Origin of the sequence: Acinetobacter sp. WCHAc060033, assembly GCF_004209125.1 — a bacterium.
GTDB classification, from domain to species: domain Bacteria; phylum Pseudomonadota; class Gammaproteobacteria; order Pseudomonadales; family Moraxellaceae; genus Acinetobacter; species Acinetobacter wuhouensis.
In genome coordinates this window covers 1-54,630 of sequence record NZ_SGSW01000029.1, presented here as the reverse complement: position 1 = coordinate 54,630, position 54,630 = coordinate 1, and the positions used below count along the sequence as shown (strand labels likewise).

Annotated in this window: 46 protein-coding genes; 21 read left to right on the top strand and 25 right to left on the bottom strand. The window is 37.1% G+C overall.

What is annotated here, in order from left to right; all coding sequences use genetic code 11:
* Nucleotides 1–93: 93 nt before the first annotated feature.
* Nucleotides 94–1,470, bottom strand: coding sequence for a hypothetical protein (locus EXE10_RS13615; protein ID WP_005005738.1), 1,377 nt, complete (start codon nucleotides 1,468–1,470; stop codon nucleotides 94–96).
* Nucleotides 1,471–1,473: 3 nt separating this feature from the next.
* The gene (locus tag EXE10_RS13610) at nucleotides 1,474–6,699 is read right to left on the bottom strand and encodes an AAA domain-containing protein (RefSeq protein WP_005005740.1); all 5,226 of its coding nucleotides are present in this window, start codon (nucleotides 6,697–6,699) and stop codon (nucleotides 1,474–1,476) included.
* An 849-nt stretch (nucleotides 6,700–7,548) separates the two neighbouring features.
* Here EXE10_RS13610 and EXE10_RS21920 point away from each other — a divergent pair.
* A complete protein-coding gene (locus EXE10_RS21920; protein ID WP_228256836.1) occupies nucleotides 7,549–7,737 on the top strand; it encodes a hypothetical protein in 189 nt (62 codons plus the stop codon).
* Nucleotides 7,738–7,846: 109 nt separating this feature from the next.
* Here the strand turns inward: EXE10_RS21920 and EXE10_RS13600 are convergent, their stop codons facing one another.
* From EXE10_RS13600 to kdpA, 5 genes are all read right to left on the bottom strand, one after another.
* On the bottom strand, nucleotides 7,847–8,563 hold the full coding sequence (locus EXE10_RS13600; protein WP_130113729.1) for a response regulator: 717 nt from the start codon (nucleotides 8,561–8,563) through the stop codon (nucleotides 7,847–7,849).
* Nucleotides 8,564–8,622: 59 nt separating this feature from the next.
* Nucleotides 8,623–11,271 carry a sensor histidine kinase gene (locus EXE10_RS13595; protein WP_130113728.1) on the bottom strand — a complete coding sequence of 883 codons (2,649 nt, stop codon included), beginning with the start codon at nucleotides 11,269–11,271 and terminating at the stop codon, nucleotides 8,623–8,625.
* A 172-nt stretch (nucleotides 11,272–11,443) separates the two neighbouring features.
* Nucleotides 11,444–12,046 (bottom strand): potassium-transporting ATPase subunit KdpC, encoded by a 603-nt coding sequence (kdpC, locus tag EXE10_RS13590; RefSeq protein WP_130113727.1) that lies wholly within the window; start codon nucleotides 12,044–12,046, stop codon nucleotides 11,444–11,446.
* A gap of 18 nt (nucleotides 12,047–12,064) precedes the next feature.
* Nucleotides 12,065–14,098: a potassium-transporting ATPase subunit KdpB gene (gene kdpB / locus EXE10_RS13585; RefSeq protein WP_130113726.1), complete on the bottom strand. Its 2,034-nt coding sequence runs from the start codon at nucleotides 14,096–14,098 to the stop codon at nucleotides 12,065–12,067.
* 11 nt (nucleotides 14,099–14,109) lie between these two features.
* A complete protein-coding gene (kdpA, locus tag EXE10_RS13580) occupies nucleotides 14,110–15,834 on the bottom strand; it encodes a potassium-transporting ATPase subunit KdpA (protein WP_130113725.1) in 1,725 nt (574 codons plus the stop codon).
* 377 nt (nucleotides 15,835–16,211) lie between these two features.
* On the opposite strand from kdpA, the gene EXE10_RS13575 reads away from it, so the two are divergent.
* Complete coding sequence (locus EXE10_RS13575; protein WP_130113724.1) at nucleotides 16,212–16,910, top strand: DUF1826 domain-containing protein; 699 nt, start codon at nucleotides 16,212–16,214, stop codon at nucleotides 16,908–16,910.
* Between the two features lie 99 nt (nucleotides 16,911–17,009).
* Here EXE10_RS13575 and EXE10_RS13570 read toward each other — a convergent pair whose 3' ends face one another.
* The 5 genes from EXE10_RS13570 to EXE10_RS13550 all read right to left on the bottom strand — a co-directional run bounded on the left by EXE10_RS13570 (nucleotide 17,010) and on the right by EXE10_RS13550 (nucleotide 22,595).
* A complete protein-coding gene (locus tag EXE10_RS13570) occupies nucleotides 17,010–17,810 on the bottom strand; it encodes a sulfite exporter TauE/SafE family protein (RefSeq protein WP_130113723.1) in 801 nt (266 codons plus the stop codon).
* 106 nt (nucleotides 17,811–17,916) lie between these two features.
* Nucleotides 17,917–18,411, bottom strand: a complete 495-nt coding sequence (locus EXE10_RS13565; protein WP_087512480.1) for a flavin reductase — start codon at nucleotides 18,409–18,411, stop codon at nucleotides 17,917–17,919.
* Nucleotides 18,412–18,547: 136 nt separating this feature from the next.
* Complete coding sequence (locus EXE10_RS13560; protein ID WP_130113722.1) at nucleotides 18,548–19,579, bottom strand: methionine synthase; 1,032 nt, start codon at nucleotides 19,577–19,579, stop codon at nucleotides 18,548–18,550.
* Nucleotides 19,580–19,863: 284 nt separating this feature from the next.
* Nucleotides 19,864–20,865 (bottom strand): putative oxygenase MesX, encoded by a 1,002-nt coding sequence (locus EXE10_RS13555; protein WP_130113721.1) that lies wholly within the window; start codon nucleotides 20,863–20,865, stop codon nucleotides 19,864–19,866.
* Nucleotides 20,866–21,086: 221 nt separating this feature from the next.
* Complete coding sequence (locus tag EXE10_RS13550; protein WP_111858472.1) at nucleotides 21,087–22,595, bottom strand: PLP-dependent aminotransferase family protein; 1,509 nt, start codon at nucleotides 22,593–22,595, stop codon at nucleotides 21,087–21,089.
* A 271-nt stretch (nucleotides 22,596–22,866) separates the two neighbouring features.
* Here EXE10_RS13550 and EXE10_RS13545 point away from each other — a divergent pair, with 271 nt between their 5' ends.
* The 4 genes from EXE10_RS13545 to EXE10_RS13530 all read left to right on the top strand — a co-directional run bounded on the left by EXE10_RS13545 (nucleotide 22,867) and on the right by EXE10_RS13530 (nucleotide 27,220).
* Complete coding sequence (locus tag EXE10_RS13545; RefSeq protein WP_068975943.1) at nucleotides 22,867–23,277, top strand: nuclear transport factor 2 family protein; 411 nt, start codon at nucleotides 22,867–22,869, stop codon at nucleotides 23,275–23,277.
* Between the two features lie 35 nt (nucleotides 23,278–23,312).
* Nucleotides 23,313–24,728, top strand: a complete 1,416-nt coding sequence (locus tag EXE10_RS13540; protein ID WP_068975942.1) for an NAD(P)/FAD-dependent oxidoreductase — start codon at nucleotides 23,313–23,315, stop codon at nucleotides 24,726–24,728.
* Between the two features lie 82 nt (nucleotides 24,729–24,810).
* Nucleotides 24,811–26,241, top strand: a complete 1,431-nt coding sequence (locus EXE10_RS13535) for an amino acid permease (RefSeq protein ID WP_130113720.1) — start codon at nucleotides 24,811–24,813, stop codon at nucleotides 26,239–26,241.
* A gap of 61 nt (nucleotides 26,242–26,302) precedes the next feature.
* Nucleotides 26,303–27,220, top strand: coding sequence for an EamA family transporter (locus EXE10_RS13530; RefSeq protein ID WP_130113719.1), 918 nt, complete (start codon nucleotides 26,303–26,305; stop codon nucleotides 27,218–27,220).
* Nucleotides 27,221–27,295: 75 nt separating this feature from the next.
* Here the strand turns inward: EXE10_RS13530 and cueR are convergent, their stop codons facing one another.
* Nucleotides 27,296–27,700, bottom strand: a complete 405-nt coding sequence (gene cueR, locus EXE10_RS13525; RefSeq protein ID WP_068975939.1) for a Cu(I)-responsive transcriptional regulator — start codon at nucleotides 27,698–27,700, stop codon at nucleotides 27,296–27,298.
* Nucleotides 27,701–27,764: 64 nt separating this feature from the next.
* Entirely contained in the window at nucleotides 27,765–30,242 is a 2,478-nt protein-coding gene (locus tag EXE10_RS13520; RefSeq protein ID WP_130113718.1) for a heavy metal translocating P-type ATPase, read from the bottom strand.
* A gap of 145 nt (nucleotides 30,243–30,387) precedes the next feature.
* On the opposite strand from EXE10_RS13520, the gene EXE10_RS13515 reads away from it, so the two are divergent.
* Together EXE10_RS13515 and EXE10_RS13510 are read left to right on the top strand one after the other, a co-directional pair.
* Nucleotides 30,388–30,588, top strand: coding sequence for a heavy-metal-associated domain-containing protein (locus EXE10_RS13515; protein ID WP_130113717.1), 201 nt, complete (start codon nucleotides 30,388–30,390; stop codon nucleotides 30,586–30,588).
* Between the two features lie 347 nt (nucleotides 30,589–30,935).
* On the top strand, nucleotides 30,936–32,411 hold the full coding sequence (locus EXE10_RS13510; RefSeq protein ID WP_130113716.1) for a coniferyl aldehyde dehydrogenase: 1,476 nt from the start codon (nucleotides 30,936–30,938) through the stop codon (nucleotides 32,409–32,411).
* A gap of 107 nt (nucleotides 32,412–32,518) precedes the next feature.
* On the opposite strand, the gene EXE10_RS13505 is transcribed toward EXE10_RS13510, so the two are convergent.
* On the bottom strand, nucleotides 32,519–34,717 hold the full coding sequence (locus tag EXE10_RS13505) for an OsmC domain/YcaO domain-containing protein (RefSeq protein WP_130113715.1): 2,199 nt from the start codon (nucleotides 34,715–34,717) through the stop codon (nucleotides 32,519–32,521).
* Nucleotides 34,718–35,082: 365 nt separating this feature from the next.
* Here EXE10_RS13505 and yddG point away from each other — a divergent pair, with 365 nt between their 5' ends.
* The gene (gene yddG, locus EXE10_RS13500; RefSeq protein ID WP_130113731.1) at nucleotides 35,083–36,006 is read left to right on the top strand and encodes an aromatic amino acid DMT transporter YddG; all 924 of its coding nucleotides are present in this window, start codon (nucleotides 35,083–35,085) and stop codon (nucleotides 36,004–36,006) included.
* A 41-nt stretch (nucleotides 36,007–36,047) separates the two neighbouring features.
* On the opposite strand, the gene EXE10_RS13495 is transcribed toward yddG, so the two are convergent.
* The 3 genes from EXE10_RS13495 to EXE10_RS13485 all read right to left on the bottom strand — a co-directional run bounded on the left by EXE10_RS13495 (nucleotide 36,048) and on the right by EXE10_RS13485 (nucleotide 38,211).
* Entirely contained in the window at nucleotides 36,048–36,935 is an 888-nt protein-coding gene (locus EXE10_RS13495) for a DMT family transporter (protein ID WP_130113714.1), read from the bottom strand.
* A gap of 104 nt (nucleotides 36,936–37,039) precedes the next feature.
* On the bottom strand, nucleotides 37,040–37,654 hold the full coding sequence (locus EXE10_RS13490) for a lysozyme (RefSeq protein WP_130113713.1): 615 nt from the start codon (nucleotides 37,652–37,654) through the stop codon (nucleotides 37,040–37,042).
* A 107-nt stretch (nucleotides 37,655–37,761) separates the two neighbouring features.
* On the bottom strand, nucleotides 37,762–38,211 hold the full coding sequence (locus EXE10_RS13485; protein ID WP_228256835.1) for a hypothetical protein: 450 nt from the start codon (nucleotides 38,209–38,211) through the stop codon (nucleotides 37,762–37,764).
* 360 nt (nucleotides 38,212–38,571) lie between these two features.
* Here EXE10_RS13485 and EXE10_RS13480 point away from each other — a divergent pair, with 360 nt between their 5' ends.
* Complete coding sequence (locus EXE10_RS13480; protein WP_068975931.1) at nucleotides 38,572–39,036, top strand: universal stress protein; 465 nt, start codon at nucleotides 38,572–38,574, stop codon at nucleotides 39,034–39,036.
* A 32-nt stretch (nucleotides 39,037–39,068) separates the two neighbouring features.
* Nucleotides 39,069–39,512 (top strand): universal stress protein, encoded by a 444-nt coding sequence (locus tag EXE10_RS13475; RefSeq protein ID WP_130113712.1) that lies wholly within the window; start codon nucleotides 39,069–39,071, stop codon nucleotides 39,510–39,512.
* Nucleotides 39,513–39,564: 52 nt separating this feature from the next.
* Here EXE10_RS13475 and EXE10_RS13470 read toward each other — a convergent pair whose 3' ends face one another.
* A complete protein-coding gene (locus EXE10_RS13470) occupies nucleotides 39,565–39,798 on the bottom strand; it encodes a hypothetical protein (protein ID WP_068975929.1) in 234 nt (77 codons plus the stop codon).
* Nucleotides 39,799–40,326: 528 nt separating this feature from the next.
* Here EXE10_RS13470 and EXE10_RS13465 point away from each other — a divergent pair.
* Together EXE10_RS13465 and EXE10_RS13460 are read left to right on the top strand one after the other, a co-directional pair.
* Nucleotides 40,327–40,800, top strand: a complete 474-nt coding sequence (locus tag EXE10_RS13465; RefSeq protein ID WP_068975928.1) for a CinA family protein — start codon at nucleotides 40,327–40,329, stop codon at nucleotides 40,798–40,800.
* A gap of 143 nt (nucleotides 40,801–40,943) precedes the next feature.
* The gene (locus tag EXE10_RS13460; protein ID WP_130113711.1) at nucleotides 40,944–41,420 is read left to right on the top strand and encodes a hypothetical protein; all 477 of its coding nucleotides are present in this window, start codon (nucleotides 40,944–40,946) and stop codon (nucleotides 41,418–41,420) included.
* Nucleotides 41,421–41,488: 68 nt separating this feature from the next.
* On the opposite strand, the gene aroC is transcribed toward EXE10_RS13460, so the two are convergent.
* The 5 genes from aroC to EXE10_RS13435 all read right to left on the bottom strand — a co-directional run bounded on the left by aroC (nucleotide 41,489) and on the right by EXE10_RS13435 (nucleotide 45,277).
* Entirely contained in the window at nucleotides 41,489–42,583 is a 1,095-nt protein-coding gene (aroC, locus tag EXE10_RS13455; RefSeq protein ID WP_087551937.1) for a chorismate synthase, read from the bottom strand.
* A gap of 12 nt (nucleotides 42,584–42,595) precedes the next feature.
* Nucleotides 42,596–43,606, bottom strand: coding sequence for a 50S ribosomal protein L3 N(5)-glutamine methyltransferase (prmB, locus tag EXE10_RS13450; protein ID WP_130113710.1), 1,011 nt, complete (start codon nucleotides 43,604–43,606; stop codon nucleotides 42,596–42,598).
* 111 nt (nucleotides 43,607–43,717) lie between these two features.
* Nucleotides 43,718–44,101 (bottom strand): lysozyme inhibitor LprI family protein, encoded by a 384-nt coding sequence (locus EXE10_RS13445; protein ID WP_130113709.1) that lies wholly within the window; start codon nucleotides 44,099–44,101, stop codon nucleotides 43,718–43,720.
* 162 nt (nucleotides 44,102–44,263) lie between these two features.
* On the bottom strand, nucleotides 44,264–44,641 hold the full coding sequence (locus EXE10_RS13440) for a DUF4124 domain-containing protein (protein WP_416346107.1): 378 nt from the start codon (nucleotides 44,639–44,641) through the stop codon (nucleotides 44,264–44,266).
* Between the two features lie 252 nt (nucleotides 44,642–44,893).
* Complete coding sequence (locus EXE10_RS13435; RefSeq protein ID WP_130113708.1) at nucleotides 44,894–45,277, bottom strand: hypothetical protein; 384 nt, start codon at nucleotides 45,275–45,277, stop codon at nucleotides 44,894–44,896.
* Nucleotides 45,278–45,441: 164 nt separating this feature from the next.
* Here EXE10_RS13435 and EXE10_RS13430 point away from each other — a divergent pair, with 164 nt between their 5' ends.
* From EXE10_RS13430 to gcvH, 8 genes are all read left to right on the top strand, one after another.
* Nucleotides 45,442–45,747, top strand: a complete 306-nt coding sequence (locus tag EXE10_RS13430; RefSeq protein WP_130113707.1) for a hypothetical protein — start codon at nucleotides 45,442–45,444, stop codon at nucleotides 45,745–45,747.
* 159 nt (nucleotides 45,748–45,906) lie between these two features.
* Nucleotides 45,907–47,280, top strand: a complete 1,374-nt coding sequence (locus tag EXE10_RS13425) for an ABC1 kinase family protein (protein ID WP_087551934.1) — start codon at nucleotides 45,907–45,909, stop codon at nucleotides 47,278–47,280.
* 244 nt (nucleotides 47,281–47,524) lie between these two features.
* Nucleotides 47,525–48,811 carry an acyl-CoA dehydrogenase family protein gene (locus EXE10_RS13420; RefSeq protein ID WP_171478506.1) on the top strand — a complete coding sequence of 429 codons (1,287 nt, stop codon included), beginning with the start codon at nucleotides 47,525–47,527 and terminating at the stop codon, nucleotides 48,809–48,811.
* A 31-nt stretch (nucleotides 48,812–48,842) separates the two neighbouring features.
* Nucleotides 48,843–50,042 carry an acyl-CoA dehydrogenase family protein gene (locus EXE10_RS13415; RefSeq protein WP_130113705.1) on the top strand — a complete coding sequence of 400 codons (1,200 nt, stop codon included), beginning with the start codon at nucleotides 48,843–48,845 and terminating at the stop codon, nucleotides 50,040–50,042.
* Nucleotides 50,043–50,177: 135 nt separating this feature from the next.
* Complete coding sequence (locus tag EXE10_RS13410) at nucleotides 50,178–50,663, top strand: GNAT family N-acetyltransferase (RefSeq protein WP_130113704.1); 486 nt, start codon at nucleotides 50,178–50,180, stop codon at nucleotides 50,661–50,663.
* Between the two features lie 275 nt (nucleotides 50,664–50,938).
* A complete protein-coding gene (locus tag EXE10_RS13405) occupies nucleotides 50,939–51,388 on the top strand; it encodes a MaoC family dehydratase (RefSeq protein ID WP_130113703.1) in 450 nt (149 codons plus the stop codon).
* 95 nt (nucleotides 51,389–51,483) lie between these two features.
* The gene (locus EXE10_RS13400; RefSeq protein ID WP_130113702.1) at nucleotides 51,484–52,515 is read left to right on the top strand and encodes a helix-turn-helix transcriptional regulator; all 1,032 of its coding nucleotides are present in this window, start codon (nucleotides 51,484–51,486) and stop codon (nucleotides 52,513–52,515) included.
* Between the two features lie 144 nt (nucleotides 52,516–52,659).
* On the top strand, nucleotides 52,660–53,034 hold the full coding sequence (gene gcvH / locus EXE10_RS13395; RefSeq protein WP_130113701.1) for a glycine cleavage system protein GcvH: 375 nt from the start codon (nucleotides 52,660–52,662) through the stop codon (nucleotides 53,032–53,034).
* A gap of 78 nt (nucleotides 53,035–53,112) precedes the next feature.
* Here gcvH and EXE10_RS13390 read toward each other — a convergent pair whose 3' ends face one another.
* The gene (locus EXE10_RS13390; RefSeq protein ID WP_068975914.1) at nucleotides 53,113–54,168 is read right to left on the bottom strand and encodes a 3-deoxy-7-phosphoheptulonate synthase; all 1,056 of its coding nucleotides are present in this window, start codon (nucleotides 54,166–54,168) and stop codon (nucleotides 53,113–53,115) included.
* Nucleotides 54,169–54,630 lie beyond the last annotated feature (462 nt).

Here is a 54,630-nt window from a genome sequence, read left to right as displayed (position 1 = left end):
ACTTCAAAGTAGAAATGTCTGGTCTGGATTGTTGCCACTCTAATTTGAGTTTAAAAAAGCTAGCAAATCTGCTAGCTTTTTAAGATGATTATTCTATTTTTTAGAATTTAATAAACCAAAGAAGTTCTCTCCATCGTTCTCTAAGTCTTCAAAAAACTTATAAAACGATTGGGCAATAGCCTTATTTTTGACAATAATACCCACAGGCACTGTTGTTAAAATATTTGTGGATGAATCACTAACGTGAATAATCAAAACACAAAAAGAGTCTTTCATAACCAAAAGCTCAAAATTACCGTCAAAAACTACACTACTTTCCTTAAACGTTAGAAAGTGCTTGGCTCCTGCCTCAGCTGTGATTAGTTTTTTATAACTTGCGATTGATTGTTTATCATTTCTGTATGCCACTGGTAAGAAGCATTTAAAGTTTTTGGTAATTGTGGTTGTCGATAAACGATCAATAAAATCACTAAATCTATCTGACTTACCCCAAAATTCATCTGATGGAGCTAACCAATACAGCTGTTTATCATCATTATTCTGGTCTTGATATTGTTTGATTGTTTTGAAAAACAGGTCTGAATTTTCCTTAGAATATATTGGCCCGATAAAGTATTCATTGGATTTGTGTTCTAGCTTAAATAAGCGATCTAAATTAAGCTTATTCTCGCTAAAAATAGATTCAACTGAAAAAGTATCCTCCATATCTAATTCATGGAGTACCTTTAGAATATCCTCAATATTTTGTGGCTTCTTAGCTGATCTAAGAGCAGCGTAAAGAGAATCTTCGATTTTGTTAAGATTTTCCATGTGATTAAAATCACTAATCTCTGTAGGTGTATAATTCTCATCAAGCGTCAATGGTAATGTAAAACGACGAGAATGGTCTCGCAATTTTTCCACTTGGCTCATTTTATACAGTTGCAGCTTCTTTTCATCCACTGATGGATTCAACTTAACTAATCCTTGGCTGAAATAAAATCGAAAATTTTTCTGAAACTCCTTACTAACCAAAGACTCACCATTTGAAAGGTATTGGTTAGAAGCATCTAATTTAATTGAATTTGCCCCATTGTCAGATGCGTTGGGATTAACTGGCTCAGGATTCAAGCCAATCATCTCAAAACTCATCTTTTGAATATTGTCCTCAATCTTATTTACATAAGGAATTGCACAAACATCCGAGAATGCTTTCTCAAGTCGCTGAGTCAGAGCAAATCGATCATCTTCAAGATGTTTTATCTGCATTTGTTTTAATAATTTAGTTAATAGCACATCTGTTTCATGATTAGATAACCCTAAGAACCGCGCTATTTTTTCAGCAGAAAGTGGTGCAATTACCAATAGGCGCAATACCATAGAATCAATAAAATCTAAGGTATCTGTTGTGGTATAGCTAAATGCCACATTGAATAGTTGTGATGGCAATGTAACATCTACGTCATGATAGCTTCTTAGTGAATTTTCCATGAGTTATACCCCTGCCTTTCTATATTTTTTTGATCTATTTTTATTAATGTGCGGATTGTTTTGTACTATTTTGACAATGGCGCGTTTTGAAATATATCGATATTCTAAAGTCTGATTTTCACGGCACTTGATGTAATTTAATACGCGTCCTAAAGGTAAGTTACTGTTGACTCCTTGCCACATTTCTGACGCACCAAAGATTACAAGACGATCCATTGCGCGAGATAAAGCCACGTTCACACGATTTGGTGACTTCAAAAATGCAGGAAACTTAGTTGGATCATTTCGCGTAACTGAGAGAATGATGATCTTATTCTGTTTACCTTGATAACTATCCACCGTATCAATACGCACAATTGATCTCAATGCATCTGACACTTCACACAAAGAGAAGGCTTTTCTTAACCGGTTTTTTTGCTCAGCATAGGTACAAATTACACCAATAGCAGGCTCTTTAAGGGAATCAGGCTCTGGCACTAATTTATTTAACAAGAGTTTGTCTTGGTCAATCCGCTGAAGAAAATCGATAATTTCATTAATTTCATGTGGGTTATAAATACTACTACCTTTCTCCATTTTGAAATGCTCAGCATTCCCAGTATCCACCCAAGTAACTGTTGAATTCAATTCTATTACGATGTCGGATGCATAGTTATCAGGCACAATCCGCTTTAACTTAATTTCTTTCAGCTCTTCATCACTTAAACCACGAGAATCGACAACTTCAGTTTCAAGTTTTCCTTCATAAAAACAGTCTGAAACTAATTCGCCGATGCTCGGACTCATTCGGTACTGTGACAAGAGTTCTGAACTAGCCTTTAGTCCATAATGTGAATTAAAGATACGGCCAAAGTCGCTTTGTAATTTATCTTCCAAATCATCATCTGATATCTTAAGTTGCTTAGCTAAAGCCTTTATATGATCGCTCGAATATAGTGGAGGAAGTTGGTCTTGATCCCCAACTAATAAAATACGTGCACCTGACTGCATTGCAATTGCCAATTCTGAAGCGATTGAACGTGCTGCTTCATCAATAATCACCCAATCAAATACGTGATTGGCGATTCCAATACTTTGTTGGCCAACACCAACGCATGTGCCACAGACTAATTGCCTTGTTTTGACCAGAAAACTTTCATAATTAGCATTTTGGCTTTCAATTAATGGTTCATAATCTAGGGCAATATTGATCAAGGCTTTCGCTTTAAGTCCTTCCTCATTAGATACCCCGTAGTATTGATTAAGTGCTGCGAACGTAATCATGTCGATCTTATTTAACTGGTTTAATACTGTTATCTCTTTATCATTGATACAGTCTTCCAGTTGATCCCAAAAGTCTTGATTTCCGTCAAACATGCTCTTCAGCTTATGCATTGCTGATTTGAAAGCCTGGGTATACTCTTCTAATGAGAAACTAAACTTTTGATCAAGATCATCTTGGTCGATTGACTGATACGCAGATTTAAGACTATTTAAAATAGTGACTCTGATTTCATAAAGATCGCTCAAGTATTCAGCTTCAAGTGATAAATCTTTTGCAAGCTCAAGCACTCTTTCTTTAATATTAGACTTAAACAGCTCTATCTGGCTCGTAATAATTGAGCCTGTATAGACATCTTTTAATTCAGGAGACACAGCACTCTCTTTATTGCTTATTCGAGCAATACTTAATGGTGTGTCATACTCTGTGCATAGCTGACGTATACGCTCAACACTTGTATTTACAGCTTCGTGCGACTGACTAACAATTAAGATGTTAGATACATTTTGTTTATCATAGAGATAGTGAGCCAGTATAGAGATAAATTCAGTTTTGCCGGTTCCTGGTGGTCCCTTTAATAGTGATACAGGTCCATACTTAAGCACATTACGGAACGCTTTACGTTGTAATGGATTGAGGGCTTTAACCAATTCCCCATTTTTGTATTTGTTATAGTGATCTAGATCTTCATCAGGCACTTCAATCTCATAATCTTTTGCTTCAATCACTAATGATGGTTCAAAGTAATCTACGAGATTTTCAATGACAGCCTTATTACTCAGAATATTTGTCAGAGCATCTGCACGTTTCCGATTAGATGACTTATCTGCCTTGCTTTGTAGAAACAGTGTTGCTTCTTCAGGAACTTCATTTGTTTTTTTACAAAAATCGATCCACAATTCTCCGACTTTTGATTGCGCAATATTCACCGTACCTATGCAGAAAGTGTAATCACCTCCCGCCCCAGTTTCTTTAGTGCACATTACATCGACTTTATCGGTCTTTGAAAATTTAGCTGAAACATCTTCTGCAGAGTCATAGTATGCAATAGCACTCTTTGAATCTTTAAAATGTTTGCTCGAAACTATCTTTAACGGCTCAGACAGAGTGATTGTAGGATGTGCATGACGCTCAGTCGCCATGACTTTTTTCCACAACTCTTTCGTTTCAATATCAATTAAGTGGCTATGTGTAGGCAGATGACTCATTGGCTGTGCCATAAGCTCATCAGTAGCTATAACATCGCCTATCTCTTCTTGTAATGCTTTTTGTTCACGCAGAGCCCGTAATGTTTCCTCTTTCTCTTGAGTCCTTTTGAGCTGTGCTTGCTTAAACTGTTCAATAGCATCCTTAAAGTTTTGATCTTTTGCTAAGAAGTCATTTAACTCTACAATGTTGTCACGCTTACTCATCCCAGATATCGGGTGGACTTCAATGCTAACATCAATAGTCAGATCTGCATCCCTACTAGCCTTCCACCACAGGTCTTGTTTTTTGACAAAATCAAGGAAACTTAATTGATTTTCATGGGGCTTATAAAACCCTTTTAACATGCCATTGATTCCGCTAAGTGTAAATCGAAAATCCCCCTCACTTGCTGCCTCAAGTTGGATATAAACTTTGCCGTTTTCGGGATAAATCGTAAAGGGCGTCTCAACCTTACTTGTATAAATACTAATCTGAGGAGCTTCTTTTACAATAGCACCCTTACATTCAAATGCCTCTATAAAGCGAGAATTATCAATATAGCGTACACTTGGATCTTCCATTCCTTCTATGCTCAAGGCTGTATTTAGCCAGGATAAAGTAGGATCCATTGAAGCCACATCATCCACAGCCAAGTCTATATCGTATAGATCTGCGATTAATTTCAATGCAGTAAAGTTGTCACACTGAATGACTGTTGGATCTTCAATATCAGATGGGAAATAAGCATTAGAAGAATCAGGTTGTGGTACTTCAGGATGGAAGCAATCATTAAAACTAACTTTCAAGTTTGTTTTATCTACTAGAATCTTTTCATCATCCAAGTTTCCATGTTGAAAGCCATGCTCATGAAATTTTTTCAGAGAATGCAATAACTGAAGTGAAAGTTCATTTTTTTCATCCTCAGTTAAGCCCTCAATAACCGTTGACCAAGCTTCACCCTTTACCATTTCAGTTACTAGATACACACATGCTGTGCTAGTTGATAAACCAAAATCAATAATCTTAGGAAGGTATGGCAAATTGAGAGCCTGCGTCATTTTAAGTTCTTCAAAGAATCGCTTAAAACAACTCTTTTGATAAGTTGTCATTGCAGATGCAACTTTACCCATCCATGTTTTGACTAACATGTTGCCTGATGCATAGAGTGTAAAATTTTGGTTAGCATCAATAGGCGCGCCAAATATCGGGTAACTGATATAGGTATTTGTCTGATTTAAATATGGATTCAGTACATCTGCATCAAGTTCATAACTAACTTGTTCAGCAGGTTTTTGAGCTAAGAAATCTTGGAATACTGCACATGCATTATCATATTTCCCTGTCAAAGCTCGTGTTAAAATACGCTCTAACCAGTGGTTCTGATCTCGCTCCTCAAGACTAAATTTTTTCAATGAACGTGGGCTCAGTCGAGCATTCTTCCAAATATGAAGGATTAACTGCCCTAACCAATACACATCCTTTTGTGCAGCTGTCAGCGCAAGATTCGGAAGATGAGCTGTTGTATTCAAAAATGGGAGTTCGTTAGCCAGTTCAGGGTCAATTTTCGAGGGCTGTGTTTGATCATTTGCTGCCGAAAAATTGGATAGCAATATCTCCTTTTTATAAGAGATCCACACACTATGATCACCCACATCACCATGAGTAATTCCCATTTGATGTAGGTGATTAAATTTACCAAGCAAAATCTGGAATAAATCCAATTTCTCAGATTCAGACATTTTCTCAGCATAAGCGCCGATGAATTCGTTGACTCGATAGCTGTTCTCAGGCAACTCATACAACTCATTATATTTTGATGTCATGTCATCAAGACTTGGGTTTGTAATCGGGTGCAAACAACTTTGATAAAGATCAGGCTTTTCTGTTTTAATTTTTTGGAAAACCCGGCGCTCATTGCAGATCAAGTTGAATCGATGTTGAGGCTGACTCATTCTTGAGTTACTCAACTTGAATTCATTAAAATCCCAACAACGCATTAAAGATTTTTCACCAACGATGGTCAATGAATGCGCTTTATACTCGCTATAAATCTTTTTAGGATGCGGTAAGATCAAGTCACCTCGTTCATGATTATTAATAATCAAAGAGCGTGGTTGAATTTGGTCAGGCGCAAAAATTTCATCAATAATGGCGTGATATTCTTTTTTAATATCATATATGCGACCATCACGTTCCAGATGCTTGCGGAACATATTATTAAAATTCTTCTGTTGAGCTAATTGTATAAACTCATCTATCGAAAGAATGTGCTCTAAATCTTCTGGAGGCAGGCGCGAATAATCTGCTTTACCACACATGACAACAAAGTGAGAAACACTTTGGTAATGAAATGTAATGCCCTTAGCTTTCTTTTCTGAAACTTTATCCTTTAGTTTATTAACTATAATTTGCATTTTTTTTACATTTTTAGCTACAGGGCATGAATCTTGCTCTTTATTACCTACGTACCATTTTCCTGCAACTTTTGTAATTTCCTTACCGTTCCAGTCCTTGAATTCAATGACCAAAATGTTTGCATGAGTAATAATTAGGAGATCATATTCAAATTTCTCAGAACTACCTTTCGCTACTGCTTTTTTTCCATTTTTATGCATAAATTCAAAACCAGCATATGCTCGCCAGTTTTTAGTTTTTTCGCCACGATCAAAGACCTTTTTAATCTTATCAATTGCTTTGAGTTCGTGCTCGTATATACCTGTCTCTGGATATGTAACTTTCATATTAAAAGATTCTTTATTTAAAATGTCTTGCTTTTGCACATACAACAAATAAGCGTCAAAAATGATGCTAAATTTTTATTAACATAAAGTAATGCTATATGTACGGTGTCTTTTAGAAAAAATACTTAGCGTAAGAATTTAGTTTTTTCAGGTTGATGGTTAGTTTGGCCAAATAAGCCCTCCGAAGGTTTTTTATATTCAGTTTAGGATTGTATTTAAAATAAAGTCTGCCAAATATTTTGGTGTAAAACCTGAGTCTTCTAGCACGATCATCATTTAGATGATCTAACTCAATCATTCGTTTAAGCAAAACGTATTTCACTTAACGGTTCATAATGTGACTTATATTACATTTAATTTTTGAGTATTCAAAATTATTTTATTGAATTATAAGAAAAAAACTTAAGGAATTCCTTAAAATTTGATGACAATGGTCATATCTCTAATCACTAAAAAGACCAAAAATAGATATCTACCCATATCTCTCGGACAAATTAACTCTATTTTATAAAAGTATCAATAAATTCATTAGGTTCATGAACCAAAAATTTATAATTATTTTTTTATTTATATAAGTTATTGAAAATAATAAATAAAATTAATAAAAGTTTTATTAACTAGACTTCAGGTGAACATAAGACAATTAGTATTTACATATAAATAGAACATATTCTAAGCTTAATACAATGCTCATCATCATTTCTTACTTATAGGTTTTGCTTTAGGCTCACCATATACTGTGGCTCACAAACTTAAAGTTGCTCAACCTACGAAACACGTCATGTCTATCTCAGCTTGAATGAAAAACATCGCGGCAAACTTAGTGCTCAATCAGATTCAGATCATATACGTGAGTTAAATCTACTCTCACCCAATAAAAGTAAATTTATGTGCTTATTACAACACCAATTTACTGAACATCATCTAATCATTAACGATCGACGTTTTTATGTTGTTGATTGGGATAATTACCCTATTGTTATCTTTGAATACCGAGATGGTACGCAAGCGATGAAATTGCAAGACGAAGAAGATGGTTTGCCATTATTTTTTGTGCAAAGCCATTCTTTCGAGTGAATCTATTGAAAGTGACAAAAACAAGCCTATAAATTAGTGCTTAAGCATTGATTATGTTAAATAAACTAACACTCAATATTTAACTCATTAATATTGATAATAAGTTCTACTACACCAAAACATTTAAAAACCTTAAACCAATACCTGGCTCGGTCACAATATATTTAGGATGTACAGTATTATCATTCAATTTAGCTCTTAGTTTAGCAACTAGAATTCGTAAATAATGCGTGTCTTCCTGATGTGTCGGCCCCCATAACTCCTTTAGAATTTGAGGTTGAGTCAATAATTGACCTTTATGTTGAGCCAATAGACTGAGTAATTGATATTCCTTTCGGGTTAAAGTCACTAAATTCTGTTCTAAAAATACCTGACGTTGAGCAAAATCAATTTTGAGTACACCATCATCAAAAATAGCTGATTCAACTGCAACATGTTGATATTGCCGAAGTAAGACACGTATTCTTGCCATTAACTCTTGTACACTAAATGGTTTAGTCACATAGTCATTCGCACCAGCATCAAGTAGTTTTACTTTTTCAACTTCATCCGCACGTACAGAAAGTACAATCACTGGAGTTTTTGACCATGTTCGCAATTCTTCAAGAACATCAAACCCATCTAAATCAGGTAATCCAAGATCAAGTATAATTAAATCAGCACCTTGCAATGCCAATAATTCTAAGCCCTTTTGCCCATTTTCAGCCAATATAGTTTTATAGCCTTGTGCTCTAAGTGCTATATCTAAAAATTTACGAATCTGTGTTTCATCATCAATAATTAAAATATGCGTCGTTGAACTGACTGTAGCATTTTTCTCAGACATCATTATTCCTCACAAACACATATAACTAATTAAAATCAATAATTTAGACAAGTTTAAATTTATGTAATCTGTTGAATTGGCAATATAATTCGGATACAAGTTCCATGATTATTCTTTGCTGATGATGCACTAATTTCCCCCATATGTGCACCAATAATCGCTTTGACAATGGTTAAACCCAATCCCGTACCATATTGCCCACGATCGCCTCGTTCCATAGTATAAAACATATCAAAAATCCGATCTCGTTCATCCTCAGGAATCCCCTGTCCTTGGTCGCTAATCGCTATTTCAATTTCATTATCACCGACTTGCATTACATCAACAATCACCGCCTGCTGTTCAGGTGAAAATTTTGCTGCATTTTCTAAAACATTAAAAATTGCTTGCTCGATTAATGCCGCATGCACAAATAGACTTAAACTTTGCTCAGGTAAATGCACTTCAATCACGGCGTGTGGCATATAGCGTTGTAATCGTCTAACAGCAGAACCAACTAATTCATCCACACCAATCCAATCGCGCTTTAAACTTAAACCCTCATGACCTAAACGAGTCATATCAAGTAAGTTTTGGATATAACGGTCTAAACGCTCACCCTCCAAACGAATCGCTTCCAAAAGACTGGCTTGATCTTGTTCATCCATAGCATGCCTATAATGCGTCAATGTATCCGCAGCACCAATCATTGACGCGAGTGGTGAACGTAGATCATGTGAAACTGAAGATAAGAGTGCTGAACGCAACTTTTCAGTTTCTGAACTAACATTGGCGACCTCTAAAGCTTTGGTTAATTGCGTCCTATAGATGGCTTGTGCAATATATTCGACCATTGCTTCCGCTAAACGCTTTTGTTCATTTCCGAGATGCGCTGGTGCATGTAAAAACTGAATACCGATCACCCCTAAACATTGTTTAGAGGCAAGTAGAGGTAGAAACCACCACGCATTTTCAGTTAACGTCTGGGTAAAACGACCTGAAGGTTGTAAATTTTTAAATGTCCATTCAGCTGAAATCCGCTCTTTATCACTGAGTTGTTTTAAGATATCTTTACCATCTGAAGCTTCTGGACAATATAGCCATACTTGCGCTTTTAAATTTTTACTTAGACTACTACTTGCAATTTCTTGTACTTGCTTGAAATCCACAGCAACCGAAAGCTTTTGCCCTAAATCTTGCATGATACTGTTATAGCTATTGGCTGCTTTCAACGCTGTCACTTGTTCACGGAGGCGTGATGCTAAACGACTGGCAATCAATGCTGCACCAAGAAAAGCCACGACTGTGATCACACCTTGATGTGCTGAAATTTGCAAAGTAAATTTAGGTGAAATAAAGAAAAAATTATAGGCTAAGAAAAATAAAAGCGCTGAAAATACTGCAGCTACCATTCGAGTTTTAGAAGCAACAAATACCACAGCGGTTATAAAAATAACCGAAAGCTCTTCAATACCAAGATATTTTTCTCCTAAACTTGCGATGATAATACTGATTGCTGTAGTCAGTACCACATACAGACTTTCTCTGAAGGTTAAGAAAGCGCCTTGTCGTTGAAAAAAATGTCGCGGTCTTGGTTCTGATGCAATAGGTACAATACTCAGTTCAAAACTTGGTTGATACTTTAAAATCTGTTCAAGCAAATTAGGTTTAAAATTAAACCATCTGTTAGGTGGTTGAATTTGTGCTAAGACAAGCGTGGAAATTCCGTGATCCATAACATAATCAAATAATGTACGAGCATGTTGTTGACCATATAAAATTTCTGTCATCCCCCCCATTTGACGAGTCAAATTGAAAGCATTTTCAATCTCTCGGCTTTGTACATTTTCTGATTGTTGTATATTGGATTCTGGGGAAAATGTCACCACGGTCCAATTTGCCAAACGATTTTCAGCAATACGGCAGCCTATCCGAACCAATGCCTCAGCATGACCATTACCTTCAATCAGCACCAAAATATGATTTTTTAATGGAATTGGTGCAAGCCCCTGAACCGCAAAACTTTCCCGTACATCACTATCCACATGACTAGCGACGGTTTGCATCGCCAATTCACGTAAAGCAGTAAGATTGGAATGATTAAAAAATCGTTGTAATGCTTGCTGTGCCTGTTCAGGAACATAAATCTTACCTTGATTTAACCGTTCCAATAATTCATTGACTGGTAAATCAATCAAGCGAATATCACGAATCCGTTCGAATACACGATCGGGTACGGTTTCTGATACACGAATTCCTGTAATTTGATATACCACATCATTCAAGCTTTCTAAATGCTGAATATTCATTGTGGTGAAAACATCAATACCAGCATCTAATAATTCATTGATGTCTTGCCAACGCTTTTCATGCCGACTACTCGGCATATTGGTATGAGCAAACTCATCGACAAGTACAATACTGGGCTTTTTCTCCAATACGGCGTCCAAATCCATTTCTTCCAAAGAATGCCCTTGATATTCAATGACCTTTCGAGGAATAACCGTTAAGCCCGCTATTAAGTTTTCAGTTTCAATCCGACCATGTGTTTCCACATAACCAATAACAATATTACTTCCTTGTAATGCCAATTCATGTGCACGAACCAACATCGCAAAAGTTTTACCCACACCTGGCGCTGCACCTAAAAAAATCGTCAATCGCCCAGATTGGTAACGCTGGGTATGTTGTAGTAAGACATCCGCTTTGTTGCTTCGTTGGTCAGTCATAGATTTCTGCTATATGTGTTGAATTTTAAAACAACGTAAATCTTTTTTATTCGCACAACTTCTCCCTTTCCAAAGGCTGAGAAGTATTACTTCGGAAAGAGGACTTTTACTCAAATAAAAGCCCAAATCCCTATTTTAAAACTGTGATTAAATAATCTTTTTTAATTATCCATCACTTCCCTACACGATCTAAAGCCAAATTCAACTCAAGTACATTCACACGCGCCTGACCCAAAACTCCAAAAGTCGGCTGCACCGTTTGTTCCTGTACTAGTTTTATCACATCTTGATCTGCAAGATGTCGCGCTTGAGCAATACGTTTCACTTGAATCATTGCTGATTGCACACTAATTTCAGGATCAATCCCACTACCTGAAGCTGTGACTAGATCTGCAGGAATTTTTGATGGATCAATCTGTTCCTGAGCAGAGATTTTATTCAACCGTTCATTGATGATTTTATTCAATTCTGGATTCGTTCTCGCCATATTACTACCAGCCATCGCCATTGGATCATAATTGGCAGCAGATGGTCGTGAGTGAAAATATTGCGCTTGGGTAAATGGTTGAGCCACCAAACTTGAACCGACAATTTGATTATTTTCAATCATCATACTGCCATTGGCCTGTTCCGGAAATATCACCTGTCCAAACCCTGTAGCTACACTACTATAAATGAAGCCACATACACCCAATGCAATAACGGTTAACCCGAGAGAACCACGTACTAACTCAGCCATTGATGAATCAATGAGTTGATTATTTTCAATATTCATTTTTATCATCCTCAATAATTAAAGTGACAAGAGTGGACTAATCAGAAGATCAATCGCTTTGATCGCTACGAATGGTAATACGACCCCACCAACCCCATAAATCAACATATTACGGCGCAATAATTGTGTAGATGTTGAAGGTTTAAATTTCACACCACGCAGTGCAATTGGAATAAGCATCGGGATAATAATCGCGTTAAAAATCAATGCTGAAAGAATCGCACTTTCTGGACTTCCCAATTGCATAACATTCAGCACATGCATTTGAGGAATCGCTGCCACGAATAAAGCTGGCAGAATAGCGAAGTATTTGGATACATCATTGGCCAAAGAGAATGTGGTCAATGCGCCACGTGTAATCAATTGTTGTTTGCCGATTTCAACCACAGCCAATAATTTGGTTGGGTCAGAATCCAAATCCACCATATTGCCTGCTTCTTTTGCGGCTTGCGTCCCTGAGTTCATCGCTAAACCGATATCCGCCTGTGCTAAAGCAGGTGCATCATTGGTACCATCACCCACCATTGCCACCAAATGCCCTTTATTCTGTTCAGTACGTATACAGCTTAATTTATCTTCAGGTTTTGCTTCGGCAATATAATCATCCACACCTGCTTCAGCTGCAATTGCAGCCGCAGTCAAAGGATTATCGCCTGTCACCATGACGGTTTTAATTCCCATTTCACGTAAGCGAGCAAACTTTTCTTTGATGCCTTGTTTAATTACATCTGAAAGTTCAATCACACCGAGAATATTTTGATCTTTTGCAACCACAAGCGGTGTCGCACCTTTAGAGGCCACTTGTTCAACACGGGTTTTTAATTCAGCATGATGTTCAATATGTTGTGATGTAAATTTTAAAATGGCATCCAAAGCACCTTTACGGATCTGATGCCCATCTGACAAGTTCACACCTGAAATTCGCGTTGCCGCATTAAACGCAATAAACTCAGCTTGGGTAGGTTCAATAATCCGTTCACCTTGATCTTTTGCCAAAGCAACAACGGACTTACCTTCTGGTGTGGGATCTGCCAATGATGTCAATACAGCGGCCTGACGTAATTCTGCCTCAGTTACACCTGTCACTGGATAAAATGCGGTTGCTTGACGATCGCCATAAGTAATTGTTCCTGTTTTATCGAGCAGTAATACATCTACATCGCCTGCAACTTCCACCGCCTTACCTGATTTAGCAATCACATTGGCTTTTAAAGCACGATTCATCCCTGCAATACCAATCGCAGGTAATAAACCGCCAATCGTAGTTGGAATTAAACACACCAATAGCGCCACCAATAGAATTGGATTGATTTCAATATCTAAGAAATGACCAATAAAAGGCAAACTCACGACAACAACAATAAAAGTCACAGTCATCACGGTAAGTAAAATCCCCAAAGCAATTTCATTGGGTGTTTTTTGGCGATTTGAACCTTCAACCAAGGCAATCATACGATCAAGAAAACTATTGCCTGATTCAGCAGTCACTTGCACGATGATGCGATCTGTCAATACTTTTGTGCCGCCAATCACCCCTGATTTATCCGTTCCTGCTTCACGAAGTACGGGGGCGGACTCACCTGTTACTGCTGCTTCATTGATTGTGGCAAAGCCTTGAATAATTTCACCATCGGCAGGAATCAATTCTCCTGCACGAACTTCAATCAAATCATTCATTTTTAAAGAAGTTGCAGGAATTTGAGTACCTTCAGTATCATTTTGAGAAGTTAAGCGTCGTGCTGTTAAATTTTGACGTGCTTGACGTAAGGACGATGCTTGTCCACGACCTTTCGCCTCTGCAACTGCTTCTGCATAGTTAGCGAATAAAACGGTGATAAACAAAACTAAGGTCACTAACAAGCCAAAAACCAAACTTGCATAACCCATCAAGGTACTAACCAAAGTAATGATTGTTCCCAACCACACAATAGCCATGACTGGGTTTTTCATCACATGTTGTGGTAACAATTTAATGAAGGCATTTTTCCATGCTTCACTTTGCAATAAAGTTGAAGCGATGCTGTTTTGAGAAGATTGATTTGAATGATTCATTGTATTCACCCTTAACCTTGTACCAATAACAACTGATCAGCAATTGGTCCCAAGACAAGCACTGGCATAAATTGTAATAAAGTCAACATCACCACGATTGCGATCAAGGTCAGTGCAAATGTTGGTGTTTCGACTTTTAAGCTCCCGCTACTTTCAGGTGCTTGGCGTTTGGCTGCCAAACGTGTTGCGATCCATAATGGAATAATGAGCGTCGGGAAACGTCCAAGGAGTAAAGCAATTGCACAGCTGACATTCCACCATACGGTATTGTCAGATAAGCCCTCAAAACCTGAACCATTGTTGGCAAATGCAGAAACATATTCATATAAAATTTGCGAAATGCCGTGATATTGCGGATTACTATTTCCTGTCAATTCAGGAAAAAACAATGCAATCGAACTTAAGCCAAGAATAGTGATGGGCTGAATCAAAATCACCACAGCCAGTAATTTGATTTCACCAGCTTCGATTTTTCGGCCAAATAACTCAGGAGTATGACCTGTCATTAAGCCTGCAATGAAAACGGCTAAAAATAGATAGATCATAAATTGCTGTAAACCGCAGCCAATCCCGCCCCAAATTGCATTGATCAACATATTTGACAATTCAATCAATCCAGTCAGTGGCGCAGAAGAATCATGCATCATATTGACTGAACCATTATTCACTTGTGTGGTGATGGCTGCCCAAATCGCAGAAGATGTTTCACCCAAACGAACTTCTTTCCCTTCCATTGCTGAAAGTAAGGTTGAGGTTGAAGATAAACTTTCTGACCAAATCGCACTGCTTGCAGAAATAACTGACATCAACAGCATCGAAGCAAAGACAAAACCTGCAAATTTGGCACGTTGGGTAAAAAAGCCCAACATGAATATGACTGAAACAGGAATCAACAGAATTGCCATCATTTCTAAGAAATTAGACAATGGCGTTGGATTTTCTAAAGGAACTGTGCTGTTTGGTCCATACCAACCGCCACCATTACTTCCCAATTGTTTAATCGCCACCATTGGTGCAACTGGGCCTAAAGGAATTTTTTGAGTTTTTAATTCACTGGTTTGGTCGATAACTTGAACTTCTGGTCCAGCTTGAAAGGTAGATGGTACCCCTTGACTTGTGAGCAATAATGACCAAATCATGCATAACGGAATGAGAAAACGAAATGTCGGACGAATCACATCTGCCCAGTAATTCCCTACATTGATCTGTTGCACTTTATTATTAAAACTTGCTTGTTGGTCATTTTCAGATAATGCATTCGATTGTTTATAAAATAATGCTCGAACTGTAGCAACGACCATTGCCAACCCCATCATCGGAGTAATGATCTGCAAACCAACAATACCTACCATTTGAGATAAATAGGACAATTGTGCCTGTCCTGAATAGTGTTGTTGGTTGGTATTGGTTAAAAATGAAATCATGGTATGTAATGCCAAATCCCATGACATATTTGGTGCATGGTTTGGGTTCAGTGGTAAACTGGCTTGAACCATAAACAGCACCCAAGTGATCAACCCAATCACCATACAACTCATCACAAAACTCAAAGTATAGGTTTTGACATTCATACCTCGTTTTGGATTTGTACCTAAAACAGCATAAATGGGTTTTTCAATCCAATTAAACAGTGGATCAATTTTCATCTGTTCATTGCGCATCACTGCGGCAAGATATTTACCCAAGGGATAAGCCAAAATGATCACAAAGGCTAAAAGTAAAATAAACTCTAGCATGATATTTCTCCTGATTTTGTATGATCTAAAGGAGAAAATCTGCAATCGCTATGATTTTTAAATTGTGGTACAAAGCATAATTTTGGATGCTGTACTGGTAGATGCACTATGGATTTAGCGCTCATCTTTTTCATCCTAAACATTGGGATATTCCATGTCTAAGTATGTGAAAGATGCCCGTAAACTCTCTATTCTCACCTGAGTATTTGGCGTAAAATTTGCGTAAAATTTATTGAATATTATAATTTTGGAAATGATCTAAAATGTGATTGATAAGTTCAAGAAGCGATTGAATTATGATTTTATTCATATATCAAATAACGAATGCATTGCTTCACGTATATAATACGATACGACTGATGTTTTAATCTTTTGATATGGCAAATACAATTTCTAGCAACAAACAAGTAAGTGTGGTTTCAACATTTTCACAACTTATAAATTCAAAATTTCATGACGAAATGAACGCGATTTGTTGGTCACGAAATTTACTGGGTGATTTTAAAGAAATTGTGAATAAACTAGAATTAAAAGAAAATATTACAGAAGTTTCTACAGAAGATTTATTAGCACTTAGTCTTTCAGAACATGGACAATTAGCTAGAGCAACTATTTTAAACGATATACAACAACTATCTAATTTTGGTGCTTCACCTAGCCTAAATTTATTGAAATGCTATGAGCGTGATGATGAATTTGACTTTATTTCAACGGATGTTTATTCATATCACGTTGACCGATCACCAATTGAAACAGACACTTTTCTATGTACCTATTACGGCGCATCCAGTGATATTTTGCCCAATGATCAAGTTCAACAAAAAGTTTTAATCCCAGAAATTAGAGCAAAATTAAAAGAGCTTTATGACGGTGTTGAAGCTGGTTTTGAAGATTTCTTAGCTGAATATTTTTTTGATTTACATTATCAGGCAAAGCCAGAAGCTAAACCGACCAATTTAGGTTTAGGACATCTTTGGAAATTGGCTGTTGATCATCCAACCCAACAAGTTTTACCTTGTGTGCATCGTGCCCCAATTGAAAATGACGGTGAATATCGGTTGTTATTAATTTGCTAAATATTTTATATTTCAAAAGATTAAATTCACAGCTTTAACCATTAAATAAAACCTACATGATGTAGGTTTTATTTTTACAACTGATTTTATTCTGTCTATTTAGAGAAAGCCTTTCACCAAAAAGAAACTGCCTACACAGAGCAATAAAACCGCAAAACATTTTTTCAGCATCGCAGGTGATAAAGCATGTGCAGCTTTTGCACCAAATTTTGCAGTAAAGAAACTCATAATACTGATGCCTAAAAATGCATAAACATGAATATAACCAATGGTATTTGGCACACTCACTTGTGCATTCATCCCAAAAAGCATGAACCCTAAAGCACCGGCTATCGCAATCGGCAATCCACATGCAGCCGATGTTCCGACTGCTTTTTGCATGACCACGCCATAATGGGTGAGATATGGCACAGTGATACTCCCACCACCGATACCAAAGATTGCAGAAGCAATACCAATCCCCGCTCCTGCCCCAATTTGTGCCGGTGTCGATGGTAATGTTTTAGTATTATCAACGACCTTTTTCGAGCCCATAAACATGGTGTACGCTACCCAAAGTAAGAATACGCCAACAATCATTTGCAAATGAAGCCCAGATAACCAACCTGCAATCCCTGCTCCAAAGAAACAGCCCAATGCCATACCTGGTGCCAGATTTCTAAATACCGACCAGATAATGCCATCTTTCTTTTGATGTGCCATAAACGAGCTGATTGAAGTGACAATGATCGTTGCAAGTGAAGTACCCAATGCCAGATGCATGACAACATCAGGATCATAGCCCATTTGGCTAAAGACGATATATAGAAGCGGGACAATGATGGTACCACCACCCACGCCAAACAGCCCAGCTGCAAATCCTGCAAATGCGCCGATGATTAAAAAAATGATGAGTTCCACGGATTACTGACTTTATAGATTGAGGGAATAAAATTTTGGAGCGTTAGGGTCTGCACACACAGCGTATATGATTTGAAAATACATGGCCGAATGACACACCCTGGATTTAAGCGATTTCTGTTTCACCAACCTGATGATAAGCACGGTTAAAATAAACCAAAGCTTGATCTTCTTGGTTCTTTTGGATCGCAACAATTGGACAGATAAAAATGGTATGTGTTCCCACTTCCTGAATATCTGAAATTTTACAATCAAAACTCACCAAAGCATCAGCCAACACAGGTGAACCTGTTTCAAGCTCAGACCATTCTCCAAGTGCGAAACGCTCATCTGAACTGAGTTTAGACGATGCAAATGCATTGGAAAGTTGCTCATGTTGAGCACCTAAGACATTCACAGTCAAAACTTTATTTTCAACAAAATGCGTATGAGAACGTGATGATTTATTCATACAGACCAATAGTGTCGGTGGTGTGTCAGTTACACTGCATACAGCAGAGGCTGTAAAGCCATGAAAACCAGATTCGCCAACGGTGGTCACAACATTGACCGCACTCGTTAACGAAGACATTGCATTTTTAAAGTCTGTTGCATCAACCATGACCGTGTTCCTATTCGCCTAAAACGCTATATTTGAATAAAATTCTGAAATACTGTGCTGTTTAGATCTAACTGTGTATCGGAAGTTCCCTCTTCTTTATAGAAAAAGGAACTTTGGATATGATTTAAATGTCGGATTAACGAGTTAATTCCTGACGGATAATTTCTGCGCCTGCACTGAGGGCTTTCAATTTACCACGTGCAACTTCACGTCCAAGTGGTGCCATACCACAGTTGGTTGAAGGATAAAGTTTATCTGCATCGACAAACTGTAAAGCTTTACGTAATGTATCTGCAACCTGTTCAGGTGTTTCAATCACATTGCTTGCAACATCGATTGCACCCACCATAACTTTTTTACCACGAATTAGCTCAATCAGGTCCATCGGTACACGTGAGTTTTGACATTCAAGTGATACGATATCGATTTTAGATTGTTGTAGTTTCGGGAATGCCTCTTCGTATTGACGCCATTCTGAACCTAAAGTCTTTTTCCAGTCGGTGTTGGCTTTGATGCCATAGCCGTAGCAAATGTGTACCGCAGTTTCACATTTCAAACCTTCAAGCGCACGTTCTAAAGTTGCAACACCCCAGTCATTCACTTCATCGAAGAACACGTTAAATGCAGGCTCATCAAATTGGATAATGTCTACACCTGCCGCTTCAAGTTCACGCGCTTCTTGGTTTAAGATTTTAGCAAATTCCCAAGCCAATTTTTCACGACTTTTATAATGACCATCATACAAAGTATCAATCATGGTCATTGGACCAGGCAATGCCCATTTAATCGGTTGATCTGTCAATGAGCGTAAGAATTTAGCATCTTCAACAAATACAGGCTTTTGACGGGATACAGCACCAACAACTGATGGTACACTTGCATCATAGCGATCACGGATTTTTACTGTTTCACGTTTTTCAAAATCCACACCGTCTAAATGCTCAATAAATGTGGTGACGAAATGCTGACGGGTTTGTTCACCATCACTAACAATATCAATGCCCGCTTGTTGTTGCTCATGTAATGACAAACGTAGTGCATCCAATTTACCATCTACAAGTTCTTGATCTTGCAATTTCCACGGCGACCAAAGTTTTTCAGGCTCTGCAAGCCATGAAGGTTTTGGTAAACTGCCTGCTGTAGATGTAGGTAATATACGTTGAGTCATCTTTAATCTTCTATCTTTAAATTCATCTAAAAAACGTAGGATTCATGCATAAGCTCAAAAGAACTAAATATTTAAACAACCACGATTATTGAAAATATACCTGTAGTTCCTTCTCTTGCACCATATATGGCTCAGAGATGAGGAGGTAACTCCGCAAGAGGATGAGGGTTCATATAAATCCTCTCCCTAACCCTCTCCTTTTAAAGGAGAGGGAACTTCCAATACAAATCAAAAAGTTGAACTAAATAATATGCAAGAAATCCAATATTAAAATTAAGCTGTGGTTACGCTGCAGCGTTTTCTTGCTGTGCTGTCTTTGCCACAAAGTGAGCAGCCCATTCATTCAGAATGTTTTTATAAGGCTGAATGAAGTTTTCTTCAGTCCATTTGCCCTGTTTTACTGCCAATTGACCACGTTCAACACGGTCATATACAACGCGAGTCAACGAGAAATCTTGATAATTCAAACTCGGTTGATAGACCAAACCTGCGACTGAATTAGTATTGTAAATTTCAGGACGGTAGATTTTCTGGAAACTTTCCATGGTGCTGATCGCACTGATTAATTCAAAATCGGTATAGTCAGTAAGCAAGTTATTTGCAGAATAGAATGCCAACGGTGCAGTTGCATTTTCAGGTTTGAAATAACGAACGCTTAAACCCATTTTTGCAAAATAATCATCAGTACGTGAATATTCATCATTTTTATATTCCACACCAAGTACAGGATGTACATTTGCAGTGCGGTAATATGTTTTAGATGTTGAGACACTTAGGCAAATTACAGGTTGTTTTTTAAACTCAGCTTTAAACACGTCTGAATTCACTAAATGTTGATAAAGTTTACCGTGTAAGTCACCAAAATCTTCTGGTTTTTCATTAGTTTTACAACCTAAGTTAGGTAATAGCACACTAAAGTCATAATCACGGACATAAGAAGAAAAGCTGTTGCCGATCATACCTTCAAAACGTTCATTGGTTTTATGATCGGTAATGGTGCTTTTCAACATTTCAATAAATGGGAAAGTTTGACCATTACCCTCTACGTCTAATTCCGCAGAGATAATATCAATTTCAAGTGAATAACGATCCGCATTTGGATTATCGCAACTCGCCAAAGTATTAAAGCGGTTATTAATCATCGCCAAAGTTCTACGCAAGTTTTCTTCACGATGTTCGCCACGTGCTAAATTGGCAAAATTTGTCGTTAGACGTGTGCTGTCTGCTGGAAGATAGTTTTCATCAAAACGGATACGTTTAAGAGAACATGCAAATTTTTGGCTCATGGGAAATACCACCTAATTTCTAAAATAAATCTAAATTCTTTCAATGCAGATATTTATACTTGAAACCCAACATGAATAAAAATGATTTAATCTAAGGTGAAACTGAGTAAAATTCACTTTGTATAAGTTAATGAGAACTATATAAAAATAAATATTGAAAAAACCTAGAAAATACTCGCGTATAATTAACAATAAGCAATTGAAAATAATACTTATCTTAATTATGTAGATAGCTTTGTAGATTTAAACTTCGCTACACATTGTGCAATACGCTGTATACCCTCTTCAATTTTACTTTGTTCAATAGAACCAACCCCCATTCTTAAATAGCACAAATGATCTATTGTTGAATTGATAAAAAAGGCTTGACCTGTTTCGATAAATACGCCTTGCTCCTTTACCTGTTGAGCCAATGATTGTGTATTGATATTTCGAGTATTGACCCAACAGGATGAGCCACCATTGGCAGAATTTACAATCCACTCTGGGAAATGTTCGTTTAAAGTTTTAATCAAAAGCGATGTGCGCGCTAAATGAGCTTCATGTTGACGGCGTAACATACTGTGGTAATACCCCATCTCAATAAAAAATGCAAAAACACGTTGGGTGAACAGATTTGGATGTCTGAGCATTAATCGTCTTAAAAAACGTAATTCCTTTATCAATTCCGTATTTGCAACGATATAACCTAAACGTAATCCTGGCGCGAGTGGCTTAGATAGACTCCCCACATAAATTACACGACCACAATGATCTAGGCTTTTGAGCGAGGGCAACATATTTTTTTGCACAGAAATTTGTGCATCATATTCATCTTCTATAATAATACTGTCGTATTTTTCAGCCAATTCAAGCAGTTCTGTACGACGTTGTGCTGACATTGAGATTCCAGTTGGACAATGTCGACTGGGGGTAAGATACACATAGTTACATCCTTGGATCTGTTCTGGATGAATTCCGTCTTGATCGATATCTAATGCTCGAATATTACTAGTACGCATCGAAAAAATATTATAAGCATCTGGATAACATGGATTTTCTATACCTACTACAGCATCAGGATGACATAAAAGATCAGCGATCATATACAAAGCATGCTGACTACCAACAGTAAGTAATATTTCATTTTCATCGGCAAATATGCCTCGAGTAGGTAAAATATGCTGTCGTATTGCTTGAATTAAATGCATATCATCGCCCTGTTGTGTTAAATCTTGTGCCCATAATGATGCATTTTTTGTTGCTAAGGCTTTGAGAGAACATTCTCTCCATGCAGCAGCAGGAAAATTTTCTGGATCATGTTGTCCATAGATAAACGGAAATGGATAATTTTCCCAATCCAAAGGCTTAATTAAATTATTTTGTTGGGATAGTTTTTTAGAGAGACGTTTTGACCAATCATATTGTTTATTAGGATTTAGCGCATTGAGTTGCTGAGTTTGATACAGTATATGACAGTCAAAATGTACAAAATGTCCACTACGGTGTCGTGACTCTAAAATATTTTCCGTCACCAATTGTTGAAATGCAATAATCACTGTATTACGTGCAATTCCCAAATGTTCAGCAAAAAAACGGCTCGATGGCACAGGCTCACCTATTTTTAAAAATCCTGTACTAATCGCAGTAAAAATCATACGGCAAACTCTGCCTTGTAAATTTAAGCCAAGGTCTATGGTTTCTTGATATAAACGAGACCAAGTCATCGGTATCATATTGAGATGCGTCATTCTCAAAATCCCCATATTTGAGCACTTATAAGTATATTTCACCTGAATAGTGCAATAATTTATAAAAAAGCCTTAATCAACTAAAATTTAAAAATAAAAAAGAAATATGCATTAAACATGCCAAACACAATAATAAAAATATATAAAAATCAATTAAATGAGACTAAATATCTGGTTCTATTAAAAGTAGGTCACTGGGTCTACGCCTATTTTTAAAGTTTATCTACATTGTAATCACTTCAATATTTCAGCAAAAGACTAAGGGAAACTCATGGAAAATAATCAACGATTGGCATTGCTCAAAAAATTTTCAAAAGCATGGAATGAACATGATGTAGAGACACTTATGGCATGTATGCATGAGGATTGTATTTTTGAAACAGTTGCTGGTGATGATGTTTATGGACAACGTATTTCAGGTTTTACAGCCGTTCGTGAAGCATTTAGTAAAACATTTACCAGCTTTCCTGATGCGCAATGGTTGAATGGGCAACATTGGCTCAGCGCAGATCAGCAACGTGGGATTTCTGAAACAACGTTTGTGGCAACAGCACCAGATGGTGGTTTGATTGAAGCAAATATGGTTGATGTTTTCACATTTAAAGACGATAAAATTTTGATCAAAAATGCCTTTAGAAAAAATCGCCCTGTGCAAAAGAAAAATTTTACAACTAAGGAATGAAGACGATGAATAAAAAATTAATATCACCCTCTTCTATGCAAAACGAAAGTTTTTCACTGCATGGACATGTATTACAGCAACAGCAAATATTGAAAGACTACAATCCAAATTTCGACCCACTTACTGATAAAATCTTAACAGGTAATGAAAACTATGCACCCACTTATTGGGTGGCTACAGCAGGGACTCCTCCTGAAGATGATGGTCCTATTTTAACGGATACTGAGGCGGATATCGTCATCATCGGCGGAGGCTTTACAGGTCTTGCAACGGCGCTTGCCTTAGCAGAAGAACATGGCGCTGCTCCACTGGTACTTGAAGCCAATAGAAGTGCATGGGGCTGTACCAGTCGTAATGGTGGACAAGGTCAGAATGCTTCTGGACGGCTCTATCGTTCACAATGGATTCAGAAGTGGGGGCTTGATACTGCAAAACAATTAGATGCAGAAATTCGAGATGGATTTGAGTATTTTAAAAGCTTAGCCTCAAGTATCGACTGTGATGCTCAAGATAAAGGACATTTATATACAGCACATCGCCGTAAGAAAATTCCATTTTTAGAAAATGAAGCCAAAGTGATGAAAAATGTCTTTGGCTATAACACCCGCATGCTATCACAACAAGCTCTGCAAGAAGAATTTGTGAATGACCAAGAAGCGGTTGGCGCATTATTTGAACCTGAAGGTGTGGGAGTACATCCGCTTAAACTTGCTTTTGGTTATCTTAAACGTGCACGTGCAGCAGGTGCCAAAGTACATACCTCTAGCCCTGTATTGGATTGGGAAACACGCAATGGTGTGCACTATCTGAGAACACCACAAGGCATTGTAAAAGCAAAGCGTGTTGCTGTTGCGACAGGTGGCTACACCCCCAATGGTTTACATCAAAGTTTGACGGGAAAAATTATGCCGATCTTATCCAATTCGATCGTCACTCGTCCATTAACAGCACAGGAACTCAAAGACGCTGGATTACACAGTACAACGTTTATTACAGACACTCGAACCTTACGTCATTATTACCGTTTATTGCCTGATGGTTCTGTGCAATGTGGTAGTCGTAGTGCACTTACAGGTGCAGATGCGCATAATCCGATTCATTTAGAACGTTTAAAAGAAGGACTATATCGTAAGTTTCCAAGTCTACGTGGAATACCTATTGCATATTCATGGTGGGGTTGGGTGGATGTGAGTCATGACATGATGCCTCGCATTGTACAACCAAATCCTGATGAAACAATCTATTACGCCATCGGTTATGGTGGTAATGGCGTGTCATTTTCAGCAATGGCAGGAAAACGTTTAGCAGAGCGTGTCATGGGTATTCAACGTAAGCAATTCGATTTACCAATTTATCGTACTGCACTGCCATCACATCTATTTAGCCCTTTTCGCCGTATGGGGCAAGCTTTGCTCTATCGTTGGTATTACCTACAAGATGAGATTTTGTAAAACAGCACATGAAACATTTTAGGCTTTTATTAACAACTTCTAACTGAATGAATTATCAATACAATTACAGGAGTGGTATAGCATGGATCATTCTGAACATTCACTGAAAAGTGGTTTAAAACCTCGCCATGTACAAATGATGGCATTGGGCGGGGTGATTGGTATGGGGCTATTTGTAGGCAGCTCCGTTGTAATTCAATCTGCTGGTCCAGCAGCTATTTTATCTTTTTTGATTACAGGCATACTCATCATTTTAGTGATGCGAATGTTGGGTGAGTTGGCGACTGCATCCCCTGCAACAGGCTCTTTTTATGCATATGCTCGTTATGCATTTAAAGACTCACCTTTTTTATCACGCTTGGCTGGTTTTATGACAGGTTGGATGTATTGGTACTTTTGGGTCATCGTCATCGCTCTTGAAGCCATTGTGGGTGCAAAGCTCATGGCATATTGGATACCAGATGTACCGAGTTGGATCATTAGTCTAGTTCTTCTTGTGTTATTAACTGCAACAAATTTATTTTCCGTGAAGTCTTTTGGAGAGTTCGAATTTTGGTTTTCATCTATCAAAGTTGCTGCCATCGTGGTGTTTATTTTTCTGTGTGGCTTATATCTCATAGGGTTTTGGCCTGATCACCAAGCCAATGGCTTTGGCGAAATGCTGAGTCATGGTGGCTTTATGCCAAATGGTTGGGGTCCTGTTTTATCAGGTGCAGTTGCCGCAACAGCCTTTTATTTTGGTGCTGAAATTGTCACTATTGCTGCTGCTGAAACACAAGATCCTGAAAAATCGGTAGCAAAAGCAACCCAATCTGTGATTACACGTGTATTAATTTTCTATATTTGCTCCATATTTTTAGTTGTATGTATTGTTCCTTGGAATAGCCCAGATATGGCAACGCCTTATATCAGTGCATTAAAGGTTTTAGATATTCCTTATATTGCTGGCATTATGAATGCTGTGATTTTAGTTGCTGTCTTAAGTTGTTTAAACTCAGGTGTATATGCTGCAAGCCGTATGTTATTTGCATTGACCAAAAATGGAGATGCGCCACGCAGTTTGACCAAGTTATCTAAAAATGGAGTTCCAATTCGTGCCATTTTATTCAGTACATTATTTGGCTATATTTCTATTTTAGCTTCGTATTTTTCACCTGATGGCGTCTTTCCTTTCCTTGTTGAATCCTACGGTACAGTTGCATTATTTGTTTATATTCTGATCGCACTTTCACAGATTCGTCTACGCCGTGATCTTGAACGTACAGCACCTGAACGTTTAAAAATTAAAATGTGGTGCTTTCCTTATCTCAGCTATGTCGCAATCTTGGGCATGATCTGTATTTTAGTCGCAATGGCTTTTATTCCTAACTTACAAAAAGCATTTTGGTTCGGATTAGCTAGTTTAGGTATTTTATTCAATATTTTCCTAATCAAAGATTATATCGAACTCACTCGTTTACGCCGTAAGTATTCAGAAGCCTTTCTCACGACCTCTCCATCAAACAAAGCCTAATCATTCGTTTACATTCTGCGGTCATTTCACCGATGACCGCATACCTCTTAGGAATTTTTCTATGCTATTAAAAGATAAGCTAGCAGCTTTTGCTGTTATTTTTATTTGGGGCATCAATTTCTTTTTTATGAAACTCGGTGTAAATGATCTTAGTCCGATGTTGCTCGGTTTCCTACGTTTTTTGATGGTTATTTTTCCTGCAATTTTATTGGTTAAAATCCCTAAAACCTCTTGGAAATGGTTATTGCTCTACGGCATCGTTAGCAATTTTGCTCAATTTGCATTTATGTTCAGTGCTATCCATACTGGAATGCCCACTTCCTTAGTGGCCTTGGTGGTTCAATCACAAGCGTTTTTTACCGTTGTCATTGCTTTTTTATTTTTAAATGAACAAGTTAAATGGAATCAATGGCTTGCAATCCTAATTGCAGCAATTGGACTATTCATTATCGCTTTTGGGCAGCAGCATACAAATATTCCCCTGATCGGACTGCTCTTAGTATTATGTTCCGCACTGGCTTGGGCTTTTGGTAATATTGTAGTGAAACGGATTGGGAAAATTAATCCCATCGGCTTAGTTGTTTGGGGCAATATTCTCACACCTCTGTGGTTTTTACTTTTAGCAGTTCAGCAACAAGGATGGCATGGTGTACAGCATGATTTGCTCAATATATCTTGGCAAGGCTTAACAGCAGCAGCTTTTTTAGCCTATTTTGCCACGATTATTGGTTATGGTTTATGGGTTTATTTATTGGCTAAATATCCTGTTGCTAAAATTAGTCCCTTGTCTTTGTGGGTTCCTGTAATTAGCTTGATCTTTGCTTATTTATTTTTAGATGAACACTTAAATATATGGCAATGGTTAGGCTCAAGCGTGGTGATGTTTGGATTAATGGTTCATTTATTAGGTTCAAAACTTATTCATTTTAAAGGTAAAAATATGAATGGAAAAAATTCGACTGTATATAAAGTGAATTGAAATCAAAAAATCTGAAGTAAAATGCTTCAGATTTTTTAAATATGTAGAAAAAACATAGGACAAAAATACTCTAGCTTAACTTTTCTCTACACTACCCAACTCAATATTTTTTAAAATCGCACAATCCGCCTGATCATTACCAGAACAACAGTTCGCAGAATGTTGTAGCAAATCAACCATTGCTTGTAATTGTGCAATTTTATCATTCAAGACTTGAATATGCTGTAAGGTCAGTTGTTTTACTTCAGCACTTTGACGTTCGTTATTTTTCCACAAAGACAGCAATTCTTTCATCTGCTCAGAAGAAAAACCTAGATCACGTGCATGACGAATAAAATTTAAAGTTTTTAAATCTTGCTCTGAATAAACTCGATAACCTGAAGTCGCACGTTTTGCAGCATCCAACAAACCGATTTGCTCATAATAGCGAATCATTTTATTGGAAATGCCAGACTGCTTAGACACTTGACCGATATTCATATTCAGCTCCTGATTGATTTCCAAGGTTTAAATCAGATGACTTAAACCCTGAAAATACGAATTTTTATGCGTCAAATTTGATTGCATGAAAATATTTTAAACGTAAAGCATTACCCAAGACAAATACTGAAGATAATGCCATCGCACCTGCGGCAAAGATTGGTGACAGTAAAATACCAAAGCTTGGATATAAAATCCCTGCGGCAATCGGAATCAACGCAATATTATAAATAAATGCCCAAAATAGATTCTGGTGAATATTACGAATCGTCGCTTTACTGAGTGCAATTGCATTCGGAACACCTTGCATATTACCTGACATCAGCACCACTTCAGCAGCTTCCATCGCCACATCGGTACCTGTACCGATGGCAATACCAACATCAGCTTGTGCTAATGCAGGCGCATCATTGATCCCATCACCCACAAATGCCACACGACCATATTTTTGCTGTAGTTGTTTAACCACATCGACTTTACCATCAGGCAGAATTTCAGCTTCGACTTGATCAATCTTTAACTTTTTGGCAATGGCTTGAGCAGTATGACGGTTATCACCTGTGATCATTGCCACTTTTAAACCAAGTTGATGTAGTGCTTCGATCGCAGCATAGGTTGATTCTTTAATCGGGTCAGCGACAGCAACAATAGCCGCAAGCTTTTGCCCAATTGCCACATAAATTGGGGTTTTACCATCATTCCCCAAGCGTGCAGCTTCGGCTTCAAATGCACTGACATTTACACCAATCTCATGCATATAACGGTCAGCACCGATTTGTACCGCTTGCCCTGCAACTTCAGCTTGAATTCCTGAACCTGTTACTGAATCAAAAGCTGTCACAGGCAAGAAACTGATATTTTCCTGTTGTGCTGCCTCTACAATTGCCAATGCAATTGGATGCTCAGACTTAGCTTCAACTGATGCGACAATTTGCAAAACTTGCTCGCGTTCAAAGCCATCCATCACCTGAAAATCAGTTAAAGTTGGTTTACCTTCAGTTAATGTTCCTGTTTTATCCACAGCAACGACTTGTACATCTTGTAAAAGTTGTAATGCTTCGCCTTTACGGAACAGCACGCCCATTTCCGCACCACGACCTGTACCCACCATGATGGAAGTTGGTGTTGCTAAACCCATTGCACACGGACAGGCAATAATCAATACCGCAACTGCATTCACCAAACCAAAGGTCAACGCAGGATCAGGACCAAAAAATAGCCAAACAAAGAACGTTAGCAGAGCCAAGCCCATCACCACAGGAACAAACCACATGGTGACTTTATCCACTACGGCTTGTATCGGTAGTTTTGAACCTTGCGCTTGCTCAACCATACGAATGATTTGTGCTAAAACAGATGATTCACCTATCGCAGTCGCACGGATATTCAATGTGCCATTTTGGTTAATCGTGCCACCAACCACGGATTGACCTACAGCTTTTTCAACAGGAATCGGCTCACCCGTAATCATAGATTCATCAATATAACTATGTCCTTCGACCACTTCACCATCTACAGGCACACGCTCACCTGGGCGAATTTCGACAATACTATCACTTGTCACATCTGAAATTGGGACTTCTAAAATCTGTCCGTTCTGGTGAATACGGGCAGTTTTGGGCTGCATACCGATGAGATGTTGAATGGCTTGGGAAGTACGTCCTTTGGCTTTGGCTTCAAAATAACGTCCAAGCAGAATTAAGCTGATGATAACCGCGGCTGCTTCATAATAAACATGCACCGTACCTTTTGGTAAAACTTGCGGTAAAAAGGTTGCGACTAATGAAAAGCTATAAGCAGCGAACGTCCCTACTGCCACCAACGAGTTCATATCAGGTGCAAAGCGTAATAGTGCAGGAATACCTTTTTGATAAAATCTACGCCCAGGGAAGATCAATACTAAAGTTGTCAGTACAAACTGAATCAACCAACTTTGATATTGCCCAATATTATGCATAACCCACATGTGAAATGCAGGAATCATGTGAGAACCCATTTCCAATATAAAAACAGGTAAAGCCAAAACCAGTGAAATGATTAAGTCACGTTTTAACTCTTGTAATTCATTGGCTTTTTTATCTTGTTGTTCCGTTTTATTACTGGGAACAAGTTTGGCATCATAACCTGCTTTTTGAACCGCTTGAATTAAGCGTTCACTACTGACATTAGCATCTGCTTGAATCCATGCTTGCTCAGTCGCCAAGTTGACATTGGCTTGTTGTACACCTTCAACTTTTTTCAGTGCTTTTTCAACACGTGCTACACACGATGCACACGTCATTCCTTCAATCGTCAGTTCAATGACGGGGCTTGCAGCTACATCATAACCTGCACGTTCAACAGCTTTAATCAGATCTTCACGATTTAAGGGTTTTGATGAGCTGATCACTGCTTTTTCAGTTGCAAGATTCACATTTGCAGTTTCTACACCCTCAACTTTTTTCAAAGCTTTTTCAACACGCCCAACACATGAAGCACATGTCATCCCCTCAATCGACAATGTTTCCTGATATTGTGATGCTGTAGTCTGTTGCGAGCTCATATTCGACCTCCCATTTAAAATTCTGTTTTAAGCATACAGATTGACATCATGGTAAGGTCAAGCGATTTTTTAAATAGATTTTAAGTCTTGACCTTACCACCATGTTAAGGTTTAGACTTGCTCTAAACGATACTTCTCTTGGAGAATGAAAATGAAATTATTGATCGAAAATATGACCTGTGGCGGTTGTGCACGTGGTGTAACTGCAACCATTCAAGATGTAGATGCCAATGCTAAAGTTGAAGTAGATTTGGCAAGCAAAATTGTCACTGTAGATACCACTGCAAGTACTGATCAAATTACTGTAGCTTTAGCAGAAGATGGTTTCCCTGCAAAAGTTCAGTAATTCATAATCAATACATTTTGAATCAAAAATGCAAAAAGCCAAATGTTAATTTCATTTGGCTTTTTAGATTGAGATATAGACAAAATATTCTCTTGCTCATCCCGTTGGCTCTAATTTGTACTCACTTAAATACTTTTAATATCCCGCCAGAATGATCGCATCCGTTTATATTTCTATCTCCAATACATCTTAATTTTGATGCGGTGACTGTAGAACGCAAAACCTATCTAGTTTTATATTAGAACGTTAGCGTCCTATTTCGATATATTTGCTTCCTCTACCGCTAAAGTATTAGTATCAATGAAGAGCAAACTCAACTTAGAAAACAAACAAAGGGATTAAGCAGAATGGGACTTCCTCTACAAAACCATGGGAATGGTCAAGAAAATAGCATCTCATCCAATCACTTACAACAGATATTTAATCAGCAACGCATTGCATTTGATGCATTTCCCTACCCAGATGCAAGCTACCGTCAAAATAAGTTAAAGCAACTGAAGCAACAAATTATCCGTTATCAAGATGTTATTGCGACAGCGATTAATCAAGATTTTGGGATGCGTTCTGTCGATGAGTCAAAGATTACTGATCTTATGGGCTCACTCTTAGAAACATCGCATGCAATCAGCCATGTCAAACGTTGGATGAAACCAAGTAAGCGCCATACTGAATTATTGTTTATGACCAATAGTCTACAAGTTCAGTATCAACCCAAAGGGATTGTTGGCGTGATTGTGCCATGGAACTTCCCTGTTTATTTGGCGCTAGGGCCTCTAGCCGCTGCATTGGCTGCGGGTAATCGTGTGATGATGAAGCTTTCTGAATTTACACCAAAAACCAATGCTGTTGTTCGTAAGATGCTCGCTGAAATTTTTGATGAAAATGAAGTGGCTGTATTTGGCGAAGAAATTAGCAATCCATCGGAATTCACCTCTTTACCGTTTAACCATATTATCTTTACAGGGTCGCCCGCTGTCGGACATATTGTGATGCGTACAGCATCTGAAAATCTTACACCTGTGACTTTAGAATTAGGTGGAAAATCTCCTGCACTTGTTACGCAAAATTATCCAATCGCTGAAGCCGCCAAACGTATTATTCACGGTAAAACGACCAATGCAGGACAAATTTGTGTATCACCTGACTATGCTTTAGTACCGAAACAAAACGTCGATGAATTTGTTAATGCGTGTAAAGCCAATTTTCAGGCAATGTTTGGTGATAATATTCAGGAAAATACCGACTATACATCAATCATCAATGAACGCCATTTTCAAAGGATTCAATCTATTCTGGCTGATGCCAAAGACAAAGGTGCTCAAATTATTAGCTGTGCAGAATATGATTCAACTCAAACTGGACGTAGAGTTCCTGTTCAAATGGTACTGAATTGCACCGCAGATATGCGAATCTTACAAGAAGAGCTGTTTGGTCCAGTCTTACCAATTATTGCCTATGATTCTCTGGATGATGCGATTCAATATATCAAAGCGCATGAAAGACCTTTAGCACTGTACTGTTTTAGCCATGATTCAAGCGAATTAGATTTTATTTTAAAAAATACCCATTCAGGCGGTGTAACGGTGAATGATTGGGGGTGGCATGTGGTGAATCATGATGCGCCGTTTGGTGGCATTGGAAATTCAGGTATGGGAACTTATCATGGCGTTGAGGGTTTTAGAGAACTTTCACATGCGAAAACAGTACTCAAACGTCATCGTTTCTTCCCTACGCAATTGTTCTATCCGCCGTATGGCACTTGGATTCAAAAATTGATGATTGGTTATTTTCTAAAAAAAGGCGATCCGAATTTAAAAGAATGACATGATCTTGGAAACGGTACGGTATTAAAATAAAGAAACCTAATCAATTGATTAGGTTTCTTTATTTCTAAGATGAGCATTTGAATGAACAATACTCATTCAAAATCTTAGCCAGCTAAACCTACAGCTTTAGCTCTCGCATGATGCAATTTCTTATAGCTATCAATTAAACGTAAATGACGGTCTAAACCTTCAAGCTTCATACTGGTTTCAGTCAAACCGTAGAAACGAATGCTACCTTCCAATGAACCAATCACAGCATCCATTCGTTCATCACCGAACATACGACGGAAATTGGTTTCATAATCATCCAAATCCATATCATCATCAAGTTCAACTTCAAGCATGACATTCATACATTGATAGAACAAACCACGTTCAACCGTATTGGTATTGTATTGCAAGAATTGCTCAACCAAATCTTTGGCTTCTTCAAATTGCTGTAATGCAATGTAAATCAACAATTTCAATTCAAGAATAGTCAATTGTCCCCAAACGGTATTGTCATCAAATTCAATCCCAATCAAGGTCACGATATCGGTGTAATCATCGACTTCGACTTCTTCCAGACGTTCGACCAATGCCTCTAATTGTTCATCATTCAAACGATGTATATTTAAAATATCTTCGCGGAATAACAAAGCTTTATTGGTATTGTCCCAAATCAAATCTTCAACCAAATAAATTTCAGAATAATCAGGCACAATGATACGACAAGCAGTTGCACCTAAATGCTGATACACCGCCATATACACTTCTTTGCCCATTTCTTCCAAAATGCCGAATAGCGTCGCAGCTTCTGCTTCATTATCGCCATTGCCAGTGAAATCCCATTCCACAAATTCATAATCAGATTTTGAGCTAAAGAAACGCCAAGACACTACACCGCTTGAATCAATAAAATGTTCTACATAGTTATTTGGTTCAGTCACAGCATTTGAGCTAAATGTCGGTTTTGGTAAATCATTCAAACCTTCAAAACTACGACCTTGTAACAACTCAGTTAAACTACGTTCAAGTGCAACTTCCAGTTTTGGATGCGCACCAAAAGATGCAAATACACCACCTGTACGTGGATTCATGAGTGTTACACACATCACAGGGAATTCACCGCCCAATGATGCATCTTTAACCAATACAGGGAAACCTTGCTCTTCTAAGCCTTTAATGCCTTCGACAATTTTTGGATATTTTGCCAGTACATGCTCAGGTACGTCAGGTAGCGCAATTTCACCTTCTAAAATTTCACGTTTTACAGCACGTTCAAAAATTTCAGATAAACATTGTACTTGGGCTTCTGCCAAAGTATTGCCTGCACTCATACCATTAGAAAGATATAAATTTTCAATCAGGTTTGAAGGGAAATACACCGTTTCACCATCAGATTGACGGACAAATGGTAATGAGCAAATACCACGTTCAGTATTGCCTGAGTTGGTATCGTATAAATGCGTACCAAGTAACTCATTGTCAGGGTTATAAATTTCTAAAGTATATTCATCTAAAATTTCTTTCGGTAAAGCCCCTTTTTTACCTGGCTTAAACCACTTTTCATCGGGATAATGCACAAATTCAGCATTGGCAATGTCTTCACCCCAAAACTGATCGTTATAGAAGAAATTACAGTTTAAACGCTCAATGAACTCACCCAGGGCTGAAGCCAAAGCACTTTCTTTAGTTGAGCCTTTACCATTGGTAAAACACATCGGCGATTGTGCATCACGAATATGTAAAGACCAAACATTCGGCACGATATTACGCCATGACGCAATTTCAATCTTCATACCCAAACCTGCCAAGATCCCAGACATATTGGCAATGGTTTCTTCTAAAGGCAGATCTTTACCTGGAATATAAGTCGTATTTTCTTTAGCTAAATCAGGCATGAGCAAAGCTTGTGCATCAGCATCAATGCTTTCGACTTCTTCGATGACAAATTCAGGTTGATTTTGAATGACTTTTTTAACCGTGCAACGGTCAATTGAACGCAAAATGCCTTGGCGATCTTTATCCGAAATATCAGACGGTAATTCAACTTGAATTTTAAAAATTTGTTTGTAGCGGTTTTCAGGATCAACAATATTATTTTGTGATAAACGGATATTATCTGTCGGAATATCACGTGCAGCACAATACACTTTGACAAAGTACGCAGCGCATAGAGCTGAAGATGCAAGAAAATAGTCAAATGGACCAGGTGCAGAACCATCGCCTTTATAACGAATCGGTTGATCGGCGATGACGGTAAAATCATCGAACTTGGCTTCTTGACGAAGATTGTCGAGATAATTAACCTTGATTTCCATGTGGGCACCTAAAAATTGCTATGTGTGGTCATGGACACATAAAATTTAAATATAAAACTGAAATACTAAACTAAGTCGAATCACAGAGAAGAATTGACTTAAAAAAGAGACTAGCATCAACTGACGTTAGTAATAATGGGCGCTATTATAGAATGATTCTGTAGAATTGATAATCTTTGTCGAATATTTAAATTTTTCACTTCAAAATATAACCATTTTTTATCGAATTTCTCATTTTCATTCGCTCTTTTTCATAGAATAAAATGCTTATTTGAAACACAATTTCAGCTATAATTACGCCTGAAATATCTCGCCCCCCTAAGTCAGTACTGCTCTTGTCCTAGAGCAAAGATACGCTTCGTATGATGTCAAAAAATCTTGCTACATTGATCGGCTTCAGTGCAATTTTGCAGTGGTCATCGATTGTAGGCTTATTGAAAAAAATCAGTTTCAGTATTGGTGCTGATCTTGCTGTTATGCTGATGTATACACTCAGTACCATCATTTTATTGGTTTTTTTTAAAATTCCAGATTTAAAACTTATTTCAAAGAAATATTTAATTTTTTCAACACTACTTTTTGTAGTGTATGAATTATGCTTCTCGTATGCGATTGCGCTTGCACAGACGGCACAGCAAGCAATTGAAGTCAGTCTAGTCAATTATCTTTGGCCAAGTTTAACAGTTGTCATGTTGATTTTATTTAAAGAAATTAAATTCAATGTCTTCGTTATTATCGGCTTAATGATTAGTTTAAGTGGAATTATCGTCATACAAACTGGACAAGGTGATCTGAGTTGGGGAAATATTCTTTCCAATGTTCAAGCCAATCCGATCACTTATATCTTAGCATTTCTAGGTGCGAGCTTATGGGCGCTGTATTGTGTTGTCACCAAAAAATATAGTGATGGACACAATCCGATCTCATTCTATTTTATTGCCATTTCATTATTGCTTTGGGTGAAGTATCTACTTAGCCACGAATTGAGTCTAAATGCGCTACCAGATTTTGATTTGATAACTCTGACTTATATGGCAATCGTATCATTGGCTGTTGCACTTGGCTATGCTGCATGGAATATTGGAATTATCAAAGGAAACATTACTATACTGGTGACGTTGTCTTATTTTAGTCCAGTCATTTCTACTGTTATTTCGATGTTTATTCTACAGACTACACTCTCAACTGAGTTTTGGTATGGCGTCATTTTGGTGACAATGGGTTCATTTGTTTGTTGGATTTCGACCAATTGGCAACTCCTTAAAAGCAAAATTTTGAAAAGTGCTTAATTATTCAAAATACGAATTTAGCAATAGTATTTATATTTTGATTAAGCCCAAATCACCAATATTGCTGCGATTACGACCAAAACTAAGCCAAGATGTTCTGTTTTAGCAAGTTTTTCTTTAAAGAAATACATTGAAATGAGTAAGCTGAATAGAATTTCAATCTGCCCTAAAGTTTTAACAATTGCGACGGATTGCATACTCATGGCTGTAAACCATCCAAGTGAAGCCAAGAAGCTACAGACACTTACTTTAAATGTCAGCCCTATTTTATTCCACATTGCTATTAATGTTTTCCGGCTAAATAAGATCAAATAAACCAACATGCCAATGCATTGAAATCCAATAATACTTAAAAGTACCCATGAAGCACGATGTATATAAGGCAAATTTGTTAATTCTAAACTCGCTTCACGAACCAATAATGATGTAATGGCAAAACACAATCCACTCCCCATTCCGATTGCTAAAGTAGAGAGTGAAATGGGTTCTTTATTTTTGCCTTTACTCAATAGAAATACAGCTAAGCCACCTAAACCAACACCGAACCATCCATAAGCTGTGAGGTGATCACTTAATAAAGTCGTGGCGATAATTGCAGCAAAAATCGCTTCACTTTTTGCTAGACCGACACCAATCGCGTAATTTTTTTGTTTAAATAGTTGTACCATTAGTGCCGTTGCAGCAATTTGGCTCAGTCCTGCAATGACAATATAAATCCAAAAATATGTTGTGAATTTAACCTGAGTTTGAATGGGTTGAAAATGATATAGCAATGAAATATATAAAATTGCGAAAGGAAAACCAAATATAAAACGCGCTAAAGTTACGCCGTAAACATCAACTGATTGACTGAGTTGTTTTTGAAATGCATTTCGCCAAGCCTGCATAAATGCAGCCATGAGCGTAAACAAAATCCAGATTGAAGTCATGATGGAAAGGTGTAACTTTAAAGTGCTTCAATATACACCTTGTAACTCGTCAAATCGAATCAATGTTTAATATTTTGATGATGTTAGCACTAGAAAGCAGTTGATTAACTTTTGGCTAAAAAAAACACCTTTTCTACAGCTCTGCGATTCACCAATCCCTGTACAGTCTGCCCACCTGCTTTCACCCAAACATCAAACTGATTACTCGCCCCTACATAATCCAAAGCATTTAATAACTTTAACAATGTCGAATTCCGAAATGCACCAATTCCAATGTTATAAGTCAGCGAAACCAATGCATCAAATTGATGCTGATTTAAAGGTACTTTAACTGCTGTACTAACAGCCTGCTCAAAACGTTTAAGATCATGTTGCATAAAGCTTTGGGCTTGTTCAATTGTACAAAGATCACCATATTGAACCGTTTTACCATTTGGGTAAATTGTTGTCCCATAACCAATCGTACAAACTCCAGTACCATCATCATAAGCTTGTAGTTCCAAACCCTCAAAACCACAAATCAGCGCAATCCCTTTAGGGCTGACATATTTAAAATGATGAGTTTCTGAATCTTGCGCAAAGCCTATATCTTCATTTGTACTATGATCAATAGCTACCGCTATATCATCTGAATGTTTAGATTTATTTTTCTTATTCTGTAATTCATGCAATGCCGTATTTGCGACAGTCGAAATTAATTTAGACCAAAATGATTTCATGGTACTTGCTCAAACAGATCAAAGTTGAATATTAATAGCAATAAATTGAATCCTGAATGATTCAATAAAGATAGTGTATTTTAGTTTCTTCAATGACGACCTAAAATTTAGCCAAATGGTATATCTACATCCTGTTCAAATATTTGCTCCTCTTCATTGATCATTAACCCTAAGCTCATCAACTTTTCCGCAAGAATATAATCAGGCTCAAAATACAGTGCTGTGGGTGTGAACATAAGCGGTACATTTCGATGTCCCAAGTAATAAGCCGCTCTCAAAAGATCGAAATTATTTTTAGACAAAACTTTCATTAATTGTTTCGGTTTGGCTTCTATAGCTAATTTTTTGTCGAGACGTCCAACCAATTTAAAAGAACTTGCACATAAATCATCTAGATATTGAAAAAATGCACCATGATTATGCTTGATATTTAAATCCGCACAAAGATAGTGCTTTCTACGAATGCCATGGATAGGCATTATTTCTTTAATCTTATTCAAGGCTTTAGTTTTGCTATTAATTTTTTTATATATTTTTATCTTTATCCATGCTTTCACACGACTTTATTCTTAAAAAATTGAAACGGAATGACAAAATCATTCACAGTAATCAATGAGATTAAAATAAAAAAGCATAGATCATGCCAATTCTTGATAATTTTATCATTTAGTGTAATTTTTAATGTTAGTGAAACGTATGTATGCGTTGTCTTTTCATTAAGAAAAAATATGAATATATAAAACTTCACAACGGAAAAAGAATACTTACAAAATAAAACCATGAAAAAATTATGTGTATTTCACAATATATTGAAATAAAACACTTTTAGTCAAATAAATGACAACTACTCTCAATTGCGAGAAAACTTACAATATGCTATCTATAGGATTATAACGAGATATAAAAGGAGAATATAAATGTCCTATCAACATATCCTTCTCGCAGTAGATGACTCTCCTATTTCTTACGCTGCAGTTGAACATGCAGAAAAACTGGCTCTTGCTCTAAACAGTAAAATTACTGTGATGAGTGTAATAGCGGTAGATCCTTTTAAAGGCGTAGATTTCTATAAAGTTGCACCAGCAGTGACGCAATACTTATTTGAAGCAGAGAAAAATGCACTTGGACGTCTAAAAGATATTCAAGAAACACTTATTCATCATGGCGTAAGCACTGTTGAAACGAAAGTTATTCGTGAGCTTCCACCTGCGACAGGAATCCTTGAAGCAGCTGATGAATTAGGTGCTGACATCATCATCATGGGTTCTCATGGTCGCACTGGCTTTAAAAAATTCTTCTTAGGAAGTGTTGCACAGGAAGTTCTGGCTATTAGTCCTCTTCCTGTATTGATTATTAAATCTGCTCAACATACAGATTCTTAAATTTTATTTAAATGATATAAAGGTATATGCACATGTCTTATCAAAATATTCTTGTTCCAGTAGATGGCTCTGATATTTCTTTCTCTGCACTAAAACATGCTGCTTCAATTGCAAAAGCACTGGGTAGTAAAGTCACTGCGATTAGTGTAGTTGCAGATGATCCTTTTGCTGCTGCTGATTTTTACTATTCTCCAGACATGTTAAAAGAATATATTAAAGAAGCAGTTAAAAGCGCTGAAGAAGCTTTAGAAAAAGCGAAAAAAATAGCAGAAGAAGCTGGTGTTCAAATCGAAACTCAAGTGGTTAGAAATGCTGTTTCTGCTGAAACTGTTACTCAAACTGCTGATTCACTTAAAACTGATTTAATTGTGATGGGTTCTCATGGTCGTAAAGGCTTCCAAAAATTCTTCCTCGGTAGCTTTGCACAAGATATCTTGGGACAAACTCAAATTCCAGTTTTAATTGTGAAACAATAAGTTAAAACTATAAAAAAACCTCCTTATCATTAAGGAGGTTTTTTATTCAAAATTAATGTGTTGCAATCACTTTGACTAAAATCGTTTGTGTCTCTTCAAAATCATCATAAATCTGTTTTCGGGTAAGTTCTTTTGATTTGACTTTAAATTCATGATTTTGGTAATGAATCACATTGGGAATTTGATCAAAATAATTTCCATCAGCTTCTATACTTTCTTCAAATAAAGGTGTGCCAAGCTGATATTCTTTGCTTTTAAGAACAACATATTTTACTGTCGTTTGCATGATTCGCACTCCATTTTCATATGCACTTTATTTTTATTTATATCACTTTTTTGCACGCTTCACAGTTAAAAATTCATAAATTCGCCTAGTTATTCTTCATTTAAGCTTAGAAAAAGAAAATCCACTCTTTTGGAGTGGATTTGCTGATTGTAAATTTTATTATTTTCAATTCTTTATTGTTTTGAAGCTATCTTTTATCAATTATTGTTACTTTTGAGCTTTATTCTTATCAGTATTTGTTCTTTGTGATTTGATTATGGCAAATGAACATGACAGTAATATTTCAAGTTTCAGCTTTTTTTAAAATTTAAACACACACATCGCTTAAAAATAACTTTTATTGATTTTAAACCTGATTAAATACTCTTTATATGATTGAATTAACAATACTTTGTCAGTTCGTTGATAAAGATCATTGAACTGATGATTTATCATTTTGCTAAAATAACATTTCGTAGTAAATACTTCTATTTTATGCATAAATAAAGTATAACTTGTTGAATATTGGAATTTTAATAGTGTTTTATCATGATTCGTCAGTGTTGTGATCAGCTCGAAAAATTAGGCTTAAAAATAGCTTTTATTGAAAGTGCCAGTTCTGGCTATTTGAGTAGCCAGTTTTCAATTTATAAGAGAAGTGGCGCTGATATTTTGCTGGGTGGTTTGGTTAGTTACGACCCTTCTATTAAAATATCAATCCTAAAAATAGATGCTCAACTGATTGAAAAATATACGGCTGAATCTACTGAAGTGACTCAAGCCATGGCAATTCAAGGAAAACAATTATTTACCCAAGCGGATTTAGTTATCAGTTGTACTGGGCTACTCAAGCCTGGTGGTAGTGCTACAATAGAAAAACCTGAAGGAACTTTTTTTATTTCAATCTATTATCAAAATAAGCTCAATAACTTTAAATATTTGCTGAATGGAGATTCTCTTTCTCGTTTAAATCAATTGACCACTTTTGTTGCTTCAGAAATGATCAATATTTTAAATAAATAAGCAGTTATTTGATTTAAATCATCAATATATACAAATCTCCTACCTCAAAGTCGATATATCTCATTCACTTTTTAACAAAAAAAAGGTACATTTTAAAACACGTTATAAACAAGTAAATAACATTAATGATTACAGGAAGCGTTATGAAACTTCAATTGGCTTTAATTTCTTCTCTGACTTGTCTAGCTTTGGTCGGTTGTGCAGGCTCTTATCCTGAACGTGTTGTGACTAAAGGACCATTAATTTGTGAAGCAAATGAAGTCTGCCCTGAACTATCTATGCGTTGGAAAGATGAAGTGCGTGATGGTTTTAAAATTACTGCTGAAATTAATAATCCAACAAAATATGATATTAAACAATTCGTTTTCTTAGTCGATGGCCAAGCCTATACCTATTCAACTTTAGACTCATCTAAGTTCGAAAATCAAGTTTCATCGAATTCTATCTTAGTTCCTGTGAGCTTCTTAAATTCTTTCCGTAGCGGTAAAGAAATTTCACTTAAACTGGTAACTGATCAAGGTGATGTTGAGCGTTCAATTTTAAAAGCTGATGGTCAAAAATCGTCTGCTTATTTAACTTTCTTGAAAGGTTATACAGGTCAAGTTCCTACTGCTCAATAATGAGCATTTCAATAAAATAGAATGCATAAAAAACCAGACTCAGCGTCTGGTTTTTTATTTAAAACAAATTATTTTGGTTCAATCGGTGCAAATGGTGCAACGACATCAGCATTCTGCGCACGATGGCGCATAAAGTGATCCATTAATACAATTGCCAACATTGCTTCAGCAATCGGCGTCGCACGAACACCCACACATGGATCATGACGACCTTTGGTTAAAACATCGGTATCTTCACGATCAATATTGATAGTTTTACCAGGTGTGGTAATACTTGCCGTTGGCTTAAGTGCAATCGCAACACGAATAGTTTGACCGCTTGAAATACCGCCTAAAATACCACCTGCATGATTGGCAAGGAATCCATCTGTGCTGAGTTCGTCACGAGTTTCATGCCCAAACTGCCCTGCAACTGCAAAACCATCACCGATTTCAACGCCTTTTACTGCATTAATTCCCATCATGGCATGGGCAATATCTGCATCTAGACGATCAAATACAGGTTCACCCCAACCTACTGGTACTTTTTCAGCAAGAATTTCGAGTTTTGCGCCACAGCTTGTACCTTGTTCACGTAAAGAAGTCACTAAAGCTTCAAAACGTGGTACAGCATCCACATCGCCACAGAAGAATGGATTATTCGAAACTTCATTCCAATCCAATTTTTCAGCAACTTCTGTCCCGATTTGCGTCACATGACCACGAATCACGATACCAAATTTTTCAGCAAGGAATTTTTTCGCAATCGCACCTGCAGCAACACGCATCGCAGTTTCACGCGCGCTTGAGCGACCACCACCACGGTAGTCACGGAAACCATACTTTTGCGTATAGGTATAATCTGCATGACCAGGGCGGAAAGTTTGTGCAATATTGCCATAATCTTTTGATTTTTGGTCTGTATTGCGGATCAATAGACCAATCGGTGTCCCTGTAGTTTTGCCTTCAAAAACACCTGAAATGATTTCAACTTCATCAGGTTCTTTACGTTGTGTAGCAAACTTTGAAGTTCCTGGTTTACGACGATCTAAATCTTTTTGCAAATCTTCAGCACAAAGCTCAAGACCTGGCGGTACACCATCAACGATTGCCATTAAGCCTACGCCGTGAGATTCACCACAAGTCGTTACACGGAAGAGTTGTCCTATACTATTACCTGCCATGCTCACGACTCCTTAAGCTTGAATAGACTGAATAAATAAATCACGGAATGTACGACATTGTTCAGCAGTGAGGGCAAAAATACCAGTACCACCTTTTTGGAACTGCAACCAATAAAAATCAATGGTGTTAAAGTTTTGTTTCATTGCCCATTCAGAATTACCGACTTCAATGACGATCAAACCATCTTCTGTTAAGTAATCAGGTGCTTGCGCTAACATTTTACGGACGAGATCCAAACCATCTTGACCTGCTGCAAGTGCAAGCTCTGGCTCATGATGAAATTCATCTGGAAGATCCGCCATGTCTTCTGCATCCACATACGGTGGGTTTGAAACAATCAAATCATATTGATTTTCAGCAGGAATTTTAGCAAACAAATCAGACTCAAGTAACGCAACTTGATATTGTTTGTCATGGTGTTCAGTATTGATTGAAGCCACTTCTAAAGCTTCTTTTGAAATATCTGTCGCATCCACTTCTGAGTCTGGGAATGCATAAGCCAAAGCAATCGCAATACATCCAGAACCTGTGCACATATCTAAAATACGCTGTGGTGTTTTTGGATTGGCATTTTCAGGTAGATTGTTTACGCCTTCACGTGCTTGACCATTTTCATCTAAGCAATAAGGCGCAAAACGATTTTCAATTAATTCCGCAATCGGTGAACGTGGAATTAATACGCGCTCATCGACATAAAATGGTTTACCAAAGAAATAAGCCAAGTTTAATAAATACGATGTTGGAACACGTTCATTGATTCGACGTTCTAAAAGGCTTAAAAATTCAGCTTTTTCACTCGGTAATAATTTAGCATCTAAAATTTCATTGTCTGCATTCCAGTCCAAAGACATAGTTTGTAGAACGAGTGCTGAACTTTCAGCAAAATAATCTTCTGTACCTTGACCTAAATGTGCATCGTATTGACGTAAAGCTGTAACCCCAAATCGAATAAAATCGCGAATTGTAACAAGGTTTTCAGCAGCTTCCTGTAAATGTTCAGGGCTAATAGTCGGTCGATCCACTTAAGGTTTCTCCAAGGTCATAATTTAAAACGCCTTATGATACCTTGTTTTGCATGACATTTATAAGCATTTACTACAATTTAAATGCAATTCATTTTTAGACAATCATCATCATAAACGATAAGTCAGTTTCTCTAGCATATTTGCACGGGTTACCGTTTGTTTTAACGCGCAATTATAGTATTTCATCGCATAAGTATCAGATGCTGATTTTTGACTTTTGCCACATTGTTCACTGCGCATTTTAAGCCATGTTTTTTGATATTTTTTTTGTAGTTTCTTTTCTTTACTCGTATATAAATCTAAGGTCTTTTTAAACAATGATTTCATACGATCATCTTGATCATTAAATTCAGATTTCATACAACGGGTAATAGAACTTGTACTATTTCCTGCCGAATTCATACAACTAATATAATCTGAACTATAGCCGATTGCTTTTGCTTGTATTGGTAATAATAAAGCGAGAGCGATTCCCCAATATTTCATTTGCATCAAAATTCCCCAATTAAAAATCATTCTTCTAATTTAAAAATAATCTTTCTGAGTTTAAAAGATTTCAAATAAAATTCAATTGATAGGCTTCATTGATCATCACTTTTACAATTTATTTACACATTCAAATGATAGTCAGGCTCTAAATTTCGATCAAATGTGCTAATCAGAGCCACTATTTTCGCTAATTGAAGTAACTTTACCATTTTTGAATGTGATATAGCCTAAATCAGTATAATACCAAAGCTCATCCTTGCCTCTTGAAGTGGTATATGCGCTTTTACGATTTGGGGCTCCCCAATATGTAGCTTTGATAATTTGATCTCCAGTCATTCCTATTTGAGGATCTCGCGCTGCTTTCCAAAGTTTATATTTTTGAGTATCTGTTAAATAAGCCAAAGCCTGCTGAGGAACATTTAATTTTGTTTTTACTGAGTTTGGACAAGGTTTACCTTGATAGACTGTTTGCCCTTTATAGGTGCAGGTATATACGTCAGCAATAGCACTTTGCATACATAATAGAAGCGTGAATAGCCCCAAAAAAAATTTCAAGAAGCACCTGTATTTTTAGATTTATTGTTTCATTATTATTGTATATTTTTAGCACAAATCAAGCGAAATATTGATCAAGTTAATCAAAATTAAAAGCCTATACAGTCTGCTTACAGATTCGAATAAAATATTACTCGAACCTCAGATTGAATCACATAAGTCGTTATTGATTTAAAAACAAAGGATCAAAATTTAATTAAATATCAATATGATAAATGAACTTAGCTCTCAAATACTTCCCTATTTCCAACAAATATCAATTTTTTGATTGGTCGTTTTAACACAATCATAGACAGTTGAGTCCCATTGTTGATCAGAAATAATTTTTTGGCTATTTCCATCTCTTAAATAGCTTTTAGCATTCAATGTTGCCCCCTGATTAATTTGAATATGGGCTTTTGAACAAACGCCATCATCCAATTCATTTTGGCAACTTTCATATTGAATTTGATAGATTTTATCTTGGAATTGTAAATTTACTTGTCGAGCACCAGCGACAAAGCCCTCATCTATTTCACAACTTTGAATATTTGCCTTAGTCTGCCCAAGAAAACAACGATCAGCATTCACCTGAGTCGTTAAAATAGAACTTATGATCAGTATATATTTAAATTTTGCCATCATTTCCCTATTCCTTAGGTCTTTAAAATGAAAAATGACGCAAAAGACTAACAAAAAATCATCTTACTTACGAACTTAAATACAATTTTTAAACTTATCTCTTGATTTCTTAAAGTTTTGTTCCCATATAATTTTGAATACTTTCCATTAAAGTAGTTTCAAATCTTATGAGTTATAAACACAATAACCTTATGGCAATGCGCCAATCTTGGTGGGAAGATGAATCTTCTGCTTCTGTTCAAAGTGAAAAACGTTATTTACAAACAATCTTAACTGAGCAAGGTGTTTTTGAAGCACCAAGCATTGATGATGTAAAATATTTTTTCTTTAGTTTACCGAGCATTATCATTGTAAAAGGTTATGCCCTTGGTTTCACCGATCCAAGTATTAAAGAATTGATCCAAAGCCATATTGAGTCAAATAAGCAGTTATTGATACAAAAACATGAGATTAAAATTCAATTTAGAATGTAGTTTTTCCAATCGGATCAGTTGATTGTTATACCTTTTCAAACTTAAAGTACAAAATTACCATTCCATTCAGCGAATTGAGCTATTTAAATAGCACCATAACATGTAATATTCTTTACAGTTCCTTCACTTTTCGAATCGCTTATAAAGGATTTCATCTTCATGTCTGATCAGAACGAAAAGCTCAAACAGTTAAAAACCTCTTCTATGGATCGTCGATTATCCATTGCGAAAGCATCATTATTAGCAGGTACGCGCTGGGCAGCTTCAAGTGCAAGTTCAATCTTTTCAAGTGAAGAGGAAAAAGAAAAAAAGCGTAAACAAGCGATGAAAGAACAAGCCAATTATCTTGTTCAAGAAATCGGAAAACTGAAAGGCTCTATCGTTAAAATTGGTCAAATGATGGCACTTTATGGTGAGCATTTTTTACCAGAAGAAATCACTCAAGCCCTAAATACGTTAAATAATCAAACGGTTGCTTTGGCTTGGCCTGCAATTAAAGAACAATTAACACGCCAATTGGGTTCTAAACTGGATGATTTAACCATTGATCATGAACCAATCGGTACAGCTTCTCTTGCTCAAGTTCATCGTGCGACACGTAAGTCAGATGGTTTAGAACTGGTTTTAAAAGTTCAATATCCTGGTGTCGCGGATGCGATTGACTCAGATATGAGTTTATTTAAAAACATGCTTAAGCTCACCCGCATGGTTCCGCAAACACGTGAGTTTGACCAATGGTTTGATGAAGTCCGCGAAATGATGCATCGTGAGGTGAATTATCGTGTTGAAGCTGCAACCACCCGTCGTTTCGCTGAAAGATTAAAAAACGATGCGCGTTATGGTGTGCCACAAATTATTGATGACTATTGTACAGACCAAGTGTTATGTATGACTTTCGAACGTGGCGTGCCGATCAATAGCCCCGTGATGCTGTCTCTCCCTCAAGAACGTCGTAATCAGTTAGGAGAAGCTTCACTTGAAATTGCTGTTCGTGAGTTGTTTGAATGGGGTGAGATGCAAACTGACCCGAACTTTGGTAATTACTTGGTTCGTTTAGGCAATGGTGACGACATTCAAGATAAAATTATTTTGTTAGACTTCGGTGCAATCCGTCAGTTTGATCATCAATTATTGACTGTGGCTTGCAACTTGATCAAAGCTGGCTACAACCATGACGCTGAAGCAATGGTTCACTCAATGTCTGGCTATGAATTTTTTGATGGCATGCCACTCAGTATCAAACCAGATATGGCAAAAGTATTTTTACTCGCAACAGAAGCATTTAGTACACCTTTAAACAATCCAGACCTCCCAGCGGGTGTGATGGATGATCATAATCGCTATGACTGGAAAAAGAGCCAATTACATAGTCGTGTGATGCAACGTGCGTCTAAATCAATGGCTTCACGTTATTTCAGTGTTCCACCTAAAGAATTTATGTTTATTAGTCGTAAATTCATTGGTGCTTATACATTTATGACCGTGATTGAAGCAAAAACCAATGTTCGTAAAATGATTACGCCATTTGTTTAATGGCTTGAATAGCGACTGACTTTAATTTCTCAAAATGTCAACTTTACCAATACCCAACATTTGTTGGGTATTTTTATATATAAATAATTATTGAATTACAAATAGTTAAATACATAATTAAAACATTAACAACCATTCATCAAAGGTCAACCACTTTGTCAGCTTTGACATAGTTTTTTCAATATTTGCATGTCAGGATGTTGCCATACCAACATCAAAAACAAGGTACTGTGGAATGTCCAATATGGTAAACAAAGCTCAGGGCTTGGGCTTAAATCTAATTACAAAAATTGCTGGAAGTGACTTACTTGATCAATTCAAATTACGTAAGTTTATTGAAAAATCACTTTATCAAGGTTCAAAAGCAGGTTTTAAAACGCTCAGTGCGACACAAAAAGCGTTTAAATCGGATTCAAATGTCACTAAACAACGTTTACCAAACCAACAAAAATCATTATTTGATCTGAGTTTAACTGAAGAACAGCAAATGACTGTGGATGCCATGGATCAATTTGCAGCTGAAGTACTTTATCCTTTGGCGCATCAAGCAGATCATGATGAAAAGTTTCCTGCAGAACTTTGGCAACATAGTATTGATCTAGGGCTTAATTACTATGCCCTACCAGAAGCTTTGGGTGGTGTTGCATCTGAAAAGAATATTGTCAGTAATATTCTGATCGCTGAACGTTTAGCCAAAGGTGATTTCTCTTTGGCAGCAGGTTTGCTTTCAACATTTAGTGTGATCAATGCACTTACACAATGGGGTTCGGAAACAGTACAAGCAACTTATTTGCCCGCCTTTGCCAATGATGCAGAAATTCAAGCAACTTTTGCAGTACAAGAAGCAACGCCTGCATTTAATCCAATGTTATTGAAAACTAAAGCAACTTCATCTAATGGTGCTTTCAGCATTTCAGGTGAAAAAACTTTAGTATTATTAGGCGAAACTGCAGATCTTTTCCTTGTTAGTGCTGACTTCAACGGCAAGCCTGAAGTTTTTGTGGTGAATCGTGACCACACTATTACTGTTAAAAAATCTCCAGCAATGGGTTTAAAAGCCACTGAAACAGTGACCTTAAAATTTGAAAATACCCCTGCTCAACGCTTAGGTGATGAAGACTTTAACTATAGCTATTTCCTTGATTTAGGAAATTTGATGTGGTGTGCAATGGCAGTCGGTACTGCTGAAGCAGTGAAAGAATACAGCATCAAATATGCCAATGAACGTACAGCATTTGGTGAGCCTATTTCACATCGTCAAAGTGTTGCCTTCATGATCGCTGATATGGCGATCGAAATTGATGCGATGCGTATGTTGATTTTAAATGCTGCAAGCCTTGCAGAATCTGGTTTACCTTTCCATCGTGAAGCGTATTTAGCGCGTCTGCTTTGTGCAGAAAAATCAATGAAAATTGGTACTGATGGTGTGCAAATCTTGGGTGGACACGGCTTTACCAAAGAACACCCTGCTGAACGTTGGTATCGTGACTTACGCTCAACAGCAATATTACATTCAGGCTTACATGCTTAATTAAAAATATAAAGATTACAGGATATAGATCATGAATTTACAAAATCCGAAAAAATTCAAAATGCTTGTAGATCAAGCGCATGAAACTGCACTGAATGTACTACGCCCGATTTCACGTAAATACGACAAGGCGGAACATGCCTATCCAAAAGAATTGGACATGCTTGCTTCATTGCTTGATGGCATGAATGATGGTGGTGATGGTTTGAATGCAGGCGCTGCGATTAATAAACGTGGCGATAAAGATGCCAGTAATAAAAATGGTACCAATATGTCCACAGCTTTGGGCATCATTGAAATGTGTTATGGCGACACTGGTTTACTACTTTCTATGCCACGCCAAGGTTTAGGAAACTCTGCAATTGCTGCAGTTGCCAATGACGAACAGCTAGAACGCTTTAAAGGCACTTGGGCTGCAATGGCGATCACTGAACCAGGTTGTGGTTCGGATTCAGCTGCGATTCGTACTACAGCAACAAAAGATGGGGATGACTATATTCTCAATGGTGAGAAAATTTTCGTCACCTCTGGTGAACGTGCTGACTCTGTTGTGGTTTGGGCGACTTTAGACAAAAAACTTGGTCGTGCTGCAATTAAGTCTTTTGTTGTACCTAAAGGTACACCAGGCATGAAAGTTGAGCGCCTTGAACATAAGTTAGGTATCAAAGCTTCTGATACTGCTGCAATCAGTTTTATTGACTGTCGTGTACCTCCTGCAAACTTACTTGGAAATGAGGAAATTGATGTTGCCAAAGGCTTCGCTGGTGTGATGGAAACTTTTGATAATACTCGTCCATTGGTTGCTGCAATGGCTGTTGGTTGTGCCAAAGCATCGCTAGAGCGTATCAAAGAAATCTTTAAAGACCAGCTTGATCCAAACTATGCAACGCCTTATTTACAAACTTCAAATTTAGCCGCACAGATTTACCGTATGGAAGCTGAATGGGAAGCAGCGCGTTTATTGACGATTAAAGCAACATGGATGGCTGACAATAAAAAGCCAAACTCGCGTGAAGCTTCGATTGCCAAAGCCAAAGCGGGTCGTATTTGTAATGAAATCACCCTAAAATGTGTCGAACTGGCGGCAAGTGTTGGTTATAACGAAGAAGAATTGTTAGAAAAATGGGCACGTGATTCAAAAATTCTCGATATTTTTGAAGGTACACAACAGATTCAACAACTGATTATTGCACGCCGTGAACTGGGGAAATCTTCTAGTGAATTGAAATAAGATTTAACTTGATTTTCAATATAAGACCAGTAAATGCTTTATATTGATAAAATTTTAAGCAGTTAAATTTTAAGCACAACACAAGCGATGAGTTTTTTGATATAAAAATTCATCGCTTTTTTATTTTCATTATTTATGTATTCAATTCGTCCCATACAACAGCAAGACAATGCAGCAATTGCACAAGTCATTCGTGAGGTTTCTCAAGAATTTGGACTCGCACCAGAGTCTGGCTTCGCCGTGGCAGATCTAATTTTGGATGATCTCTATCAAGTTTATTCTCAAGAAAATGCACAATATTGGGTAATTGAAGATCACAAAGGTCGTGTTGTTGGTGGTGGTGGCTTATCTCCACTCAAAGGTGATACTTCAATTGTTGAAATTCAGAAAATGTATTTCTTATCAGAACTACGTGGTTTAGGCTTTGCTAAAAAAATTCTAGACAATGCTTTTGAATTTGCAAAGCAAAATGGTTTTAGCGCATGTTATTTAGAAACCACCAAAGACCTTTGGCAAGCGGTCAAACTCTATGAAAAACTGGATTTTGAGCATTTGGCTCAACCTAAAGGTGATACAGGTCATAGCCATGCATGTGAAATTTGGATGCTTAAAACACTTTAATCCGCACATTTGAAAATATCCGTCATATTTTCCAAAATGAACTTTGGTCGTATTTTCATTAGATTCAAGAATTTTCAAAATGCGATGTGATTAAAAGATTTGTGGAATGATATTGTCCAACACTTGGATAATGATTCACTTAAAAAAATAATGTATATGGTGGCAATACAGTCATTGAAATTGCATAACGACGATCTAAAATATTCAGATCATTTGTTTCATGCTTACAAAGTCATCATGTTTAGATATTGTATGTAAAAGGAAATGTATAAAAGATGTTGTATTTAGAAGATTTAAATGTTGGTGATCATTTTCAAAGTCGTGAATATGAAATGACTTTAGAAGAAGTTTTAGAGTTTGCTGGTAAATACGACCCCCAAGTTTTTCATACAGATCCTGAAAAAGCCAAAGACCATCCTATTTTCCAAGGTTTAGCTGCTAGTGGTTGGCATACATCTGCTGTTACGATGCGTCTTTGGACAGAGTGCTTCCCTGTCGCTTATGGTTTAATTGGCTCTGAATCAAGTTTAAGGTGGCCAAAACCGACACGCGTTGGCGATAAAATTCATGTCGATGTTGAAATTGTTTCAATCACGCCATCGAGAACAAAAAACGATCGTGCTATTGTCGCGTATGTCACTCAAGCGAAAAATCAATTTGATGATGTATTGCTTATTTCTACCACTAAAATTGTGGTTTTTAAACGTAATTTTGATGCATATTAATCCTTAATTTGTCTTACAATATTTAAGGTTTTTTCCATATTTCATGACAATATGATTAAAGAAATAGAAACAATCTTGAGCGCAATGGAAAGCACATGAAAACAGTCTCAGCTCGCCAAGATCAGGGAATTCCTGGTGTATATGGACTTTTATTATTAGATATCGTCTCTCGTTGGGGCTATAGTGCAGAGAGCCTTTTCGCTCCGTTTAATTTTACCAGCGAACAACTTGCAGAGCCTGAATGTCGAATTCCGACACCTATTGCCAATGAATTGGTCAAGCATGCATTAAAGCTGACAGGTGAAAGTACCCTTGGTTTCCATTTAGGGACTCAAATGCGTATTTCAATTCATGGTTTCATTGGCTATGCAATTATGACTGCCAATGACATTACTGATGCTTTGGTTTTGGCAAACCGTTTTATTCAGTTACGTATGCCTTTTTTGCAATTGTATTTCTCAACTTTTGGTGAAAAAGCAACTTTACAACTACAATGTGATATTGAAATTGAACCTTTACGCACAGAAATTGTGATGGGGCTGACCTTTGGTATCATGACCATGGCAAAGGCGCTCACTGGCATTGATGATTTAAAAGGCGATATTGACTTCGATTTTCCGAAGCCAGATGGTTTCGATACTTACATCGAAAAACTTTCGCCTTTATATAATATGCGTTTTGAACAGCCACATTTGATTGCAAGTTTTGATAAATCCTATCTCGGCTTAAAAATGGTCAATGCTGACCCAATCGCCAGTCAAATTGCAATCAATCAATGTGAAGCAGAACTTTCGGCATTGGGGGAGCGCCGTCGTCTCGCTATGCGCGTACGCGATATTTTGACCCATTCTGAACAGCATTATTTGAGTATTGAAAATGTTGCTGATCGCTTGCACATGTCAGATCGAACTTTGAAACGTCAATTGGCTGCGGAACGTACATCGTTCTCAACCCTTGTCGATGAAGTTCGTTACCGTCATGCGACCTCTTTGCTTTCTCGAACGGATTACACCTTAGAGCAGATTGCGGATGAACTTGGCTATAGTGATGTTGCTAATTTCAGCCGTGCATTTAAGCGTTGGAGTGGTCGTAGCCCGAGTAGTTGGCGCAAAGATCCTTATTTATAAGGGGCAAATCATAGAGAATCTTTTCCTGATTCGATGATCTTATTGGATTCTATGAATAAGATTATCAATATCTTTGCCTTTTGTTTTAATGTAAAAACCTGTATAACGCTTAACAAAAATAAATGGATTAATTGAGGAGTCATTATGAATCATCCTTCAGATTTGAAGTATGCAAGTACACATGAGTGGGTAAAAATTGAAGGTGATCTGGTGATTACTGGTATTTCTGATCATGCTCAAGATGCTTTAGGTGATTTAGTTTATGTTGAAGCACCAGAAGTCGGAAGCCAAGTTGTTGCAGGCGCACAAGCAGGTGTAGTTGAGTCTGTAAAAACAGCATCTGATATTCATGCACCTGTATCTGGTGAAGTGGTTGAAGTGAATACTGCACTTGAAGATGACCCAGATTTTGTCAATGATGACCCATATGGCAAGGGTTGGATTTATAAAATCAAACCTAACAATATTGCGGATGTTGAAAAGTTATTGAGCAATAGCGAATACGAAGCAGGTCTTTAAGACTCAGGTTATTCGTAAATGTTCGCAATAAAAAAGATCAGAATTATTCTGATCTTTTTTTGTTCCAATTTTCAATTATTAAGCTGTTTCCAACAAAACTTTCGCAGATAATTGCTCTGCGACATCTAACAATAATTTTTCAGTTTTATCCCAACCTAGACAACCATCAGTCACAGACTGACCATAAGTCATATCACAAGAAATCTTTTGATTGCCATCGACCAAATGACTTTCTAACATCACACCACGGACTTGAGTTAAATGACGTTCTTGAATAATTTGTTGTAGTACCAACGGTTGTTTGAGTGGGTCTTTATGGCTATTGCCATGACTACAATCAATCACCAAAGCAGGTAACTTTCCTTGATGTTTATTGCGAATATGTTGGATCGACACTGCATCATAATTCGTTCCCGTATTTGAACCACGTAGGATGATGTGCGCCAATGGATTACCCAGGCTCTGTAATATACTTGGCGTGCCTTTTTGGCTCATGCCTAAAAATTGATGAGGATGGCTTGCCGACTGAATTGCATCTAAAGCGATTTGAATTGAACCATCTGTACCATTCTTGAAGCCAATACTGTATGGCATATGGCTTGAAATTTCACGATGGATTTGTGATTCACTGGTACGTGCACCAATCGCACCCCAAGCCAATAAATCATCAAAGTAACCTGTTGCCATCGGGCTTAAAATCTCACTTGCAATTGGCAAGCCCATTTCAATAATATCGAGATATAGCTGACGTGATTTTTCTAATCCGAGTTGCATATCAGCAGAACCATCTAAATGAGGGTCATATAAAAAGCCTTTCCAACCTACTGTTGTACGTGGTTTTTCAATATAAGTACGCATCACTATGAAGATTTGATCTGCAACTTTTTCTTGAAGTTTTTTGAGTTTTGAAGCGTATTCAAGTGCTGATTTTTCATCATGGATTGAACATGGTCCTGTGATGACCATTAAACGAGAATCCGTACCATTTAAAATATTTTGGATCGTTTGGCGTTGTTCTGCTATTTGCAATGCATAGTGTTGTTCTAATGGAAATTTTTCTTTTAATTGTGCAGGCAAACTAAGTTCAGTTTCTGTCGTTTGATTTTGTTGTAAAGCAATATTTAAAGCATTCATGATGTATTCCTTTGGACTCTTATTCAGTCCGAGCTTTTATTTGAGCGTCTGTGATCGTTTCGAATGGCGTATTAAAGTTTGCATTTGACTAAAATAAGACCAATAAAAGTTGCTAAAGTACACATCGTTAAATTTCATCATGATATTCTCCAAATTTTAAAACATATTTATTCAAGCTAAATTTTGACACATAGGCATAAAAAAACCTGATCAGGGTTGCCGATCAGGTATTAACTTGGTGGGCAACCATTTTTCAGTGCCCGAACGACTTCAGGCAATTATCTAAAGTATTGCCAGAAATAATAAGAAGTAGCGATAACAGGTTGCTTTAACATCTTTATGTCGTTCATAAAAAACTGTATTGTATTTAAAATACTCGTAGTACATCGAATTTACAAGTGTTTTTTAGATTATTTTCAAAACTTTCTGACCTAAATAAACACGGGGTTAAAGAAGCCTTAT

Excerpts from the sequence above, each read along its gene's own strand:
- EXE10_RS13575 (WP_130113724.1), top strand. The coding sequence starts at position 16,212 with ATGGCAAATACAATTTCTAGCAACAAACAAGTAAGTGTGGTTTCAACA.
- EXE10_RS13460 (WP_130113711.1), top strand. The coding sequence starts at position 40,944 with ATGAAACTTCAATTGGCTTTAATTTCTTCTCTGACTTGTCTAGCTTTG.
- EXE10_RS13475 (WP_130113712.1), top strand. The coding sequence starts at position 39,069 with ATGTCTTATCAAAATATTCTTGTTCCAGTAGATGGCTCTGATATTTCT.
- EXE10_RS13595 (WP_130113728.1), bottom strand. The coding sequence starts at position 11,271 with ATGACTGACCAACGAAGCAACAAAGCGGATGTCTTACTACAACATACC.
- EXE10_RS13435 (WP_130113708.1), bottom strand. The coding sequence starts at position 45,277 with ATGATGGCAAAATTTAAATATATACTGATCATAAGTTCTATTTTAACG.
- EXE10_RS13560 (WP_130113722.1), bottom strand. The coding sequence starts at position 19,579 with ATGACTCAACGTATATTACCTACATCTACAGCAGGCAGTTTACCAAAA.
- EXE10_RS13470 (WP_068975929.1), bottom strand. The coding sequence starts at position 39,798 with ATGCAAACGACAGTAAAATATGTTGTTCTTAAAAGCAAAGAATATCAG.
- EXE10_RS13425 (WP_087551934.1), top strand. The coding sequence starts at position 45,907 with ATGTCTGATCAGAACGAAAAGCTCAAACAGTTAAAAACCTCTTCTATG.
- EXE10_RS13515 (WP_130113717.1), top strand. The coding sequence starts at position 30,388 with ATGAAAATGAAATTATTGATCGAAAATATGACCTGTGGCGGTTGTGCA.
- EXE10_RS13520 (WP_130113718.1), bottom strand. The coding sequence starts at position 30,242 with ATGAGCTCGCAACAGACTACAGCATCACAATATCAGGAAACATTGTCG.
- EXE10_RS13540 (WP_068975942.1), top strand. The coding sequence starts at position 23,313 with ATGCAAAACGAAAGTTTTTCACTGCATGGACATGTATTACAGCAACAG.
- EXE10_RS13510 (WP_130113716.1), top strand. The coding sequence starts at position 30,936 with ATGGGACTTCCTCTACAAAACCATGGGAATGGTCAAGAAAATAGCATC.
- EXE10_RS13400 (WP_130113702.1), top strand. The coding sequence starts at position 51,484 with ATGAAAACAGTCTCAGCTCGCCAAGATCAGGGAATTCCTGGTGTATAT.
- kdpB (WP_130113726.1), bottom strand. The coding sequence starts at position 14,098 with ATGAATCATTCAAATCAATCTTCTCAAAACAGCATCGCTTCAACTTTA.
- EXE10_RS13490 (WP_130113713.1), bottom strand. The coding sequence starts at position 37,654 with ATGAAATCATTTTGGTCTAAATTAATTTCGACTGTCGCAAATACGGCA.
- EXE10_RS13390 (WP_068975914.1), bottom strand. The coding sequence starts at position 54,168 with ATGAATGCTTTAAATATTGCTTTACAACAAAATCAAACGACAGAAACT.
- EXE10_RS13415 (WP_130113705.1), top strand. The coding sequence starts at position 48,843 with ATGAATTTACAAAATCCGAAAAAATTCAAAATGCTTGTAGATCAAGCG.
- cueR (WP_068975939.1), bottom strand. The coding sequence starts at position 27,700 with ATGAATATCGGTCAAGTGTCTAAGCAGTCTGGCATTTCCAATAAAATG.
- EXE10_RS13430 (WP_130113707.1), top strand. The coding sequence starts at position 45,442 with ATGAGTTATAAACACAATAACCTTATGGCAATGCGCCAATCTTGGTGG.
- EXE10_RS21920 (WP_228256836.1), top strand. The coding sequence starts at position 7,549 with ATGTGCTTATTACAACACCAATTTACTGAACATCATCTAATCATTAAC.
- EXE10_RS13420 (WP_171478506.1), top strand. The coding sequence starts at position 47,525 with ATGGTAAACAAAGCTCAGGGCTTGGGCTTAAATCTAATTACAAAAATT.
- EXE10_RS13445 (WP_130113709.1), bottom strand. The coding sequence starts at position 44,101 with ATGCAAATGAAATATTGGGGAATCGCTCTCGCTTTATTATTACCAATA.
- EXE10_RS13615 (WP_005005738.1), bottom strand. The coding sequence starts at position 1,470 with ATGGAAAATTCACTAAGAAGCTATCATGACGTAGATGTTACATTGCCA.
- aroC (WP_087551937.1), bottom strand. The coding sequence starts at position 42,583 with ATGGCAGGTAATAGTATAGGACAACTCTTCCGTGTAACGACTTGTGGT.
- gcvH (WP_130113701.1), top strand. The coding sequence starts at position 52,660 with ATGAATCATCCTTCAGATTTGAAGTATGCAAGTACACATGAGTGGGTA.
- EXE10_RS13465 (WP_068975928.1), top strand. The coding sequence starts at position 40,327 with ATGATTCGTCAGTGTTGTGATCAGCTCGAAAAATTAGGCTTAAAAATA.
- kdpC (WP_130113727.1), bottom strand. The coding sequence starts at position 12,046 with ATGAATATTGAAAATAATCAACTCATTGATTCATCAATGGCTGAGTTA.
- yddG (WP_130113731.1), top strand. The coding sequence starts at position 35,083 with ATGTCAAAAAATCTTGCTACATTGATCGGCTTCAGTGCAATTTTGCAG.
- EXE10_RS13480 (WP_068975931.1), top strand. The coding sequence starts at position 38,572 with ATGTCCTATCAACATATCCTTCTCGCAGTAGATGACTCTCCTATTTCT.
- EXE10_RS13530 (WP_130113719.1), top strand. The coding sequence starts at position 26,303 with ATGCTATTAAAAGATAAGCTAGCAGCTTTTGCTGTTATTTTTATTTGG.
- EXE10_RS13550 (WP_111858472.1), bottom strand. The coding sequence starts at position 22,595 with ATGACGCATCTCAATATGATACCGATGACTTGGTCTCGTTTATATCAA.
- EXE10_RS13600 (WP_130113729.1), bottom strand. The coding sequence starts at position 8,563 with ATGTCTGAGAAAAATGCTACAGTCAGTTCAACGACGCATATTTTAATT.
- EXE10_RS13505 (WP_130113715.1), bottom strand. The coding sequence starts at position 34,717 with ATGGAAATCAAGGTTAATTATCTCGACAATCTTCGTCAAGAAGCCAAG.
- EXE10_RS13410 (WP_130113704.1), top strand. The coding sequence starts at position 50,178 with ATGTATTCAATTCGTCCCATACAACAGCAAGACAATGCAGCAATTGCA.
- EXE10_RS13535 (WP_130113720.1), top strand. The coding sequence starts at position 24,811 with ATGGATCATTCTGAACATTCACTGAAAAGTGGTTTAAAACCTCGCCAT.
- EXE10_RS13555 (WP_130113721.1), bottom strand. The coding sequence starts at position 20,865 with ATGAGCCAAAAATTTGCATGTTCTCTTAAACGTATCCGTTTTGATGAA.
- EXE10_RS13565 (WP_087512480.1), bottom strand. The coding sequence starts at position 18,411 with ATGGTTGATGCAACAGACTTTAAAAATGCAATGTCTTCGTTAACGAGT.
- kdpA (WP_130113725.1), bottom strand. The coding sequence starts at position 15,834 with ATGCTAGAGTTTATTTTACTTTTAGCCTTTGTGATCATTTTGGCTTAT.
- EXE10_RS13495 (WP_130113714.1), bottom strand. The coding sequence starts at position 36,935 with ATGACTTCAATCTGGATTTTGTTTACGCTCATGGCTGCATTTATGCAG.
- EXE10_RS13405 (WP_130113703.1), top strand. The coding sequence starts at position 50,939 with ATGTTGTATTTAGAAGATTTAAATGTTGGTGATCATTTTCAAAGTCGT.
- EXE10_RS13545 (WP_068975943.1), top strand. The coding sequence starts at position 22,867 with ATGGAAAATAATCAACGATTGGCATTGCTCAAAAAATTTTCAAAAGCA.